This is a genomic window from Oharaeibacter diazotrophicus, assembly GCF_004362745.1.
Lineage (GTDB): Bacteria > Pseudomonadota > Alphaproteobacteria > Rhizobiales > Pleomorphomonadaceae > Oharaeibacter > Oharaeibacter diazotrophicus.
Window position 1 is genome coordinate 172828 of record NZ_SNXY01000010.1, and the last position, 55682, is coordinate 228509.

The window sequence follows — 55682 nt, forward strand, 5'->3', positions numbered from 1 at the left end:
AAGGTCCAGCGCGGCGTCGAGCGGATCCTGCGCGAGCGCCGCGGCATCCTGCCCGGCCGATCCGACGACTTCTCGGTGCGCGACATGCGCCAGATCGTCCAGACCATGACGGCGACCACCACGGTGCTGACCGGCCTGCTCGGCGCGGTGGCCGCGGTCAGCCTGCTGGTCGGCGGCATCGGCATCATGAACATCATGCTGGTGTCGGTCACCGAGCGCACCCGCGAGATCGGCATCCGCCTCGCCATCGGCGCCGAGGAGCGCCAAGTGCTCGCCCAGTTCCTGGTCGAGGCGCTGGTGCTGTCGCTGTTCGGCGGCCTGATCGGGATCCTGGTCGGCCTCGCGCTCGGCTACGCCGCGGTGACGGCGCTCGGCGCGCCCTTCACCGTCGATCCGACCACGGTGGCGCTCGCCTTCCTGTTCTCGGCCATGGTGGGCATCGTCTTCGGCTATTTCCCGGCCCGCCGCGCCGCGCGCCTTGATCCGATCGAGGCGCTCCGGCGCGAGTAGCGGGACGGCGCGGGTCAGGCGGCGAGGGCGCCGAGGCGCGGGGCGTCGGCGACGACCCGCACGAACGGCAGGAAGTTCGCGGCGCGGTAGAAGCCGGCGGTGCGGCGGGTCTCCGAGGAAAGGTCGGCGTTGCCCCAGGCCGGGGCGGTGAGCGCGGTGAAGGCGTGGGCGAGGGCGCGGGCGGCGGTCATGGGTCTCATCTCCTGTCGGCGGAGGGCGACGGCGCCACGCCGCCGCCGCTCCGGTGGGAGGACCCTTGCCCCGCCGCGGCCCGCACCGATGTGCGTTTCGTCACACGGTGGGAAGTCCGGCACCCCCGGTCGGGGGGTGCCGGAGCAGCGGCCGCGTTCAGTTCATCTTGGCGTACTTGCCGTCGTGCCAGACGTTGATGTCGTACTTGGCGCCGACGATGTCGCCCTTCTGGTCGAAGGTGACCGGCCCGATGATGGTGTCGACCGGCTTGCCGTCCTTCAGCGCCGCGGCGACCGCGGTGCCGTCGGCGGCGGTGCCGGCGCGCTCGATGCCGGCCGCGAAGGCCTGGATGGTGGCGTAGGCGAACAGGGTGAAGCCCTCGGGCTGGAAGCCCTTGGCCTTGATCGCCTCGACGGCCGCGGCCGCCTCGGGGCGCTGCTGCGGATCGGCCGGGAAGGTGAACATGGTGCCCTCGCCGGCGGGACCGGCGACCGCCCAGAACTCGGGGCTGGCGATCGAATCGCCCATCATCAGGTTCAGCTTGAAGCCCTGGTCGGCGGCCTGGCGCAGGATCAGGCCGGCCTCCGGATGGTAGCCGCCGAAGTAGACGAGGTCGGGGGCGAGGTCCTTCAGCTTGATGACGAGGGCGTTGTAGTCCTTCTCGCCGGGGTTGATGCCCTCGAAGCCGATGGTCTTGCCGCCGGCCTTCTCGAAGCTGTCCTTGACCGCCGTGGCGAGGCCTTGGCCGTAGGGCGACTTGTCGTGCAGGACGAAGATCTTCTTGTCCTTGTAGCGCTCGGCCAGCCACGGCCCGAGGAACTCGCCCTGGGCGTCGTCGCGGGTGTAGAGCCGCATGATCGTGGTCCAGCCCTTGGCCGCCGCCTCGTCGGTGAGCGCCGGGTTGGAGGAGGCCGGCGACATCATCACCACGCCGTTCTCCGCGTAGACCGCCGAGGCCGGGATCGAGGCGCCCGAGCAGGCGTGGCCGTCGACGAACAGCACGCCCTCGCCGACGAGGCGGTTCGCCACCGACACCGCCTGCTTGGGATCGCACTGGTCGTCCTCGACCAGGAGCTTCAGCGTGTCGCCATTGACGCCGCCGGCGGCGTTGATGGCGTCGACGGCGGCCTGGGCGCCGTTGCGGAACTGGTCGCCGATCGCCGCGAGCTGGCCGGTCATCGGGCCGACCACCGCCACTTGGATTTCCCCGGCCCACGCCGGCAACGCCGAAAGGGCGCTGCCGACCGCGAGCGCCCACACCGTCTTCTTCATCGTCATCTCCAGTCCTCCCGGTCCGTCGACCGTGCCGTTCGCCGGCATCTCGCGCGCCCCGGCCGAACGCTATACGCGCCCGCGCCGGCCCGGCAAGCCGCGTCGGTGCCGGATCCGTCGGTGGCGTCCGTCGCCATCCGTGGCCGCCCGCGGTTTGACCGGCCGGCCCGCGGCGCCGTAAGGTCCGGTCCATGCTCGACAAGCTCGAACTCCTGCTCAACCTCGCGCGCGAGCGTCACTTCGGCCGCGCCGCCGAGGCGGCCGGCGTCACCCAGCCGACGCTGTCCTCGGCGGTGAAGAGCCTCGAGGAGCAGTTCGGCGTGATGATCGTGGTGCGCGGCAGCCGCTTCCAGGGCTTCACGCCCGAGGGCGAGCGCATCCTCGAGTGGTCGCGCCGCCTCGTCACCGACGCGCGCACGATGCGCCAGGAGGTCGCGGCGCTGCGCCAGGGCCTGACCGGCACGCTGCGCCTCGCCGTGATCCCGACCGCGCTGCCCTTCGTCGCCGAGATCACCGGCCCGATCTGCGGCCGCCACGAGCGGGTCGGGTTCACCGTGCTGTCGATGACGTCCGACCAGATCCTGAAGAGCATCGAGGATTTCGAGGTCGAGGCCGGCATCACCTACCTCGACGCCGGCGTCGCCGCCCGCTTCGCCGCGGTGCCGCTCTACGAGGAGCGCTATTCGCTGCTGGTCGCACCCGGCGGCCCGCTCGCCGACCGCGCCAGCGTGTCGTGGGCCGAGGCCGGGGCGATGCCGCTCTGCCTGCTGACGCCCGACATGCAGCACCGCCGCCTCGTCGAGCGCCACCTCGGTCAGGCCGGCGCCGCGGTGGCGCCGCGGATCGAGAGCAACTCGATGATCGTGCTGCACACCCACGTGCGCACCGGCCGGTTCGCCTCGATCATGCCGGCCCGCTTCGCCGAGAGCATGGACCGCTCCGGCCTGATGCAGGCGATCCCGATCACCGAGCCGACCGTCTCGCACGCCATCGGCCTCGTCACCACCCGCCGCGAGCCGCAGGCGCCGCTGGTCGCCGCGCTGATCGCCGAGGCGCGTCGGCACGCCGATCCGGCGCCCGATCCGGCCGCCGCGGCGCGTCCGGGCGCGGCTTGAACGAAAGCGACATTTCGCCTCGACAGTTAAATTTCGAGCACCAATTCCGCCGGATCGATAGAGAAACCCTATCGACGGACGAATCCGCTTTATTGATCCCGCCCCCGCGGGGGCGCATCTTCGGCCGTCCGAGGATCCGGGAGGACCAGATTGTCGCGCCATGAATCGTTCAGCGTCGAGCGGACGCGTGAACTCGTCTCCGATTTCGCCGGCCTGGAGGGGCCGCTGCTGCCGATCCTGCACGCCCTCCAGGAGGCCTTCGGCTTCGTGCCCGAGGCCGCCGTCCCCGTGATCGCCCAGGAGCTCAACCTCACGCGCGCCGAGGTCCACGGCGTCGTGACCTTCTACCACGACTTCCGCCACGCCCCGGCCGGCCGCCACGTGGTCAAGCTGTGCCGGGCCGAGGCCTGCCAGTCGATGGGCTGCGACGATCTGATCGCCCACGCCGAGCGCCGCCTCGGCGTCGCCATGGGCGAGACCTCGGCCGACGGCGCCGTCACCCTCGAGCCGATCTACTGCCTCGGCCTGTGCGCCACCGCGCCGTCCGCGATGGTCGACGGCCGCCTCGTCGGCCGGCTCGACGCCGCCGCGATCGACGCCATCGCCACGGAGGTCGAGCGATGACCGTCACCGTCTACGTTCCCCGCGACAGCGCCGCCGTCGCCTGCGGCGCCGACGCGGTCGCGGCCGCGATCCGTGCCGCCGCCGAGGCCCGCGGCATCGACGTCGCGATCGTCCGCAACGGCTCGCACGGCATGCTCTGGCTGGAGCCGATGGTCGAGGTCGCCTTCCACGGCGTCCGTCACGCCTACGGCCCGGTCGGCCCGGCCGACGTGCCGTCGCTGATCGACGCCGGCCTCCTGACCGCCGTGACCGGCGCCCATCATCCGCTCGCCCTCGGCCCGACGTCGAGCCTCGACTGGCTGCGCCGCCAGACCCGGCTCACCTTCGCCCGCTGCGGCGTTACCGACCCGGTCTCGCTCGACGACTACCGCGCCCACGGCGGCTACAAGGGTCTCGAGCGCGCCATCGGCATGGCCCCGCTCGACATCGTCGCCGAGGTCACCGCCTCCGGTCTGCGCGGCCGCGGCGGCGCCGGCTTTCCGACCGGCATCAAGTGGAAGACCGTCCACGACGCCGCCGGGGCGCAGAAGTACATCGTCTGCAACGCCGACGAGGGCGACAGCGGCACCTTCGCCGACCGCATGATCATGGAGGGCGATCCCTTCGTGCTCGTCGAAGGCATGACGATCGCCGGCCTCGCCGTCGGGGCGACCCGCGGCTACGTCTATTGCCGCTCGGAATATCCGCTCGCCATCGCGGCGATGAACGAGGCGATCGCGGTCGCCCGCCGCGCCGGCCTGCTCGGCACCGACGTCGCCGGCTCGGGCCGCGCCTTCGATCTCTTCGTCCGCTCCGGCGCCGGCGCCTACGTCTGCGGCGAGGAGACCTCGCTGCTCGAGAGCCTGGAAGGCAAGCGCGGCCTCGTCCGCGCCAAGCCGCCGCTGCCGGCGCACAAGGGTCTGTTCGGCAAGCCGACCGTCATCAACAACGTGCTGTCGCTCGCCACCGTGCCCTTCGTGCTCGCCGAGGGCGCCAAGGCCTACGCCGACTACGGCATGGGCCGCTCGCGCGGCACCATGCCGATCCAGCTCGCCGGCAACGTCAGGCACGGCGGCCTGTTCGAGACCGCCTTCGGCGTCTCGCTCGGCGTGCTCGTCGACGACATCGGCGGCGGCACCTTCTCCGGCCGTCCGGTCAAGGCGGTGCAGGTCGGCGGCCCGCTCGGCGCCTATTTCCCGCGCGCCCTGTTCGACACCCCGTTCGACTACGAGGCCTTCGCCGCCCGCGACGGCCTGATCGGCCACGGCGGCATCGTCGTCTTCGACGACACCGCCGACATGGCCCGCCAGGCCCGCTTCGCCTTCGAGTTCTGCGCGATCGAGAGCTGCGGCAAGTGCACGCCCTGCCGCATCGGCTCGACCCGCGGCAAGGAGACGATCGACAAGGTCATCGCCGGCATCGAGGTCGAGAAGAACCTCGCGATCGTGCGCGACCTCTCCAACACCATGAAGCTCGGTTCGCTCTGTGCGCTCGGCGGGTTCACCCCATATCCGGTGACGAGCGCGCTGAACCACTTCCCCGAGGACTTCCACCGCTCCCCGCGCCTCGTCGCGGCCGAGTGAGGAGGCACCGATGCTGATCAAGGAAATCGACTTCGGCACCCCGGCCTCCAAGGCCGAGAAGACCGTGACCCTGGTGATCGACGGCGTCTCCGTGACGGTGCCCGAGGGCACCTCGGTGATGCGCGCCGCCATGGAGATGGGGACGCAGATCCCCAAGCTCTGCGCCACCGACACGCTCGACGCCTTCGGCTCCTGCCGGCTCTGCCTCGTCGAGATCGAGGGCCGCGCCGGCACGCCGGCCTCCTGCACCACGCCGGTCGCGCCGGGCATGGTCGTGCACACCCAGACGGATCGCCTGAAGACGATCCGCAAGGGCGTGATGGAGCTCTACATCTCCGACCACCCGCTCGACTGCCTGACCTGCGCCGCCAACGGCGACTGCGAGCTGCAGGACATGGCCGGCGCGGTCGGCCTGCGCGAGGTCCGCTACGGCTACGACGGCGCCAACCACGTCAAGGCGCGCACCGCCGACGGCGCCGCCAACTTCGAGTGGATGCCGAAGGACGAGTCCAATCCGTACTTCACCTACGACCCCTCGAAGTGCATCGTCTGCAACCGCTGCGTCCGCGCCTGCGAGGAGGTCCAGGGCACCTTCGCGCTGACGATCGCCGGCCGCGGCTTCGACAGCCGCGTCTCGCCGGGCATGAGCGAGGCCTTCCTCGAGTCCGAGTGCGTCAGCTGCGGCGCCTGCGTCCAGGCCTGCCCGACCGCGACCCTCACCGAGAAGAAGGTGATCGAGATCGGCCAGCCCGAGCACTCGGAGATCACCACCTGCGCCTATTGCGGCGTCGGCTGCACCTTCAAGGCCGAGATGCGCGGCGAGGAACTGGTGCGCATGGTGCCGTGGAAGGACGGCAAGGCCAACCACGGCCATTCCTGCGTCAAGGGCCGTTTCGCCTGGGGCTACGCCTCCCACCGCGACCGCATCCTGAAGCCGATGGTGCGCGACAAGATCTCCGATCCCTGGCGCGAGACCACCTGGGAGGAGGCGCTCGGCCGCGTCGCCTCCGAGTTCGCGCGGATCCAGTCGACCTACGGCCGCCGCTCGGTCGGCGGCATCACCTCGTCGCGCTGCACCAACGAGGAGACCTTCCTCGTCCAGAAGCTGATCCGCGCCGGCTTCGGCACCAACAACGTCGACACCTGCGCCCGCGTCTGCCATTCGCCGACCGGCTACGGCCTCAAGACCACCTTCGGCACCTCGGCCGGCACCCAGGACTTCGACAGCGTCGACGACAGCGACGTCATCCTCGTCATCGGCGCCAACCCGACCGACGGCCATCCGGTGTTCGGCAGCCGCATGAAGCGGCGGCTGCGCGAGGGCGCCAAGCTGATCGTGGTCGACCCGCGCCGGATCGACCTCGTGCGCACCCCGCACGTCGCCGCCGCGCACCACCTCGCGCTCCAGCCCGGCACCAACGTCGCCGTGCTCACCGCGATGGCCCACGTGATCGTCACCGAGGGGCTCGCGAACGAGGCCTTCGTGCGCGAGCGCTGCGACGTCGCCGAATACGCCGAGTGGGCCGCCTTCGTCGCCGACCCGCGCCATTCGCCCGAGGCGACCTCGATCCACACCGGCGTTCCGGCGGCTGACCTGCGCGCGGCCGCCCGGCTCTACGCCACCGGCGGCAACGCGGCGATCTACTACGGCCTCGGCGTCACCGAGCACAGCCAGGGCTCGACCACGGTGATGGCGATCGCCAACCTCGCCATGGCCACCGGCAACATCGGCCGCCGCGGCGTCGGCGTGAATCCGCTGCGCGGTCAGAACAACGTGCAGGGCGCCTGCGACATGGGCTCGTTCCCGCACGAGCTCAGCGGCTACCGCCACGTCTCCGACGACGCCACCCGCGAGATGTTCGAGACGATGTGGGGCCGCCCGCTCGACAGCGAGCCGGGCCTGCGCATCAACAACATGCTCGACGCCGCCGTCGACGGCAGCTTCAAGGCGATCTACATCCAGGGCGAGGACATCCTGCAGTCCGACCCCAACACCCACCACGTCGCCGCCGGCCTCGCCGCGATGGAGTGCGTGGTCGTCCAGGACCTGTTCCTGAACGAGACCGCCAACTACGCCCACGTCTTCCTGCCCGGCTCGACCTTCCTCGAGAAGGACGGCACCTTCACCAACGCCGAGCGCCGCATCCAGCGCGTGCGCAAGGTGATGACGCCGAAGAACGGCTTCGCCGACTGGGAGATCACCCAGGCGATCGCCAACGCCCTCGGCCTCGGTTGGAGCTACCGCCATCCCTCCGAGATCATGGACGAGATCGCGGCGCTGACGCCGAGCTTCGCCAACGTCACCTACGACCTCCTCGAGCGGATGGGCTCGGTGCAGTGGCCCTGCAACGACGACCACCCCGAGGGTTCGCCGATCATGCACGTCGACCGCTTCGTCCGCGGCCGCGGCCACTTCGTGCTGACGGAGTACGTGCCGACCGACGAGCGCACCGGCGCCCGCTTCCCGCTGATCCTGACCACCGGCCGCATCCTCAGCCAGTACAACGTCGGCGCCCAGACCCGACGCACCGACAACGTGCTCTGGCACGAGGAGGACCGGCTGGAGATCCATCCGCACGACGCCGAGCAGCGCGGCGTCAAGGACGGCGACTGGGTCCGGATCCAGAGCCGGGCCGGCGAGACGGCGCTGCGCGCGCTCGTCACCGACCGGGTCGCCCCCGGCGTGGTCTACACCACCTTCCACCATCCGCTGACCCAGGCCAACGTCATCACCACCGACTACTCCGACTGGGCCACCAACTGCCCGGAGTACAAGGTGACGGCGGTCCAGGTCGCGCCTTCGAACGGCCCGACGACCTACCAGGAGAGCTACGACGAGTTCTCCCGGCGCTCGCGCCGGATCGCGGCCGAAGCCGCGGAGTGAGGCCGATGACCGCGGCCGACCACGACGGACGCCCGCCGGCGTCCGGCCCGGCCGCGGTGGCCTCGCTCCCGCGCGCCGAGCGCCGCACCGGCCTGAAGGTCGCCGCGGTCGGCTCGGTGCGCCCGCAGGAGCGCTTCGTGCCGGCCGAGGTGGCGGTCGCGCTCGTCCACGACGGCGCGACCACGGCCGTGATGATGGCGACGCCGGACGACCTCGAGGATTTCGCGGTCGGCTTCTCCCTCACCGAACGCATCGTCGCGACCGCCGACGCCGTCCGCGAGGTCGAGGTCGTGCCGCAGGCCGACGGCGTCGAAGTCCGGATCTGGCTGGCGCCCGGCCTCGCCGGCGACCTCGCCGCCCGCCGCCGCGCCATCGCAGGCCCGACCGGTTGCGGTCTCTGCGGCGTCGACAGCCTCGCGGCCGCGGTCGCGCCGGTCGCCGTGGTCGATACCGACCTCGCGCTCGAGCCCGCCGACGTCGCCGCCGCGCTGAAGGCGGTCGCGGCGGCGCAGACCCTCGGCCGCGAGACCCGCGCGACCCACGCGGCGGCGCTGTGGTCGCGCCGCGACGGCCTGATCGCGCTGCGCGAGGACGTCGGCCGCCACAACGCGCTCGACAAGCTCGTCGGCGCCGCCGCCCGGGCCGGTCGGCTGGCACCGGCCGCGGCGGTGGTCGTCACCAGCCGTGTCTCCGTGGAGATGGTGCAGAAGACCGCCGCTCTCGGCGCGCCGGTGCTGATCGCCGTCTCCGCGCCCACCACGCTGGCGATCCGCACCGCGGGAGCCGCCGGCATCACCCTCGTCGCCGTCGCCCGTGACGACGGCTTCGAGATCTTCACGCGCCCCGACCGCATCCGAGTCGCCGGCGCCGGATACCCGCAGAGGACCGTCGATGTCGTCGCCTGACCGTCTCGTGATGATGGCCAACCAGATCGCGCTCGCCTTCGCGGCCCAGGGCGAGGACCGCGCCGTGCCGCAGATCGCCGACCACATCGTCGCCTTCTGGGATCCGCGCATGCGCGCGCAGATCGACGCCCACGTCGCCGCCGGCGGCGAGGGCCTCCATCCGCTCGCGGCCAAGGCGCTCGCCAAGATCCTCGCCGCCGCGGCCTGACCCGCGGCCGTGATGCCGTCGCGGCGCGCGGGCGGGATCGCTCAGCGCCCGCGGCGCCGGCCGGCGTCCCGGTATCCCTCCGCCGCGAGGATCGCGTCGATCCGACCGCCGAGTTCGGCGAGGCCGGCCTCGATCGGCGTCCGCCCCGCCTGGATCCGCCAGCCGACGTCGGCGATCGCGTCGGACAGCGCCGGCCAGGCGGCGATGCGCGGCCGGAACGCCGGATCCGCCCGCCGCCACGCCGACAGCACCGCGGCGATCAACGGCGCGGCGGCCTCGTCGGCGTCGCCGTCGTAGGCGTTGGTGTTGGCCGAAATGCCGCCGGCGTCGGCGAAGTCCTGGGCGAGGTCGCTCGACGTCGCCCACTGCAGGAACAGCCGCGTCGCCGCCCGCTCCTTCGGGCTCGCACCCGCCACCACGCCGAGCGCGAATCCGCCGATCGGCGGCCGACGCCCCGCCGGGCCTTCGGGCTCGGGGGCGACCGCGAGGCAGTCGCCGAGGCCGGATTCGGCGGGGTCGGCGAGGAGGTCGTGGAAGGCCGACCATTCCGTCACCATCGCGACCTCGCGCCGGGCGAGCGCCTGCAGCGTCTCGGCGTGGTCGTAGCCGGCGACGGCGGGCGGCATCACCGCGCCGAGCGCCTGCCGGAAGGCGAGGGCGGCGCGGGCCTCCGGCGTGCCGAGGGCGCTGCGGAAGTCGTCGTCCATCAGCCGCCCCCCGAAGGCGGCGAGCATCCGGAGGAAGCTGTCGGTCGTCTGCGCCTCGCCGCGCAGCGAGGCCATGGCGAAGGCGTAGCGGCCGGCCGCCGGATCGGTGAGGCGCGGGCCGTGGACGTCCTTCAGCTCGTCCCATGTCCGTGGCGGGCCTGGGAGACCGGCCGCGCGCAGGCGGCAGGCGTCGTAGAACAGCACGCCGGCGTAGGCATCGAACGGCACCGCCCAGAGCGTGCCGTCGAAGCGGGCGAGGGCGTCGACCATGCCCGGCGCGAAGCGGCCGTAGTCGAAGCCCGGCACGCCCGACGCGCCGGCGGTCGCGAGGTCGTCGAGCGGCTCGAGCCAGCCCGCTTCGACGAATTCGCCGAGCCAGACCAGATCGACCACCGCCATCGTCAGCGATCCGCCGCGGCGGAAGGCCTCGACTTCGCGGTCGTGGACGTCCTCGTAGGCGACGATCTCGAGTTCCACGCGGATGCCGGTGGCGCGCTCGAACTCCGGAACCCGTTCGATCACCGCCCGCCACGCCGGGCGGTCGAGCACGAGGCCGCGCACGCTGGTGCCGGCGAGCCCGGCCGCCGCCTCGGCGAGGTGATCGGCACGGACGGTCGTGGCCGAGGCGAACAGCACCGTCACCGTCGCCGCCACCGCGATCATGTGGAACCGGCCCGTCGTCGCCCCCATGCGATTCCCTCTCCCCGCGTCGCGACGTCCCGCGAGCGTCTGCGCCAGCTTGGCACCGGGTCGTTGACGCTTCCCCAAGGTCGTCACCGACTCGCGGCCCGTGAAAACGCGTATCCGGTGTAGGATGGAACCGCCCGTGGTCGTCCTCGCTCGGACGGCGCCGGTGCGGCCGGCCCGGGTGGGCGAGGGAGGACGGCATGGCTGAACGGGTGCTGGTGATGGTCGGCACGCGCAAGGGCGCGTTCCTGCTCGAGAGCGACGCCGCCCGGCGCGACTGGACGCTCGCCGGGCCGTTCTGCGAGGCGTGGCCGATCAACCACGTCGTCGCCGAACCCGGCACCGGCGTCATCTACGCCGCCGGCGGCAACGAGTGGTTCGGCCCCGCGGTCTGGCGCTCCGGCGACCGCGGCCGAACCTGGACCCATTCGAGCCGCGGTCTCGCCTACGGCGAGGGCGAGGACCCGGTGAAGGCGGCCTGGAGCCTCGCCTTCGGCGCCGACGGCCGGCTCTGGGTCGGCGTCGAGCCGGCCGGCCTGTTCGTCAGCGACGACGGCGGCCGTTCGTTCCGCGAGGCGGCGGGCCTGCGCCACCATCCCTCGCGCGCCGACTGGATGCCCGGCGCCGGCGGCCTGATCCTGCACGCGATCGTCCCGCACCCGCGCGACCCGGCGCAGGTCTGGGTGGCGATCTCGGCGGCGGGCGTGTTCCACAGCTTCGACGGTGGCGAGACCTTCGAGCCGCGCAACCGCGGCACCCGCTGCGACTTCAATCCCGAGGATGCCCGCTATCCCGACTGGGGCCAGTGCGTCCACGGCCTCGTGATGGCGCCGGGCCGCCCGGACCGGCTCTACCAGCAGAACCACTGCGGCATGTACGTTTCCGAGGACGGCGGCCGGCAGTGGACCAGCATCGAGGCGGGACTGCCCTCCGACTTCGGCTTCCCGGTCGCCGCACACCCGCGCGACCCCGACCAAGTGTTCCTGCTGCCGCTCAACGGCGCGGTCGAGGGCCGTTTCGTGCCGGAGGGCCGCGCCGCGGTCTGGCGCAGCACCGACGCCGGGGCGTCCTGGCGCGACCTGCGCGCCGGCCTGCCGCAGGCGAACGCCTTCTTCGGCGTGCTCCGACAGGCCCTCGCCACCGACCGGCTCGAGCCGGCCGGCGTCTATTTCGGCACCAGCGGCGGCACGCTCTACGGCAGCGCCGACGAGGGCGGCAGCTTCGCCGAGATCGCCCGCAACCTGCCGGTGGTCCACTCGGTCGAGACCGCGGTGCTGCCGGCATGACCGCGGCCGCGCCCGGCCCGGCACCGCTCAGGGTGCGGCTGCCGGCGGCGCTGGTCGCGCTGTTCCCGGACGCCGATCGCCTCGTCGAGATCGACGCGGCCGACGTCCGTGGCGTCGTCGCGGCGCTGGACCGGCGCTGGCCGGGAATGGGGATGCGCATCGCCGACGAGCGGCCGGCGCTACGCCGCCACATCGCGGTGGTCGCGAACGGCGAACGGCTCGACCTCGACGCCCGGCTGGAACCGGGCACCGACGTCTGGGTGCTGATGGCGATCAGCGGCGGCTGAGCGGGCTCAGCCCGCCAGCGCCACCAGTCCGGCCGCGACGGTGGCGAAGCCGAAGCCGCGGACGACGAGGCCGGCGGCGCGGAGCCGCAGCGCGGCAAGGGCGCCGGCGCCGTGCAGCGCGGCCGAAGCGAGGAGCGCACCGGTCATGTAGGTCAGGCCGGCCGCGGCCGAGGGGATCTCGAGGCCGTGGGCATTGCCGTGCACGAGGCCGGCGGCGGCGACGAGGCCGACGACGGCGGGAAGGGCCAAGCCGCGGTCGGCGGCGATCACCGCGCCGATCAGCACCAGCGACAGCGCGATCAGGCTCTCGACGGCGGGAATGCCGAAGCCGGCGGCGCCGATCGCCGCGCCGGCCGCCATGGCGGCGACGAAGGCCATCGGCGCGGCGATCAGCGCCCGGCCACCGAGCCGCGCCGCCACCACGCCGACGCCGAGCATCGCCGCGAGATGGTCGACGCCGAGGAACGGATGGGTCAGGCCCTCCGCGAGGGAGTGCACGTGCGCGCCGCCGGAATGGGCGAGCGCGGCGGTCGGCGCCAGCGCGAGGGCGGCGGAGAGGGCGAGGCGGAGGGTCGGCTTCATCGCGTGTCGTGTCCTTCTCTGGCCGTCGGCCCGGGGCCGGTCGGGCGTCCGCGGCGAGGATAGCAGGAAACGGACCACCCTCGTCCTCCGCAACCGCGCGGATGCGATCGGAGCGGCGGCCGAGTCCCGCCGCCGCGGCGGGCATCTGCCTGAAATTCGAGCAAGACGGCGTTCAGCCGAACCGCACCACGCCCTTCTTCAGCAGGAAGCAGCCGTAGGGGCCGGGGTCGGAAGTGCGCACCACCGCGAAGGCGCGGGCGCCGGCCTCGTAGAAGGCGAAGCGCTCCAGCGCCGCCACCGCCACCGGCCGCCCCTCGGCACGGGCGGCGACCGTCTCGACCGCGTCGAAGATCGGCACTCGTGCCCCGGGATCGCCGACCACCTGCATCCGCGTCACCGGGGCGTCGACGAAGTCGTCGAGCGGCATCAGCGACAGGATCGCCTCCAGCGCGCGCGGAATGCCGCAGCCCGGCAGGTCGACCAGTGCGCCCCAGGTCGTGGTGGCGGCGAGTCGGGCGGCGGGATGGTTGACGTCGCAGACGAGGATCTCGTCGCCGTGGCCCATCGCCATCAGCACGTGCAGCAGTTCGGCGGAGAGCGCCGGGTCGATCCCCTTCAGCACGGCGGTTCCCCCTTCCGCTGTGATACCGGTCTCGCAAAATCCCGACGCGTCGGGAGTTTTCGGGTTCGTCGTCAGCCCGCGAGCGCGCGCTCGATCTCGGCGCGCGTCGGCATCGACGGGGCGGTGCCCGGCTTCTGCACCGACAGCCCGGCGAGGGCGCAGCCGAAGCGCACCGCCTCGGCCGGCGTACGGCCCTCGGCGATCGCCACGCAGAAGCCGGCGTTGAAGGCGTCGCCCGCCCCGGTGGTGTCGACCACCTTTTCGACCTTCAGGGCGGGGACGTGCACGGTGCCGTCGGCGCCGTGGAGCAGCGCACCCTTCTCGCCGAGCGTGATCAGCGCGTTGCGGGCGCCGCGGCGGACGATCTCGGTGGCGGCGCGTTCGGCGTCGGCGACGGTTTCGACCGCGATGCCGGTCAGCGTCGCCGCCTCGGTCTCGTTCGGGGTGACGTAGTCGCAGAGCGCGTAGATGGCGTCGTCGACCGGCAGTGCCGGCGCCGGGTTCAGCACCGTGACGGCGCCGTGCCGGCGGGCGGTGGCGAGGCCGGCCATGGCGGTCTCGAGCGGCTGCTCGAACTGCGTCACGAACACCTTGGCGGCGGCGATCGTCGCCTCGGCGGCGGCGACGTCGGCCGGCGACAGCTTCGCGGCGGCGCCGCTCTCGACGATGATGGCGTTGTTGCCGGTCTCGGTGGAGACGAAGATGAAGGCGGCGCCCGTCGGCGCCTCGGCGTCGGTGATCACCGCGCCGGTGTCGACCCCGTCGGCCGCCCAGGCCCGGCGGGCGATGTCGCCGAAGGCGTCGGCGCCGACGCGGGTGACGATCGCGGCGCGCCCGCCGGCGCGGGCGGCGGCGATCACCTGGTTGGAGCCTTTGCCGCCGGGGCCCATGGCGAAGCCGCGGCCGAGGATGGTCTCGCCCATCACCGGCAGCCGCGGCGCGCGGAAGGCGAGGTCGGCGACGAAGATGCCGAGCACGGCGACGTCGAGGGTCTTCATGGTGGTCCGTCTTCCGGGAAGGATGGTGTCGGTCGTGCCGGGCGCGTTCAGGCGTCCGGCGGGATCACGCCCTTCTTCAGCACGAAGCAGCCGTAGAAGCGCCGCTCGCCGGTGATCAGCACCGCGTAGGCCTGCTTTGCGCGGGCGTAGAAGGCGTGGCGCTCGATCGAACCCATGGGCGACGGCTTGCCTTCGGCGGCGTCGATCGCGGCCTGCACCTCGACCTGCACGGCCGGCAGGCTCGCCGCCTCGCCCACGACCTCCATCCGCTCGGCGGGGAAGTCGACGAAGCTGTCGAGCGGCATCACCGAGAGCACCGCGGCGACGGCGTCGGGGGCCGAGACGCCGTCCATCCGGATCGGCCGGCCCCAGACGGTCTGCCGCGCGACGCTGTCGCCGGGGAAGTTGGTGTCGCAGACGACGAGGTCGTCGCCGTGGCCCATCGAGCGCAGCACGTTGAGCACGTCGCCGTTGAGCAGCGGATTCAAACCCTTGAGCATGGTCGCCCTTTCCCTGGAGCCGGCTTCCGTCCTCGTGTCCGGATCGCCGCGGTCTTCGCCTAGACTTCACGTGGGCAGAGACCGACGTGAAGATAACGGTTCCAAATCTCGTGCCCGTTCCGGGCCTCGCCGGCCGCGGATTTCCGCGGTCGCGCCGCTCCGATGCAGGGTTCCCGCACGATCGGGCGCTGCGGAGGCTATGGAAAACAGGGGAAAATCGCAAATCCATTCGATGGTGCGACGCACGCGCCGCATGGTGCGCGGCAGCATCGGAAGGGGGCACTCCCGTGCGAAAGGGTCTTTACGGATAAAGTTCTTTGGGTAAAGTGGCCGCGGGATCGAGGAGCCCGTCCGTGAACCACGTTTGCGCATCGCCGTCGCCGGCACGCGCCGCCGCCCCGGCGGCGGACGGGCCGGCGCGCGCCGGGATCCCCGGAAGCGCGCGATGCCCCGGAGGCGCGCAATGATGGACGTCTCCGATCCCAAGGCCGTCGGCCCGCGCATCCGCATGATGCTGCCGACCCTCACCGACCTGGAGGCCCGCATCGTCGAGATGCTGTTCGCCCGCCGCGACCTCGACGCCGCCACGCCGCTGAAGGAGGTCGCCGAGGCCGCCGGGGTGTCCGAGGCGATGGTGGTGAAGCTGTCGAAGAAGCTCGGCTTCTCCGGCTACCGCGACTTCCGCGCCGGTCTCGTCGAGTACAACCGGCTGCCGAGCGCCGAGCTCTTCCGCGAGCTCGAGCCCGAGGACGGCACCGCCGAGATCATCGCCAAGGTGTTCCGCACCGCCGCCCAGTCGCTCGAGGAGACCCAAGCGGTGCTCGACCACGCCGGCTTCGAGCGCGCCGCCGAGATCGTCCACGGCGCCCGCCAGCGCGACCTCTACGGCGTCGGCGGCTCGGCCCAGATCGCCCGCGACGTCGCCCACAAGCTGCTGCGCATCGGCATCCGCGCCAACGCCTTCGACGACCTCCACCTCATGCTGATGTCGGCGGCGCTGCTCGGCCCGGACGACGCGGTGATCGCCTTCTCGCACTCCGGCCGCAGCACCGCGGTGATCGAGGCGGCGGCGCTCGCCCGGCGCAACGGCGCCCGCGTCGTCGCGGTCACCGCCTATCCGCAGTCGCCGCTCGCCGAAGTCGCCGACGTCTCGCTGATCGCCACGGCGCGCGGTTCGACGCTGACCGGCGAGAGCGCGGCGGCCCGGGTCGCCAAGCTCACGCTGCTCGACGCCATCTTCGTCGCCGTCGCCCGGCGCGACTACGCGGCGGCCGAGCGCAACCTCGAGAAGACCATGAGCGCCGTCCAGGCGCGCCGGAGGTCCGCGTGACCGCCGGCGGAACCAGCGCGGCGCGCCCTCCGGTCGGGGGCGGAAACGGGAGAGACCATGGCATCGGTTGACGTCGTCGGTATCCGCAAGGCCTACGGGGCCCACGCCGTCATCCACGGCGTCGACCTCGCCATCGCGGACGGCGAGTTCGTGATCCTCGTGGGGCCGTCCGGCTGCGGCAAGTCCACGCTGCTGCGCATGATCGCCGGCCTGGAGTCGATCACCGCCGGCGACATCCGCATCGACGGCAAGGTCGTCAACGACCTGCCGCCGAAGGACCGCGACATCGCGATGGTGTTCCAGACCTACGCGCTCTACCCGCACAAGACCGTCGCCGAGAACATGGGCTTCGCCCTGAAGCTGCGCGGCGCGCCGAAGGCGGAGATCGAGCTGCGGGTCAAGGCCGCGGCGGCGACGCTCGACCTGACGCACCTGCTCGCGCGCTATCCGCGCCAGCTCTCCGGCGGCCAGCGCCAGCGCGTCGCCATGGGCCGCGCCATCGTGCGCGATCCCAAGGTGTTCCTGTTCGACGAGCCGCTCTCCAACCTCGACGCCAAGCTGCGCGTGCAGATGCGCGCCGAGATCAAGGAACTGCAGCAGCGGCTGAAGACCACCACGGTCTACGTCACCCACGACCAGGTCGAGGCCATGACCATGGCCGACCGCATCGTCGTGCTGCACGACGGCATCGTCGAGCAGATCGGCTCGCCGCTCGAACTCTACGACCGCCCGGCCAACACCTTCGTCGCCGGCTTCATCGGCTCGCCGGCGATGAACCTCGTGCCGGGCACCATCCGCGCCGGCGGCTTCGCCACCGACGGCGGCGCGACGCTGCCGCTGGCCTCGGCCCCGGCGGGCTCCGAGGGGCGCCGCGCGGTCTACGGCATCCGCCCCGAGCACTTCCTGCTCGGCGGCGCGCTGAAGGCCGAGGTCGCCGTCGTCGAGCCGACCGGATCGGAGACGCAGGTGTTCGTGCGCTACGGCACCGACAAGGTGGTCGCGGCCTTCCGCGACCGCGTCGCGGCGCGGCCGGGCGAGGAGATCGCGGTGACGCCGGATCCGGCAGCGGTCCACCTCTTCGACGAGGCGACCGGCAAGCGGCTCGGCTGAACGGACGTGAACCAGCGGCCGCGCGTCGAGGGGCGCGGGCGGGTCGCCGGACGGGAATCGGGAGCGGACGCCGCGGGAACGGCGGCCGCGGCGGGGGCGGGAGGAGCCACCGTCGGCCCGGAGGAATGGGAAGAAACGGGAGGACCGGACCATGAAGCGTGAGATCTACGACCGGATGCTCGCCCTGCAGGCGAGCCGCCGCAGCCTTCTGAAGGGCATGGGCGCCGCGGGTGCGCTCGCCGGCCTCGGCGGCGCGATCGCGCCCCGCCGGGCGTTCGCCCAGGGCGACCTGCGCGCCGAGATCCTGAAGATCCCCGGCGTCGGCGCGGGTTCGCCCACGGACGCCGACTGGCAGAAGGTCGGCGAGATGTGCCTGGGCGGCACGAAGCAGACGGTGCAGGCCGGCGAGTTCGCCGGCGTCGAGCTGTCCTTCATGGGCCTCAACAACCAGAACCTCCACAACCTCCTGTTCCGCGGCTTCCTGAAGCCGTGGGAGGAGTACACCGGCGCCAAGATCACCTGGATCGACCTCGCCCAGGCCGACTACAACCCGCGCCTGCAGCAGGCGATCGCGACCGGCACGGTCGACTTCGACCTCCTCGAGATGGGCGCGCCCTTCGAGGGCGACGTCTGCGGCAAGGGCCTCGCCTCCGAGATGCCGGACTGGGTCAAGACCCTGATCGACATGGACGACTACGTCGGCTACCTCAAGGCGCCGGTCGGCACCTGGAACGGCAAGACCTACCGCATCACCGTCGACGGCGACTGCCACAACTTCAACTACCGCACCGACGTGTTCGCCGACGCCGCCCTCGCCGAGGCGTGGAAGGCGGAAGGGCACCAGGGCGACTGGGGCGTGCCGACGACCTGGCAGAAGGTCAACGAGGTCACCAAGTTCCTCAAGGGCAAGCAGCTGAACGGTCAGGACCTCTACGGCTACCTGGATCCGCTGAAGGGCTGGGGCGGCTTCGCCTTCTACTTCCTCGGCAGTCGCGCCACCGCCTACGTCAAGCACCCCGACGACAAGGCCTGGCTGTTCGACGCCGACACCATGAAGCCGCGCGTCAACAACCCGGGCTGGGTCCGCGCGATCCAGGACGTGGTCGATCTGATCCCCTACGGCCCGGCCGACCAGCTCAACGCCGACCCCGGCACGACCGCCTTCCAGCAGTTCCTGGCCGGCGTCGGCTCGATGGTGTCGTGGTGGGGCGACGTCGGGTCCAACGCCCGCACCTCGGACTCGTCCGTGGTCGGCGAGGTCATCGGCTTCGACATCCTGCCGGGCTCCGACGACGTCTACAACGCCAAGACCGGCAAGTGGGACAAGCTCGCGAGCGGCCCGAACCACGCGCCGAACATGGCCTACCTCGGCTGGGGCGTCTACGTGATGGCGCGCGTCGACGCCGACTCCAAGAAGCAGAAGGCGGCCTGGAGCGCCGCGGCGCATCTCGGCGGCAAGGACCTGTCGCTGTGGACCGCGGCCTATCCGTCGGGCTTCCAGCCCTACCGGAACAGCCACTTCGACATCGCCGAGTGGGTCGGCGCCGGCTACGAGGAGGCCTTCATCAAGGACTACCTCGCTTCCGAGGCCGACAGCTACAACCACCCGAACGCCGCCATCGAGCCGCGCATCCCCGGCATCTTCCAGTACTACTCGGTCGCCGAGGACGAACTGGCCAAGATCTTCGCCGGCAAGGTGGGCGTGCAGGAAGGGGCCGACGCCATCGCCGCCGCCTGGGAGAAGATCACCGACCAGATCGGCCGCGAGAACCAGGTCAAGCTCTACCAGGCCTCGCTCGGCATGTGACCCCGAGTCCGCCGGCTTTCCGGCGGGCCTCGTCCGATCGATCGAAACCGTCCGGCGGCGCGGCCCGATCCCGCGCCGCCGGCCCTCATCACCCGGCGGCCGCACCCCACGACCGCCAGCCGACGAGAACCGATGTCCGAGCCCACGACCCTCGCCGCGCCTCCCCGTCCGGTCGCCGCCTCGGCCGCCCCGCCCGCCGGGCGCCGCGCCGCCGGACGCCTGCTGGTCGCCGGCGCCGGTGCGCTGCTCGCCCTCGGCGTCCTCGTCCAGACCCTCTACGCCGCGGGCCTCTCCACCGTCGGCTTCGAGACGTGGCAGCCGATCGTCTGGCTCTACCTCGTGTTCGCCGCCGCGCTCTGCGCCGGGCAGGTGATGATCCGCGGGGAGGAGGGCGAGAAGGCCCTGTTCGTGCTGCCGGCGGTGCTGTTCACGGTCGCGGTGGTGATCTTCCCGACCGTCTTCGGCCTCTACATCGCCTTCACCGACTGGAACCTGTCGTCGACCACCGGGCGCCGCTTCAACGGCGTCGACAACCTCGTCACCCTCTGGCACGACGCCTTCTTCTGGAACGCGCTTGGCAACATGGTGTTCTACGTCGCCGCGGTGCTGGTGCAATACGCGATCGCCTTCGGCCTCGCGCTCCTGCTCAACGCCGAGATCCGCGCCCGCAAGTTCTTCCGCGTCGCCTTCCTGCTGCCGTTCATGCTGTCGCCGGTGGCGGTCAGCTGGATGATCGGCAAGTCGCTGATGGAGGTGCGCTTCGGCCCGCTGGCGGCGCTGATGAAGCTGCTCGGCTGGGACAGTCCTGCCTTCTTCGCCACGCCCTGGATCGCCCGGCTGTCGATCGCCGCCATGGACGCCTGGGTCTGGATCCCCTTCGTGATGATCCTGTTGCTCGCCGGCCTGCAGGCGCTGCCGCACGAGATCAAGGAAGCGTCGAAGGTCGACGGCGCCACCGCGTGGCAGGGCTTCTGGGAGATCACCTTCCCGTTGATGCTGCCGGTGTCGATCACCGCGATCGTGCTCCGGATCATCTTCCAGCTGAAGCTCGCCGACATCGTCATCAACGTCACCTCCGGCGGTCCCGGCGGGGCCACCGACACGGTGTCGAGTTTCATCTTCCGCGAATACCGCGACCGCTCCAACGTCGGCTACGGCACTATGATCGCCGAGGTCTACCTGGTCGTCATCATCGTCTTCGTCACGCTGCTGCTGAAGCTGGTCTCCCGCTTCATGCAGAAGAACGTCTGAGCGGGAGCCGCCGATGTCCGCGACCACCACCGCCGCCTCCACCCTCGACGACGACACCGCCCGCCGCGCCGCCCGGGCGAAGCTCCTCGCCCGGATCGGCCGCGTCGGTATCTACGCCGCGCTGATCGTCTGGTCCTTCGTGGCGCTGTTCCCGATCTTCTGGACGCTGTCGACCACCTTCAAGACCGCGGTCAACGTCACCCAGGGCCACATCCTGCCCTTCGTGCAATATTGGCCGGACTGGAAGGGCCTGCGCTCGCTCGGCCTGTCGCCCGACACCCTGTTCCAGGTCTCGACGGTGCGCGACGAGTTCCTGATGCGCTTCGAGAACTCGGTGATCGCCTCGCTCGGCGCCGCCGCGCTGGCGATCCTGATCGGTGCGCCCGCCGCCTACGGCCTCGCCCGCTTCGACTACCGCTTCGGCTGGATGCGCAACAAGGACATCTCGTTCTTCTTCCTGTCGCAGCTGATCCTGCCGCCGGTGGTGCTCGCGATGCCCTTCCTGGTGCTCTACAAGAACCTCTCGATGCTGGACACCCGCATCGGCCTGATCGTCGTCTACACGCTGATGGTGCTGCCGATCGTCATCTGGATCATGCGCGACCAGTTCGAGACCATCCCGGTCGAGCTCGAGCAGGCCGCCATGGTCGACGGCTGCTCGGTCTGGGGCGCGTTCCTGCGCATCGTGCTGCCGATCGCGCTGCCGGGCATGGTCGCGGCCTTCATCCTGTCGATGATCCTGTGCTGGAACGAGTATTTCTTCGCCGCCCTGCTCACCTCCACCAACGCCAAGACGCTGCCGGTGATGGTGGCGAGCCAGACTGGCTCGCAGGGCATCTCTTGGTGGTCGATGGCCGCGATCTCGTCGGCGGCGATCCTGCCGCTGGTGCTGATCGGCATCTTCCTCGAGCGCTACATCGTCAAGGGCCTGACCGCCGGCGCGGTGAAGTGAGAGCCAGGATAGCGCGATGACCGACCTCGCCGCCGACCGCCGGGAGCGCATCGCCGCGCTCGCCGTGGAGCTGATGGAGATCCCCGGCCTCGCCGGTTACGAGGGCCGCGTGCGCGCGCGCCTCGCCCGCGCGGTGGCGGCGCTGGCGCCGGGCGCCGACGTCCGCGTCGACGTGCTCGGCAACCTCTCGGTCGACCTGCCGTCCACCGTCGGCGACGCACCGCGCGTGCTCGTCTTCGCCCACATGGACCAGCTCGGCTTCGTCGTCCGCCGCATCGAGCCGGACGGCCTCGTCCGGGTCGAGCGGGTCGGCGGCGTGCCGGAGCGCGCGCTCGCCGCCCAGGAGATGCTGTTCCAGATCCGCGGCGGCGGCAGCCTGCCCGGCGTGATCGCCAACAAGAGCCACCACGCCACCGGCGCCGACGAGAAATACCGCGTCCTGCCCTACCAGGAGATCGCGGTCGACCTCGGCTTCTCCTCGGCCGACGAGGTCCGCGCCGCCGGCGTCGACGTCGGCACGCCCGTGGTCTACGCGCCGCGCGCGCTCCGTCTCGGGCCGCACCGCCTCGCCGGCACCGCGGTCGACGACCGCGCCGCCTGCGCCGTGCTGGTCGAGGTGCTCGCCGACCTCGTCGCGCCGGACGTCCGTCGGCCGCCGGTGACGGTCGCCTTCTCGGTGCAGGAGGAGTTCAACCTGCGCGGCGTCATGCCGGTCGTCGAGCGGGTGAGGCCGGCGGTCGCGATCCAGCTCGACCTCGTGCTCGCCACCGACACCCCCGACATGGGCGCGCGCGGCGACGTCCGGCTCGGCGCCGGGCCGGCGATGAGCCTCTACTCCTTCCACGGCCGCGGCACGCTCAACGGCCTGATCCCGCATCCCCGTCTCGTCGCCCACGTCGAGGACGCCGCCGCCGGGCGCGGCCTCGCCCTTCAGCGCAGCGCCCACACCGGCGCGCTCACCGAGACCTCCTACGTCCAGATCGCCGGCGAGGGCGTCGCGGCCATCGACCTCGGCTTTCCCTGCCGCTACACCCATTCGGCCCGCGAGATGTGCGACCTGCGCGACCTCGTCGGCCTCGCCGACCTCGTGACCGCCGCGATCACGGGCATCGGCCCGGACTTCGCGCTCTCACGGGACGGCTACGAATGACCCGCGCCTATCTCGGCATCGACATCGGCACCTTCGAATCGAAGGGCGTCCTGGTCTCCGACGGCGGCACCGTGCTCGCGAGCGCGGCCCGGCCGCACCGGATGATCGTGCCCCAGCCGGGCTTCGCCGAGCATCGCGCCGAGGAGGACTGGTGGGGCGACTTCGCCGCCATCGCCCGCGAACTCGTCGCCACCACGGGGATCGATCCGCGCGCGATCCGCGCCGTCGCCGCCAGTGCCATCGGCCCCTGCATGCTGCCGATCGACGCCGCCGGCCGGCCGCTCATGAACGGCGTGCTCTACAACGTCGATTCCCGCTCGCACCGCGAGATCGCCGACCTCGCGGCCGCCCTCGGCGAGGACGCCGTGGTCGAGCGCAGCGGCAATCTGCTCACCGCCCAGTCGGTCGGCCCGAAGATCCTGTGGCTGAAACGCAGTCGCCCGGACGTCCACGCCGCCGCCGACCGCATCGTCACCTCGACCAGCTACATCGTGCGCAAGCTCACCGGCCGCACGGTGATGGACCACTACACCGCCGGCAGCTGGGGCCCGCTCTACGACGCGGACCGCCAAGCCTGGGACCCGGAATTCGCAGAGGGCATCGTCGACGTCGCCCGCCTGCCCGAGCTGACGTGGTCGGCCGAGATCGCCGGCCGCGTCACCGCCGAGGCGGCCGCGGCCACCGGCCTCGCGCCGGGCACGCCGGTCACCACCGGCACCATCGACGCCGCCGCCGAGGCGCTCAGCGTCGGCGTCGCCGCGCCGGGCGACCTGATGCTGATGTACGGCTCGTCGGTCTTCGTGATCGAGATCACCGCGGCGCGGGTGCGCGACCGCCGGCTGTTCTACGCGCCGTGGCTGTTTCCCGGCCGCCACGCGGCGATGGCCAGCCTCGCCACCGCCGGCACGATCACCCATTGGCTGCGCGACCAGATCGGCCGCGACCTCGACCGCGACGGCGCCATGGCCGCGCTCGCCGCCGAGGCGGCGGGGTCACCGCCGGGCGCGCGCGGGCTCGCCTTCCTGCCCTATCTCGCGGGAGCCCAGACCCCGCTCTACGATCCCGCCCTGCGCGGCGGCTTCCTCGGCCTCGACCTCACCCACGAGCGCGGCGACCTCGTCCGCGCCGTCCTCGAGGGCATCGCCTACGCCACCCGCCACATCGTCGACACCTACGCCGAGGCCGGCGTGCCGCCGACGACCCTGCGCGCCGTCGGCGGCGGCACCCGCAACGCCGTGTGGGCGCAGGCGGTCTCCGACGTCACCGGCCGCGAGCAGTTGCTCGCCAGCCGCACCACCGGCGCGGCCTTCGGCGACGCCTTCCTCGCCGCTCTCGCGGTCGGCGACGTCGCCGAGACCGACATCGCGCACTGGAACCCGACCGCCGCGACCATCGCGCCGCGGCCGGAGACCACCGCGGTCTACGAGCGCGGCTACGCCACCTTCCGCGCCCTCGGCGCCCGCATCCGCGACCTGCCGCTCGGCCCCGCCGCGGGCTGAAGCGCGAAGAATCCGCGCGTGTCGCCAGAGAGATGGGCAGCGGGCCGGTTCCCCGCCGCGCCCGCTTGCCCTAGAGTCCGGCGGCTCGGAACGGAGGGGCGGACATGGCCGGCTGGGATTTCTGGATCGACCGCGGCGGCACCTTCACCGACGTGATCGGCCGCGATCCCGCGGGCCGGATCCACGTCCGCAAGATGCTGTCGGAGAACCCCGGCGCCTATCGCGACGCCGCGGTCGCCGGCATCCGCGCGGCGATGGGCCTCGCCGAGGGCGAACCGTTCCCGCCGGGTTCGGTCGGCGAGGTGCGCATGGGCACCACGGTCGCCACCAACGCGCTCTTGGAGCGCAAGGGCGACCGCACCGTCTTCGTCACCACCCGCGGTCTCGCCGACGTGCTGGAGATCGGCACCCAGGACCGCAAGAAGATCTTCGCCAAGGCGATCGTGAAGCCGGAGCAGCTCTACGAGCGCGTCGTCGAGATCGACGAGCGGGTGCTCGCCGACGGCACCGTCGAGCGTCCGCTCGATCTCGCCGCCGCCGAAACCGCGCTGCGCGCCGCCCACGACGCCGGCATCCGTGCCGCCGCGATCGTGTTGATGCACGGCTACCGCTTCCCGGACCACGAGGTCGCCGTCGCCGATCTCGCCCGCCGGATCGGCTTCGGCCAGGTCTCGGTCGGGCACGAGGTGTCCCGGCTGATCAAGATCGTCGGCCGCGGCGACACCACCGTGGTCGACGCCTATCTCTCGCCGATCCTCGCCCGCTACGTCGCCCAGGTCGCCGCCGAACTCGACGTCGAGCGCTCCGGGGCGCGGCTCCTGTTCATGATGTCCTCGGGCGGCCTCACCGGCGCCGACCGCTTTCACGGCCGCGACGCCATCCTGTCCGGCCCGGCGGGCGGGGTCGTCGGCCTCGCCGCGACCGCCCGATCCGCCGGTTTTCCCAAGGTGATCGGTTTCGACATGGGGGGCACGTCGACCGATGTCGCCCACTACGACGGCGCCTTCGAGCGCACCTTCGAGACCGAGGTCGCCGGCGTGCGCCTGCGCGCCCCGATGATGCTGATCCACACCGTCGCCGCCGGCGGCGGCTCGATCCTCGCCTACGACGGTGCCCGCTTCCGCGTCGGCCCGGAATCCGCCGGCGCCGTGCCGGGGCCGGCCTGCTACCGCCGCGGCGGTCCGCTCGCGGTCACCGACGCCAACCTGATGGTCGGCAAGCTCGACCCCGACCACTTCCCGCGCCTGTTCGGCCCTAACCGCGACGAGCCGCTCGACCGCGCCGTGGTCGCGGAGAAGTTCGCCAAACTCGCCGACGCGGTCGGCGACGGCCGCGGTCCCGAGGAGGTCGCCGACGGCTTCCTGCGCATCGCCGTCGCCAAGATGGCCGAGGCGATCAAGAAGATCTCGGTGCAGCGGGGATACGACGTAACCGCCTATGCCCTCAACTGTTTCGGCGGTGCCGGCGGCCAGCACGCCTGCATGGTCGCCGACGCCCTCGGCATGCGCGAGGTGCTGATCCACCCGCTCTCCGGCCTGCTCTCGGCCTACGGCATGGGCCTCGCCGCGCTCACCGCCTCGCGGATCGAGACCCTCGCCGTGCCGCTCGACGGCGCCGGCTGGGCGGCGCTGCTCGCCGCTGCGGACAGGCTCGGTGCCGACGCTCGCGCCGATCTCCGCGCCGAGGGCGTGCCGGCCGATCGGATCGCCGTCGCGGTCACCGCCCATGTCCGCTACCACGGCACCGACACCGCGCTCGCCGTCGCGGCCCCCGGGGAGACCGAGGATCCGGTTGCGGCCGTCCGCGCCGACTTCCTCGCCCTCCACGCCGCCCGCTTCGGCTTCGTCGATCCCGACAAGTCCTTGGTGTTGGACGCGGTTTCGGTCGAGGCGGTCGGCGGCGGCGAGGTGCCGGCCGAGGCCGCGGCCGCCGAGGAGGAGGCCGGCGCGCCCGAACCGGCCAAGATCGCCCGCGTCTACACCGCCGGCCGCTGGCACGACGCGCCGCTGGTGCGGCGGGAGGCGATGCGCCCCGGGCACCGGATCGCCGGGCCGGCGATCGTGGTCGAGCCGAACCAGACCGTGGTGGTCGAGCCCGGCTGGACCGCCCGCCTGACCGGCCGCGACCATCTGGTCCTCTCCCGCACCGCCCCGCGCGAGGACGCCCGCGCCGTCGGCACCGACGCCGACCCGGTGATGCTCGAGATCTTCAACAACCTGTTCATGTCGATCGCCGAGCAGATGGGGGTGGCGCTCCAGAACACCGCCTACTCGGTCAACATCAAGGAAAGACTGGACTTTTCCTGCGCCGTCTTCGACGCCTCCGGCGCCCTCGTCGCCAACGCGCCGCACATGCCGGTGCATCTCGGTTCGATGGACAAGTCGGTCGAGGCGGTGATCGCGGGCAACCCGATGATCCGCCCCGGCGACGTTTTCGCCCTCAACGCCCCCTACAACGGCGGTACCCACCTGCCCGACATCACCGTCTGCACCCCGGTCTTCGACGACGCCGGGGAGCGTCTGCTGTTCTGGGTGGCGAGCCGGGGGCACCATGCCGACATCGGCGGCATCGCCCCGGGATCGATGTCCCCGAAGGCGCGGACGATCGAGGAGGAGGGCGTCTACATCGACGATTTCAAGCTGGTCGAGGGCGGAATCCTCAGGGAAGCCGCGCTCGTCGACCTTCTCACCGGGGCCCGTCACCCGGTCCGCAACGTCGTCCAGAACGTCAACGATCTGAAAGCCCAGATCGCCGCCAACGCCCGCGGTGCCGCCGAGATCCGGCGCATGATCGACCATTTCGGCCTCGACGTCGTCGAGGCCTACATGGGCCACGTCCAGGACAACGCCGCCGAGAGCGTCCGCCGCGTGCTCGCGACCCTTTCCGACGGGTCCTTCACCTATGCCATGGACGACGGGTCCGAGGTGGCGGTGGCGATCACGATCGACCGTGCGCGGCGTGAAGCGACCGTCGACTTTTCGGGAACCAGCCGTCAACGGAACGACAACTTCAACGCGCCCTTCCCGGTGACGCGGGCGGCGGTGCTCTACGTCTTCCGCGTCATGGTCGACGACGACATCCCGATGAACGCCGGTTGCCTCCGACCGATCCGGATCGTCGTGCCGGAGCGCTCGATGTTGTCGCCGGAATGGCCGGCGGCGGTGGTGGCGGGCAACGTCGAGGTCAGCCAGGCGGTGACCGACACCCTGTTCGGGGCGCTCGGAGCGATGGCGGCCGCCCAGGGCACCATGAACAACCTGACCTTCGGCAACGACCGCCACCAGTATTACGAGACGATCTGCTCGGGCGCCCCGGCCGGCCCCGGTTTCGCCGGCGCGGCGGCGGTGCACACCCACATGACCAACTCCCGCCTCACCGACCCCGAGGTGCTGGAGACCCGCTTCCCGGTGGTGCTCGACGAGTTCTCGATCCGCCGCGGCTCCGGCGGCCGCGGCCGCTGGTCGGCCGGCGACGGCACCCGCCGCACCATCCGCTTCCTCGAGGCGATGGAGGTGGCGATCCTCTCCGGCCACCGGGTGGTGCCGCCCTTCGGCCTTGCCGGCGGCGAACCCGGGGAGATCGGCCGCAACACCGTGACCCGCGCCGACGGCCGCAGCGAGGATCTCGGCGGCTGCGGCTCGACCCTGGTCGGACCCGGGGACAGCGTCACCGTGGTGACGCCCACCGGCGGCGGCTACGGCACGCCGGAAGTCATTCCCGCTTCGTAAAGTCCCGGCTCGTCGGGACTCGTGCGAGGTTGCGGCCTTTCGGCCGGCGCCCGTTTGCGCGCTCAGTTGAGAACCCGCGGGGCGTCCGGCAGGTCGAGCGGGAAGGCGGGGATGGCGACGTCGAGGGTGTCGCCGTCCTCGGTGATCATGCGGTAGCTGCCGACCATGAAGCCGGTCGGGGTGTCGAGCGGGCAGCCGCTGGTGTACTCGAACCGGCCGCCCGGCGGGATCGACGGCTGCTGGCCGACGACGCCGCGGCCGGCGACCTCGCGGGTGACGCCGCGCCCGTCGGTGATCAGCCAGCGCCGGGTGAGGAGCTGCACGGCGGTGCCGCCGCGGTTCTCGATGACGACCCGGTAGGACCACGTCCAGCGCCGCTCGTCCGGCGCGGACTCGTCCGGCCGGTAGACCGGATCGACGCTGATGGCGATGGTTCCGGTGACGGCGGTGAACATGCCGGCCCCCTCGATCTCCCGTCCCCGCACGGGACCGTCGTGGTGCCGCGCGCTCATCCGGATATAGATCGCCTCTTCCGGCGCGCCCCGCAATCCTCTGTCGCGATTCGCGAGGCCGCACCGCCCAAGATCGGAGCCCTCCCGCCGCCATGTTCGACGCCCGCCTCCGGCCGCTGATCGACCCGCCGCTCGCCGCGCTCGCCCGCCGCCTCGCCGGTCTCGGTGTCTCGGCCGACGCCCTGACGATCGTGGGCTTTGCCGTCGGCATGGCCGCGGCGGCGGCGATCGCGGTAGAAGCCTACGGCCTCGCCCTGGCGCTGGTGGCGGCGAACCGGATCCTCGACGGCCTCGACGGCCCGCTCGCCCGGGTCCGCGGCCCGACCGATCGCGGCGGCTTCCTCGACGTCACCCTCGACTTCGCCTTCTACGGCGCGATCCCGCTCGCCTTCGCGGTGGCCGACCCCGACGCCAACGCTCCGGCGGCGGCGGCGGTGCTCGCCGCCTTCTACGTCAACGGCGCCGCCTTCCTCGCCTTCGCGGCGCTCGCCGAGAAGCGCGGGCTGTCGACGTCGGCGCAGGGGCGGAAGTCGATCTACTATCTCGCCGGCCTCGCCGAAGGCGCGGAGACCGTGGCGGTGTTCCTGCTTTGGTGCGCCTTTCCGGCCGCCTTCCCGGCGCTGGCGAGCGCGATGGCGGTGCTGACCGCGGTGTCGGCGGCGGCGCGGATCGTCGCGGCTGCGCGCACGCTCGGGAACGGCGCGCCGCCGGACGGCGGATGACGCCGAGCCGACGCCGTTCCGACCTCCGGTCGGAGCGGCGTGGGGGAGGAGCGCCCGACCGGGCGCCGGCCGAATGGCCGTAACCTCGCGAGCTTCCGACGTGTCGGGAGCTCGCGAGACCGGATAGTGGCCGATCAGGCGCGGTCGAGCGCGCCGAGGAGGTCGGCGATCAGATCGTCGGGGTGCTCGAGGCCGACCGAGAGGCGCAGGAGGCCCTGGCCGATGCCGAGTTCCTGCCGGGCCTCTTCCGAGAGACGCTGGTGCGTGGTGGTCGCCGGATGGGTAATGAGGCTCTTGGCGTCGCCGAGGTTGTTGGAGATCTTGACGATCCCGAGCGCGTTCTCGACCGCGAAGGCGGCTTCCTTGCCGCCGGCGACCTCGAAGGCGACCATGGTCGAGCCCTTGACCATCTGCCGGGTGCAGAGATCGGCCTGGGGATGGTCGGGATCGCCGGGGTAGATCACCTTGGCGACCTTCGGGTGGCGCTTCAGCGCGGCGGCGACCTTGCCGGCGCTGTCGGTCTGGCGCTCGACGCGCAGCCCCAGGGTCTCGAGGCCCTTCAGCAGGACCCAGGCGTTGAACGGGCTCATCGACGGGCCGGTCTGGCGGATGAAGACCTGGAGGTGCTTGTCGAGGAACTCCTGCGAGCACAGCACCACGCCGCCGAGACAGCGGCCCTGGCCGTCGATGTGCTTGGTGGCCGAGTAGCACACCACGTCGGCGCCGAGCGTCAGCGGCTTCTGCCACATCGGGGTGGCGAACACGTTGTCGACCACGAGGCGGGCGCCGGCGGCGTGGGCGATTTCGGCGACGGCGGCGATGTCGACCACCTCGAGGGTCGGGTTGGTCGGGCTCTCGAGGAAGAAGGCCTTGGTGTTCGGCCGGACCGCGGCTTCCCAGGCGGCGAGGTCGCGCCCGTCGACCAGGGTGCATTCGACGCCGAAGCGCGGACAGAGGTCCTCGACGATGTAGCGGCACGAGCCGAACAGGGCGCGGGCGGCGACGACGTGGTCGCCGGCCGAAACCTGCGACAGGATCGCGGCGGTGACCGCGGCCATGCCGGTGGCGGTGGCGCGCGCCACCTCGGCGCCCTCGAGGATCGCCATGCGCTCCTCGAACATGGTCACGGTCGGGTTGGAGAAGCGCGAATACTGGTAGCCCGGGCTCTTGTTGAGGAAGCGCGCCTCGGCCTCCTCGGCGCTGGCGTAGACATAGCCCTGGGTCAGGAACAGCGCCTCCGACGTCTCGCCGAAGGCCGATCGCATCGTGCCGCCGTGCACCAGGGCAGTGTCGGGATGCCAGCGGCGTGCGTCGTTCGTCATGGGTCCGGTCCTCGCGGCAGGTCCGCCGGAAACGAAAAACCCGGCGGGCGGATGTGCCGAGCCGGGTGCGAAGGAGATCGCGTCGTCCGTCCCGGCCTTTTAGCGACGTTGTTTAGCGTGGCGGCAAGCCGGCCGGCTCAAAGAACCACGTGGGCGAGGGGATAGGGGAAAAGCGCGGGGCGGTCAAGGTGGTGGCAGGGCCGCGGCGGGGTGGGCGTGTGGGCGCGCGGAGGATCGGGCTCACGGTGGTCGGATCGAGGCCGCGAAGGCGCGGCTTCTACCCTCCCCCTCGTGGGGAGGGTCGACGGCCGTGAGGCCGGCGGGGTGGGGTAGCGCCGAGGTTCGGGGGCCGGGCGATCGCGCCGGAGGCGTCGCGCTCGTGCGGGCGTGCATCCCGCAGACGTCGCGCCACCCCACCCCGGCGCTACCGCGCCGACCCTCCCCACGAGGGGGAGGGTAGATCGTCGGCCTTCGTCGGCGGGGGCGGCCCCCTCTCCTTGTCCCTCGCCCTCCAGGGGGGAGGGGATGCAGCGGGCCTTGCGTTGGAGTGGGGTTTCTTCCTTCCACTAACAGTCAATCTGTTATTCCATAGCAAGTCGTTAGATTTGCATTGTATCAATTCTGTGAAACTGCATTCAAAGACCAAAATAGTGATGAAAATAGTATTCTATTTTTAACTGATTGATCCTCTGTTTCATGTTTTAAGATTTGAGATATGTATGATTCCTCGTGTTGAATGTTGTGCATATAAATCTCGATTTCGAGACAGGGATTTGATTGGGAATTGCGAAGGATTTTGTTCAGGTGACCGACAATTGTCGCAAAACAAAAGTCGGTACCTAGGAAACATAGGCGTAATATCACCACAAATGCACGAATGAAAATTCTTGGAAATCGGTGATTAGCTCGAATAAAACCCAGTTACAAGATAAAATTTCACGAAATGGTTGCAATTAAAGCCGCGATAGCTATCGCAGTGCCAATTATCCACTGCCACTGATTAAGCCAAAAGGTAACGACTACCCTTGCCGCCTTGGCTGTCCAATGCCGCTCATGATCTCCGCCGAAGACAAACACGTTTGAATCGCGCGGGTTAAAATACGGCTTCCACTCGCCCTGATACCACTTTGCAATGGCATCAATCGCCCGCTTGAGCATCGCAAACCCCACCTGTACCTGCTGGCTCGCAATTGTCTCGCATTGTAGCGAGACGGTGTCCACCGATGGCGGATTTCTGGCCTTCTGGTGCCTCGCAGTGTCACGCAACGCCACTCATGAAACGGCAGAGAACCCGTAGTGTTGCTGCCTCGTCCATGCCACTCCCTCAACCGGCCCCGTCCGGGGGGAGGGGCCGCGGTCGAGGGGAAAGCGCGCGGGCGTCGGGTGAGATTTGTCCGGTCCGCCGTCTCGACATTCCACCTCCCTGGCGTCCACACGAAGGCACCGCCGGGAACGGCTTCGCCGCGACGCTCCCGAGGGCGGCGCCGCGACCCGCTGCGGCTCGCCGCCTCGGCAAGAGGTCGTATCCTTCCGCCCCTGGACAATCGGCATTCGCGATAGTTCAATCGTTTCAGTCGATGGCTGCGCCGGGAGGGTGCCATGGTGGACGTCGGGGGGACGGCGGTGCCGTATCGGCCGCCGGTGGTGAGGGCGGTGACGGGGGCGGACATCCGGGCGGCGCTGGTCGCGGGGCTCGACGACTTCCGCGCGGCGCCGGCCTACGGGCTGTTCTTCGGGGCGGTCTACGCCCTCGGCGGCGTCCTGCTGGTGGCGGCGGTGACGGTGCTGCACATGCCCTGGCTCGGCTATCCCCTGGCGGCGGGCTTCGCGCTGGTCGGGCCGTTCGTGGCGGTCGGGCTCTACGAGGTCAGCCGGCGGATCGAGGCGGCGGCGCCGCTCTCGTGGGCCGGCGTGCTCGGCGCGGTCTGGGCGCAGCGCGGGCGGGAGTTCTCCTGGCTCGCCTTCGTGACGCTGTTCGTGTTCCTGATCTGGATGTACCAGGTCCGCCTGCTGCTGGCGCTCTTCCTCGGCTTCAAGTCCTTCGCCAGCTTCGCCGGCTTCCTGACGGTGATCTTCACCACGCCCGAGGGCCTGATGTTCCTCGCGGTCGGCCACGTCGTCGGCGCCGCGCTGTCGATCGCGGTGTTCTCGCTGACGGTGGTGTCCTTCCCGCTGCTGCTCGACCGCGACGTCGACTTCGTCACCGCCATGATCACCAGCGTCAAGGCGGTGGTGACCAGCCCGGGGCCGATGCTCGGCTGGGCCGCCGTGGTGGTGGTCTCGCTGATCCTGGCGGCGATCCCGATGTTCCTAGGCCTCGTGATCGTGCTGCCGGTGCTCGGCCACACCACCTGGCACCTCTACCGCCGTCTGGTCGCGCCCGAGCAAGGATGACGGCGGCGCCGTCTTCACACCGCCACGCCGGCGTGGTCGGATCGCCGGGTGGTGCGGTGACGGGAGATGCCGGGCATGGACTGGTGGCGGCCGGTCGACCTCTATTGCGAGCGGCTCGGGCCGGACTTCTGGGCCGAACCGGTCAACGCGCTGACCAACCTCGCCTTCGTCGCGGCCGGCCTCTACGGACTGGCGCGGGCGGTGCGGGCCGGGGCGGACGGGCTGGTCAGGCTGCTCTGCCTGTGGGTGGTGGCGATCGGGGTCGGCTCCTTCCTGTTCCACACCGTGGCGACGCCCTGGGCGGGCCTCGCCGACACGCTGCCGATCTGGAGTTTCGTCGCCGTCTACGTGCCCTTCGCGCTCCGCCGCTTCCTCGGCCTGACGCCGGGAAGGGTCGTCCTGGTGCTGGCGATCGGCGTCGCGGTCGTGGCGGCCGTGGTGGCGGCGCTGCCGCCGTGGGCGTCGGCGGCGAGCAACGGCACGGTGCAATACCTCCCGGCGGTGCTCGCGCTCGGCGCCTTCACCGTGGAACTCGCCCGCCGCGGCCATCCGGCGGGGCGCCCGGTGGCGGCCGCGGCGGCGGTGTTCGTGCCGTCGCTGGCGGCGCGCACGGCCGACATGGCGGTCTGCGCCGCGCTGCCGCTCGGCACCCACTTCCTCTGGCACCTCCTCAACGCCGCCATGCTGGCGCTGCTGCTCGTCGCGGCGGTCGACCACGGCACGCGGGCGCCCGTGGGAAAGTGATCACCCCTCCGCCGGCAACAGGGCGGTGAGCGTCTCGATGCCGTCGGCCTCGGCGGGCTTCTTGTCCCAGCGCAGCCGGGCGATCCGGGGGAAGCGCATCGCGAGGCCGGAGCGGTGGCGCGCCGAGCGGGCGAGGCCCTCGAAGGCGACCTGGAGCACGAGGCCGGCGGTCTCCTCGTGCACCACCTCGCGGACCGGGCCGAAGCGGGCGACGGTGTTCTGGCGCACGAAGCGGTCGATCTCCTTCAGCTCCTCGTCGGTGAAGCCGAAATAGGCCTTGCCGACCGGCACCAGCTCGCGGCCTTCCGGCCCGGCGCGCCAGACGCCGAATGTGTAGTCGGAATAGAAGGACGAGCGCTTGCCGTGGCCGCGCTGGGCGTACATCAGCACGGCGTCGACCTCGAAGGGATCGCGCTTCCACTTGAACCACTCGCCGCGGACCCGGCCGGGCAGGTAGGGCGCGGCGGCGCGCTTGATCATCACGCCCTCGACCGCGTCGGCGTCGGCCCCGGCGCCGTGGCCGGCGGGATCGGCGCGGGCGGCGGCAAGGTCGTCCCAGGTCGCGAACGGGACCAGCGGGGAGAGGTCGATCATCGGGTCGGCGAGCCGGGCGACCAGCGCCTCCAGACGGGCGCGGCGCTCGGTGAAGGGCAGCGGTCGGAGATCCTCGCCGCCCTCGGCGAGGAGGTCGTAGGCGCGGATGCCGGCGGGCATCTCGGAAAGCAGCTTCGGCGTCACGCTCTTGCGGTTGAGGCGCTGCTGCAGGGTGGCGAAGGGCTGGACGCGGCCGTCCTGGAGGATCAGCAGCTCGCCGTCGATCGCGCCGTCGAAGCCGAGCCGCTCGACCACGTCCGGGAAGGCGGCCGAGACGTCGTCGCCCGAGCGCGAGAACAGCCGGGCGATCCGCCGGCCGTCGCGGCCGCGGCCGGCGGCGGCCTGGACGCGGATGCCGTCCCACTTCCACTCGGCGCGGAAGAGGGCGGGGTCGAGGCCCTCCGTGTCGCGTGGCTCCAGCGGGTGGGCGAGCATCGGCGTTCGGAACGGCGCGGCGTCGACGGCGTCGGGCCGGTCGGCGCGGCCCTCGAGCCAGGCGAACAGGGCCTCGTAGGGCGGTGCGAGGCCGTGCCAGACCTCCTCGACCTCGTCGGCCTCGCGGCCGCCGAGCCGGGCGAGCGCGGTCTTGGCGAGCCGGGCCGACACGCCGATCCGGAGGCCGCCGGTGACGAGCTTCAGGAGGGCGAAGCGGCCGGCCTCGTCGAGGAGGTCGAGCCAGCGCGAAAGCAGCCGCGGGATCTCCGTGCGCGAGGCCGTCGCCAGCGCGCCGACCACCTCGGCGAGCGCCGGCGGCGGTTCGTTCGGCCGCGCCGCCGGCCCCGGCCACATCAGCGCGACGGTCTCGGAGAGGTCGCCGACATAGTCGTAGGAGAGGGCGAACAGCACCGGGTCGGTGCGCTCGGCGATCAGGGCGCGCACGAGGCCGGGCTTGGCGTTCGGCAGGTCGAGGCCGCCGGTGAGGGCGGCGAGGCCGAAGCCGCGGTCGGGATCGGGCGTCTCGCGCAGATAGCGCTCGACCAGCGCCAGCTTGGCGTTGCGCCGCGGCTCGTAGGCGAGGGCGTCGAGGAGGGCGGCGAAGCGGTTCACGGCGCCGGCTCCCCGCCGGCCGCGGACGCGTCCGGACCGGGCGCGGGGGACGCGGCGGGATCGGCGGCGGGCGCGGCGTCCTCCTCCTCGCCGTAGCCGATCAGGTGCAGCGGGCGGGCGCGGATGCCGTTCTCGCCGCACCAGTGCACCAGCGCCTCCTCCTGGCCGTGGGTGACCCAGACCTCCTCGGCCTCGGTGTCGAGGATGGTCTCGCAGAGGTCGTCCCAGTCGGCGTGGTCGGAGATCACCAGCGGCAGTTCGGCGCCGGCCTGACGGGCGCGGGCACGGATGCGCATCCAGCCGGAGGCGAAGGCGGTGACCGGGTCGGGAAAGCGCCGCGCCCAGGCGTCGCGGGTCGCCGACGGCGGGCAGATCACCAGCTTGCCGGCGAGGTCGGCCTTGTTCCGTCCGGTCGCCGGTTCGAGCGGGCCGAGCGGCACGCCGGCGGCCTCGTAGAAGCGGCAGAGCTTGTCGAGCGCGCCGTGGATCAGGATCGGCGCGTCGTGGCCGGCTTCGCGGGCGAGCGCGATCACCCGTTGCGCCTTGCCGAGCGAATAGGCGCCGACGAGATGGGCGCGCTCGGGGAAGAGCGCGAGGCTGGCGAGCAGTTTTCCGACCTCGCCGGCCGCGGGCGGGTGGCGGAACACCGGCAGCGCGAAGGTCGCCTCGGTGACGAAGGCGTCGCAGCGTACCGGCTCGAAGGCGGCACAGGTCGGGTCGCGTTCGCGCTTGTAGTCGCCGGAGATCACCACGCGGAAACCGCGCCATTCGATCAGCACCTGCGCCGAGCCGAGCACGTGGCCGGCCGGAAACAGCGTGACGTCGACCTCGCCGACGCGCACGGTCTCGCCGTAGGCGAGGGCGCGGCGGGACCCGCAGAAGCCCTCGCCGCAGCGGATCGCCATGATCGCCAGCGTCTCCTCGGTGGCGGCGACGACGCCGTGGCCGGGACGGGCGTGGTCGGAATGGCCGTGGGTGACGATCGCCCGGGCGACCGGGCGCATCGGATCGACGTGGAAGCCGCCGGGCTTGCAGTAGAGCCCGGCGGCGTCGAGGGAGAGGACGTCTTCGGCGCTGCGCATCGCCTGGAGATGTAGGGCATCGCCCCGGCCTCGCGAAGTGGGTGCGCTTCCGCTATCAAGGGGGAACGAGGGGCCGCCGGCCCCTGACGGCCTCCCTTCCCCGGCGGCCGCGACCGGGACCCGATACGCCGCGATGACCACTCCGCCCCCCGCCGACACCCAGCCCGCCGGCATCCTCCCCGCCCACCGGATCGAGGACCTGATCGCAAAGGGCGCGATCCAGGCCGGGCGCGACATCGTCGAGGGCCAGGTCCAGCCGGCGAGCCTCGACCTCCGGCTCGGCACGGTGGCGCACCGGCTGCGCGCGAGCTTCCTGCCCGGGCCGCATTCCACCGTCGCCGACAAGCTCGAGCGGCTGAAGCTGCACACCATCGACCTCACCGAGGGCGCGGTGCTCGAGACCGGCTGCGTCTATCTGGTGCCGGTGCTGGAGCGGCTGGCGCTGCCGGCCGACGTCTCGGCCTCGGCCAACCCGAAGAGCTCGACCGGCCGGCTCGACGTCTTCACCCGGGTGATCACCGACCACGGCGCCGGCTTCGACAGCGTCGCCCACGGCTATCGCGGCCCGCTCTGGGTCGAGGTCAGCCCGCGCACCTTCCCGGTGCTGGTGCGCACGGGGTCGCGGCTGTCGCAGATCCGCTTCCGCATGGGCGACGCCCGCCTCACCGACGACGAACTCGCCGCCCTGCACGCCCGCGCCCGGCTGGTCGACGCCGACCCCGCGACCTTCGAGAACGGCCTGACGCTGTCGATCGACCTGCGCCGCGAGGGCCCCGGCGCGCTGATCGGCTACCGCGCCAAGCGCCACACCGGCGTCGTCGACGTCGACGCCCGCGGCGCCGTCGACGCGCTCGACTTCTGGGAGCCGATCCACGCCCGCGGCGAGGCCTCGCTGATCCTCGACCCCGACGAGTTCTACATCCTCGCCTCGCGCGAGGCGGTGCACGTGCCGCCGGAGACGGCGGCCGAGATGGTGGCGATCGACCCGCTGGTCGGCGAATTCCGCGTCCACTACGCCGGCTTCTTCGACCCCGGCTTCGGCCACGCCGCAGCCGGCGGCCGCGGCGCCCGCGCCGTGCTCGAGGTCCGGAGCCGCGAGGTGCCCTTCATCCTCGACCACGGCCAGACCATCGGCCGCCTCGTCTACGAGCGCATGACCGAGATCCCGACGATGCTCTACGGCCAAGGCATCGGCTCCAACTACCAGGCCCAGGGCCTGAAGCTGTCGAAGCACTTCCGCTGAGGGGGGGATCGGCGCCGTCGGGCTCAGCGGTAGGCGCGCAGGTACCAGGTCTCGAAGGCGAGCTTCAGCCAGTGGAACAGCCGCGACCGCGGCAGCACGAGGTTGCGGGTCTCGCTGCGGTAGACCAGCATGCCGGTGGTCAGCGCGTCGACGATGCAGATCAGCTCGGCCTTGAAGCGCGTGGTCGGTGCGGCGCCCTTCAGGACGGCGGCGACGTTGGCCGCGACGGCCTCGGCGTGGAGGTCGGCCTGATGGCCCTGCTTGGGCAGCCAGTCCGGACCCGGATGGCTGCCGACGTCGCCGACCACCCAGACGTTCGGCCGGTCCGGCACCCGGCACGCGGCGTCGGCGACCACCATGCCGCCCGGCGACAGCGGCAGATCGGTGGCGCCGAGCCAGACCGGCCCGGTCAGGCCGGGCATGAACAGGATCATGTCGGCGTCGATCGCGCCGTCCTCGGTGACGACCCGGTTCTCCTCGAAGCGGACCAGCTTGTGGCCGAGACGGGTCTCGATCTCCCGCCGCGCCATCTCGGCGAGCAGGCCGTCGACCGCCCGCGCGCCGAGCCGGGCGCCAGGGCGCTCGGCGGGGCTGAAGAACACCAGCCGGAAGCGGTCGCGCCGGCCTTGGCGCCGCAGCAGTTCGTCGAGGATGAACAGATACTCGAACATCGGCCCGCCGCGCATGGCGCCCTGCTCGGCCGGGTTGGTGGCGAAGCCGATCGCGACGGTGCCGCCGTCGAGGCCGCGGAGCCGGGTGTCGACCGCCTCGGCGGCCGAGAGACCGTCGCAGGGCACGATGGCGTGCTCGATGCCCGGCAGCTTGCGCAGGAAGCGGGCGCCGGAGGCGATCACCAGATGGTCGTTGCGGTATTCGCCGGCGTCGGTGAGCACGGTGCGGCCGCCGTCGGCGAGGCCGGTGACCGAGGCCGCGACGTGGCGGACCCTGTGGCGCGCGAAGAAGGCGCCGAGGTCGACGGTGAGATCGGCGCGCCGCCGCCCGCCCGAGGGGATCCAGATGCTGCTCGGCAGATAGTGCAGTTCCGGGCGCGGCGAGATCACGGTGATCGGGTCGGAGACGCCGCGCCGACGCAACGCGCGGACGGTGGTCAGGCCCCCGAAACCCGAGCCGATGATGGTGATCTCCGCCATGTCGTCGTCCCTCCGTCGCCCGCACGGACCCGGTCGGCCGCGCTACCGGGGAGACCGCTTCATATCATTGAATTAGAGAATACTAATATTAAGGGCGATCACGAATGCGTGCGCGGGGGAGGCCGAGAGGGCGGTGCGGGGCGGGAAGGGACGATCCGGCGGGGAACGGAAGCGGGCCCGGCGGGGGTGGCCGAACAGTGTGGCGGAGGCAGAGGCCGCGGGGGCCGTCCGGGCCTCGGGCGTGGGGCACGCGGGGATCCGGCGGCGGACGGACGGCCGGTCGGTACAGCCTGCGCGGCAGTCCCGGAGCCGGCTCAGTATCCGCAGCGCAGGCCGACGCGGACACGCCAGCGCGCCGGGCCGTTCTCGGCGTAGGACCAGGTGAAGCGGCCGGGCAGCATCGCCTCGAGCAGGTGCCAGACGTCGATCGGATCCTCCTCGGCGACCAGTTCCAGCGCGCCGCCGGACCGCATCTCGCCGACCGCGCCGGCGATCATCGCCTTCCAGAACGACGGCGGGATGTTGCCGATGTCCACGGACCGGACCCGTGGTCCGTCCTCGGCGAGGGGCGCGGGCATCGCGGCGGGTCTCCTTCGGGGCAGTGCGCGTGACGGGACCATGACGCCTCCGCCGCCGCGCATCCTTGCGGAATCGCAAATTCGGCGCGCTGTCGCCCCGGACTTTCGGAGGAGAGGGGGTGGGGCGATGGGGCGGCGGGGCGCACTCGCGGTGCGTCGGGACCAGGAACGCGAGGGCACGGCGTCGGCGGGGAGGACGCCCCGACCGGCGGGGTGGTCTCGTCGTCAAACGGCCCGGCGCAGGGCGTCGGCGCCACCCCACCCCGCCGGCCTCTCGGCCGTCGACCCTTCCCACGAGTGGAAGGATGAACGGCGGCTTCGAGCGATCGCCCGCGCCGCGCCGATCCGTCTTGACATCCGCTGCCCGGCCCTGCGATCAAGGATGCCGACGCGGGTGTAGCTCAATGGTAGAGCGAGAGCTTCCCAAGCTCCAGACGAGGGTTCGATTCCCTTCACCCGCTCCAGTCTCCCGGGTTCGGCCTCGCCGTGACGTGGCATCGTCTCGCTGCATTCTTGTCGTCGGTTGCCCGCCGGCCGACGCGCGAGCGCGCCGGGCAGGCCCGCGTCGGCGCACACGGGCCTGACGTGGACTGTCGTATCCTGAGCCACCAGGGAACGGCCGACCTCCGGTTCGGGATGACCCATGACGAGGTTCGTATCGCACTGGGGGCCTCGCGGACGAAGTTCAAGCGCTCGCCGTCGTCGGAGAAGCCGGCCGACGACCTCTACAAAGAGGCCGGGTTGTTCTGCTACTACGACAGGGACGGAAAGCTGGAGGCGATCGAGTTCTTCCGGCCGGCCACACCGGAGATCGCGGGCATCGCCTTGTTCGACGTCGACCTGTCGACCGCCCGGACCGTCGTATCTCGCCTGGACCCGAATCTGGAGGTCGATTCCGCCGGCTTCACGTCCCGTCTGCTGGGTGTCGGGGTGTACGCGCCGCTGGCGAAGGACGACGAGACCGCGCCGATCGAGGGTGTGATCGCCTTTCGGCCGGGATATTATGACGACTAGCGGCCCGGGCCTGCTGTGGCCGGATGGTTTCCCGAGTCCAATTGTGGTCGGGGACGGGGATTCCTTATCGTTGAGGCCGTCGAAGAGGCCGTGTTCGGGTTTTTCGTGGTGCTCGACGGAGACAAGGTCATCGACAACGACGGTGGGCGTTTCGAACTGACGTACATCTCGGATCGGCGGGTGCTGCTGAACGACGTCGAAAAGATTTGTCTGCACGACATATTCAACGCCAAATGACGAGACACGGCGTCCGTCGGGTGTGCCGCCCGCCTTGGACGGCCGCTATCCCCTCCTCCGCTTCCGCCTCTTCCCTTTTCCCTTCCTCCCCTTGCGCGCCTCGAAGGCCGTGTGCGGGGTCTTGGCCCAGAAGTGCGGGCGGCGGACGAGGTCGACGAGGGCGGTCCAGGAAGCGGCGGAGGTGAGGAGCCAGTAGAGCGGCAGGGCGAAGGCCCAGGGCACGAGATGGCGCCGCTCGGTGCGGCGGAGGACGGCGAGGGCGAGCGCGACGTTGCCGGCGTAGCCGGCGACGACGCCGGTGGCCGCGGCGACCACGACGACGTCGCCGAGGAAGCCGCGGTCGGCGTCGAAGCTGCGCAGGCCGGAGAGGTGCAGGCCGACCAGGATCAGTCCGGCCGGGTGCAGAAGGCCGGCGAGCACGGTGGCGGCGAAATGGACCTGGAGCGCGGCGAAGCCGCCGGGGCCGATCTCGCGATAGAGCGTCGCCGGCCGCCGCATCGCCACCAGCCAGGTCGCGACCCAGCCCTTGATCCAGCGCACCCGCTGCGGCAGCCAGACCGAGAGCCGCGCCGGCGCCTCCTCGCGGGTGAAGCTGTCGACGACGTCGGCCGTGAAGCCGAAGCGGGCGAGGCGCAGGCCGAGGTCGGCGTCCTCGGTGACGTTCCAGGGATCCCAGCCGCCGCAGGCGTCGAGCGCCACCCGCTTGAAATGGTTCGAGGTTCCCCCGAGCGGCAGCGGCAGTCGGTTGTGGCCGAGCCAGGGCAGCAGGCCGTCGAACAGGCAGGCGTACTCGATCGCGAACAGCCGCTGCAGCGCCACCTCGGTGCGGTCGATCACGAGGCGCGCCTGGACGCAGGCGAGATGGTCCGGTCCGCGCGCGAAAGCGGCGGCGGCGGCGCGCAACTGGCCGGGGTCCGGCCGGTCCTCGGCGTCGTAGACGGTGACGAGGTCGCCGCGCGAGAAGGCGAGGGCGTAGGCGAGCGCCCGCGGCTTGGTGCGCGGCCGCCCGTCCGGCACGGCGACGACGCGGAAGCCGCGCCGGCCGGCGACGGCGCGCTCGGCCGCGGCGAGCGTGCCGGCGTCGCCGGCCTCGATCACCAGCACGACCTCGCGCCGCGCGGGCGGATAGTCGAGCGCGGCGAGGGCGGCGACCAGGGTCTCGACCATCGCCTCCTCGCGATGCAGGGCGGCGAGGACGGTGTAGGCCGGCAACTCGTCGTCGGCGAGCGGGGCGACGCTGCGCGGCGGCGGCGCCTCGACGGTGGCGAGCAGGCGGACCCAGCCGCAGCCGAGGAAGGCGAAGGCCGAGATCGCGAACACCGCGAGGCCGGCGCCGGGCAGGAGGTCGAAGGCGCCGAGCAGCAGCAGGGCGGCGCCGCCGAGCAGGGCGGTGGCCTGCGGCCGGGAGGGGATCCGCGCTGCCGACAGGGCGGGGTCGAGCCGCTCCAGCCGGCCGGTGGTCTCGGCGATCACGGTCGCGGCGATCGCGGCGCGCAGCGCCCGCTCGAGCCGGCGCCGGGTCGTGACCACGACCGGACGGGCGGTGGCGGCGCCGTCGAGGCGCAGCCGGGCCGGATCGTCGCCCGGACCGAACGCCACCGCGGTGCGGCGCGCACCGCCGATCCGGACGCGGGCCGCCCCGAGGCCCGCCGCCATCCGCGGCCGCAGGCCGGCGGGCGCCTCGATCTCCGCGACCTCGTCGACGCGCACGAAGGGCAGGCCGGCCCGCTCGGCCGCGAGCGCGGCGAGCACGTCCTCGCCGTCGGGGCGGCCGCGGGCGAGGACCGCGACCGGATCGGCCTCGCGGGCGGCGCGGACGACCGCGTCCGGCCCGAACGGCCCGGGATCCCAGGCCTTCGCGGCGCCGGCGAGGGCGGGGTCGACGAGCACCCGGCCGGCGAGCCGCGGCTCGCGCGCGATCAGCGCGGCGATCTCCGCGGCGGCGGCTATCTCCGGCGCGAGCGCGATCAGGGTGCGACGCCCGCGGTCCGAGGTGCCGGCGACGGCGAGCGGCAGCGGCACCGCGACGGTGTCGAGCAGGTGCACCAGCGCCGGCGTCGCGACGACGGGAGCGAATCCTTGCGCCGCGTCGCGCCGGTCGGCAACGTCGTGGGGGACCGTCGTTCCGGATACGGCGGAAGCGTCCACGGGCAGGCCAACTCGCGGATGCGGATCGGGGATGCGCTCGCAACCATGTTACAGCTCAAAGTTATCTTGTCCATGGCGGCGATGGTGCTCGGCTCGGTTGTTCTCGCGAGGGCCGCGACGGCGACCGAGCCGTCGTCGTTGCAGGCACCGCCGCGCTTCGTGCCGCCGCGGGCCGGCACGGCTCCGGTGGAGAGCCCGGGCGCGATCCGCTTCGTCACCACCGACGACTTCCCGCCCTTCGGCTTCGTCGACGGCGCCGGGACGCTGACCGGCTTCGACGTCGAACTGGCGCGCGCGCTTTGCCGCCGGCTCGCGGTGCCCTGCACGATCCAGGTCCGGCCGTTCCCGCTGCTCGTCGACGCGCTGGTGACCAACACCGCCGACGCCGCGCTCGGCGGTGTGCGCGACACCCCGCGGCTCCGCCGCTTCGCCGCGCACACCGCGAGCTACCTGCGCCTGCCCGCCCGCTTCGTGACGCGGCGCGCCGACGTGGTCGACGCCCGGCCGGAGACGCTGGCGGGGCGCGCCGTCGCGGTGGCGCGCGAGACCCGCACCGCCGACTTCCTGGTGGACTTCTTTCCCGAGACGAAGCGAATCGAAGTGGAGGACGACGCCGCCGCGCTGGCGGCGGTGAAGGAGGGCCGTGCCGACGCCGCCTTCGTCGGCGCGCTCGGCGCCTCGTTCTGGCTGGCCGGGCCGGCGAGCGCCGACTGCTGCGCCTTCGCCGGCGGCGCCTGGACCGAGCCGGCCTATTTCGGCGCCGGCCCGTCGATCGCCGTCCGTGCCGACGACGGCCGCCTGCGCGCCGCCCTCGACGACGCCCTGCGCGGCCTCGACGCCGACGGCACGCTGGCCGACCTGACGCTGCGCTTCTTCCCGGTCGGGCTCTACTGAGCCCCGGCCACGGTCTCGGCGGGCGCGGTCGCGAGGATGGCGGCGACGAATGCGTCGACCGCGTCGTCGAGGCGGCCGCCGTTGTCGACGGCGACGACGTCGTCGCCCCGGACCGGGACCGCCGCCGCGGCGAGCCGCCGCTCGATGGCGTCGGAATCCTCGCGGCCGCGGGCGGCGAGGCGGGCGCGCAGCACCGCGGTCGGGCAGGTGACGGCGACGACGGTCAGCGCCGGGAACACCGCGCGCGCCCGGTCGAGCGCGCCGCGCGACAGGTTGGCGACCACGATCCGGCCAGCGGCGACGTCGGCGACCGCCCGCGCGGGGATGCCGTAGAAGAGCCCGTGGGCGCCCCAGTGCAGCGCGAAGGCGCCGGCCGCGATCGCGGCGGGGAAGCAGGCGGCGTCGAGCGTGTCGTGGTCCTCGTTGCCGCCGTCGGCGCGGCTGACGACGCGGCGGACGAAGACGACGCGGTCGTCGCCCGCGAGGCGTGACCGCGCCGCGGCGATCAGCGTGTCCTTGCCGGCCCCGGACGGGCCGACGACGGCGACGAAGCGGCCGGTCACGACACCCGTCTCCCCTGGCGCCAGACCGCGCGCACCAGCGGCACCTCGTGGTCGGTGCGGACGCGGACGAGGTCGCCGCGCCGGCCGGGCTCGATCACGCCGCGGTCGTGGAGGCCGGCGGCGGCGGCGGGGTTGCGGGTGACGGTGGCGATCGCCGCCGGCAGCGACAGCACGCCGTCCTCGGCCGCCATGAAGGCGGCGTGGATCAGCGAGAACGGCACGTAGTCCGACGACAGGATGTCGAGGAGGCCGGCCTCGATCAGCGAACGCGCCGAGACGTTGCCGCTGTGCGAACCACCGCGCACGTAGTTGGGCGCGCCCATCAGGATCTTCAGGCCGGCGGCGTGGGCGGCCTCCGCGGCCTCGCGCGTGGTCGGGAACTCGGCGAGCGACACGCCGTGGTCGACGCTCTCGGCGACATGGGCGGCGGTGGCGTCGTCGTGCGAGGCGATCACGATGCCGGCGGCGCGGCAGCGCTCGGCGATGGCGCGCCGGTGCGGTTCGGCGTGGATCTCCGACAGCCGCCGCCGCTCGGCGATCATCGCCTGATAGGCCGTCTCGGTCATCCCGGTCTTGCCCATGTAGTAGACGCGGTGATGGTCGAGCGAGACGAACTGGCGTTGGCCGGGGGTGTGGTCCATCAGCGAGGCGAGGCGGACGCGGTCGTCGCCCTCGAACAGGGCGAAGGCCTCGAGCGCGTCCGGCGCCGACACCTCGCAGCGCAGGTGGATGAAGTGGTCGGCGCGCAGCCGGTCGGCGGCGACGCCGGCCTCGATGGCGTCGGCGAGCCGGCGCATGTCGGCGCTCTCGAGCTCGTCGTCGGGGCCGCGGCCGCAGCGCAGCGCGTCGAACACCGTGGTGATGCCGGAGGCGGCGACCTGGGCGTCGTGGGCCTGCACCGAGGCGAGCGGGTTCCAGCGCACCTTCGGCCGCGGCGCGTAGTGGTTCTCGAGGTGGTCGGTGTGCAGCTCGACGATGCCGGGCACGACGTGGTCGCCGTCGAGGTCCTCGCCGAGGGCGGAGACGCCCTCGTCGACCGCGGCGACGACGCCGTCGCGCACCACGACGGTGCCGTGGACGACGCGGTCGGCGAGCACGATGCGCGCGTTGGTGAGGATCAGGTCGGCGGTCATGTCGGCTCCGGTCAGGCGTCGGCGAGACGCCGGGTCTCCAGCACGGCGAAGGGCGCGCCGGGCGCGGGCTCGGCGAACAGGGCGAGGGTGTCGATCGCGATCGGCTCGGCGACGGCGGCGGCGAAATGCGCCTTGGCGGCGGTTTCCAGCCGGTCGGCCTCTTCGCCGGCGACGCGCCCGGTCAGCGTCATGTGGAAGCGGAACTCGTCGAAGACGTAAGGATAGCCCCAGGCGGCGAGCAGTTCGTCCTGGCGCGCCGAGAGTCCGGCGCGGCGGCGCCGGGCGATCTCGTCGGCTGAGGCGGGGGCGCGGAAGGCGTCGAAGGCGCTGACGCAGGCGCCGGCGAGGCCGTCGAGGTCGAGCGTCTCGACGACGGGCGTCAGCGCGAGGAAGCCGTCGACGCGGGCGACGGCGAGGTCGAGCGCGATCGCGGGGCGGACGGCGGCGAAGTCGCGGAAGGCGGCGCGGAGGTCGGCCTCGCGCCGGCCCGGCGCCAGCGCGAAGGGCGGCTTCAGCGTGGCGTGCCAGCCGTAGCGGCGCGGCTCGGCGGTCACGGTGGCGAAGCGGTCGGGATCGACGCCCTCGACCGCGGGCAGCGGGCGGTCGGTGCCGGCGTGGGCGCAGCGGCCGAGCCAGTCGGCGCCCGCCTCGGCGAGCGCGCTGCCGGGCGGGGGGGCGAAGTAGACGGCGTAACGCATGGCGGACCCGGATTCCTGTCGAGGGCCCGGCACCGGCACCCCGCGTCCCGCACGCGCGTCCGGTGGGGCGGCCACCTGGAAACGGCCGCGGACCCTCCTCGTCCCGCAAGCCCATGACCGATCGGCGTGACCGCAAGATGACGGATCGCCGAACGTGTCGCCATGCTAGCGCGCGGCCGGCCGGCGATGAAGCCTCGGAAGGTGGGGCGATACGGAAGGAGGGGGTGGTGGCGGCGAATCGTGCGCGCCGTCCGGTCGGCCGTCACGGAGGCGCGCCGGTCCGCGGTGCCCGTCGCCGCGTGCTTTCGGCACGCTCTTCTCGACAGCGCGGCGGCTGCCGGCTTAGCCTTGCCGGATCGGTCCAACCGGCCGCGCGCCGCGGCGATTCGGAACGCTGTGCCGGCGCGGGGGCGGACCCGCATTTCGCGCAGGCCTCGCTTCCGGGAACCCCATCATGTCCGACTGGCTCGTCTCCCTCGCCGCCGCTCGCGAGGCCCTGTTCGAGGCCGATCATCCCTTCGCGGTGCTGATGAAGGCCGGCACCATGTCGGTCGAACTCTATTCGCCGGTCGGCACCGACGAGCAGACCCCGCACGCCCAGGACGAGCTCTACGTGATCGTTCAGGGCACCGGCATGTTCAACCGCGCCGGCGAGCGCCGTCCGTTCCAGCCGAACGACGTCATCTTCGTGCCCGCCGGCATGGAACACCGCTTCGAGGGCTTCTCCGACGACTTCCAGACCTGGGTGATCTTCTGGGGGCCGAAGGGCGGGGAGGCGGCCGCGGGGTGAGCGGCCGCCGGATCGCGTCGCCCGACCCGCTCAGGAGCAGCCGAGCACGTTGAAGGTGAGGTTGTAGAGCAGGAACCAGCCGTTGCCGGTCATGTCGACGCGGATCGACTTCACCTCCACCGGCGGGAAGCGCACGAACAGCGGCGACGCCACCGTGCCTGCGCCGCCCGGCGAGAAGTCGCGGCCGACCGCGACACCGCGGAGATCGAGCAGCGTCACCGTCGTGCCGTCGGGCTTCTTGGCCGTGATGGCGACGCGCGAGCCGACGGTCGTCATGTCCGAGCCGGCCTGTCCGAGCGAGAAGCCGTAGAGGGTCGCCGGCTTTGTCAGGTTGCGCTGGACATAGGCCTTGCCGTTCTTCGCGTTGCTCCAGCGGCCGCCGAAGAAGGGGTCGCCGACGAGGGTGTGGGTGCTGTCGTAGAAGGTGGTGCCGGCGAGCGCCGGGCAGGGCGGCGCGGCCGACGCCGCGGTGGCCGCGACCACGAGGGCCGTCGACAGGACGGCGGCGATCATCGTCTTCATGGCAGGTCTCCCCCGCGGGAACCGGCCGGCGCCGGTGACGCCGGACCGTCCCACCGAAGAGGTGGGGCGTGCGCCGGTCCGGTGCGATCCGGATCTTCACCATTGCGAAACGATACGGGGTGAGCCCCTCAGCGCCGCCAGCGCCCGGCCTGCTCGTCGTCGGCGCTCTTCGCCGCGACCCAGCCGGCGTCGCCGCCTTCCGCGAGGTGTTCCTTCTTCCAGAACGGGGCGCGGGTCTTGAGGAAGTCCATCAGGAATTCGGCGGCGGCGAAGGCCGAGCCGCGGTGCGGCGAGGCGGTGGCGACGAGCACGATGCGGCCGCCGGGCGCGATGCGGCCGAAGCGGTGGATCACGGTGACAGCGGTGAGGTCGGGCCAGCGCAGGGCCGCCTCGGCGGCGACGCGGCCGATCTCGGCCTCGGCCATGCCGGGATAATGCTCGAGCTCGAGCGCGGCGAGCCGGCCACCCTCGTCGCGGCAGAGGCCGAGGAAGCTCGCGACCGCGCCGACGTCGCGCCGGCCGGCGTGGAGGCGCTCGATCTCGGCGCCGACGTCGAAGTCGTCGGCCTGGACGCGGACGTCGGGCACGGCGGGCATCGCCTCAGCCCCCGGTCATCGGCGGGAACAGCGCGATCTCGCGCGGGCTGCCGAGCGGCTCGTCGTGGGCGACGTGCATCTGGTCGAGCGCGACGCGGATCGCGGCGGGCTGCTCGAGGGCGTAGGCGAAGTTGTCGCCGCGGCCGGCGAGCCAGGCGACGAGGTCGCCGACGGTGCCGAGGTGCTCGGGCAGCTCCACCGTCTCGTCGGCGAAGCCGATCCGCTCGCGGACCCAGGCGAAGTAGACGAGGCGGACGGGGGCGGTCACCGGTTCTCCTCCACGAGATGGACCAGGGCGGCGCGGAAATAGTCGTAGCCGGTGTAGAGCGTCACCAGCGCCGCGGTCCACAGCAGCGTCAGCCCGACCTCGGTGGTGCCGGGCACCAGCTTGTCGCCGGCGGGACCGGCGAGCAGGAAGCCGATCGCCACCAGCTGCGCCGTGGTCTTCCACTTGGCGAGCCGGGTCACCGGCACGCTGACCTTCAGCTCGGCCAGGAATTCGCGCAGGCCCGAGACGAACACCTCGCGCATCAGGATGATCACCGCCGCCCACATCGACCAGCCGGCGATGGTGCCGGCGCCGGCGAGCACCAGCAGGCACACGGCCACCAGCAGCTTGTCGGCGATCGGGTCGAGCATCCGGCCGAGCGAGGACTGCTGCGCCCACAGCCGGGCGAGGTAGCCGTCGAAATAGTCGGTGATCGAGGCGAAGGCGAACAGGCCGAAGGCGAGCCAGCGCCCGCCGTCGCCCTCGAGATAGAACGAGGCCGCGACCAGCGGAACGGCGACGATCCGCAGGTAGGTCAGGATGTTCGGAAGCGAGAGGGCGGTCTGCATGGACACATGGTGATGGGCGGCCATGTCCGATCCATGACACGCGGCGGGATCGCTCCGCAAGGGCGGTGGACGAGAGGACGGCGCGAGGGCCGCCCGGCGGTTCAGGGGACGGAGGTCGGGCGGGAGGGATGCGCCGTCACAAGGGCGACATTCGGCCGGGCGCCCGGCGGCGGTGGAACGGCCCCGGCCGCCGCGGTGCAGGTCCGCCCGACGTCGCCACCGCGCTCGCTCCAGGTCTTCGGCGCCATGCCGGTCACGCGCAGGAATTCGCGGTTGAAGTTGGACTTGGTGCCGAAGCCGCTCGCCAGCATCGCCTCGGTGACGCCGTCGCCGGCGTCGAGGCGGGCGCAGGCGTGGCGGACGCGCCAGCCGTTGACGAGGCGCGAGACGTTCTCGCCGGTCGCCCGGTTGACCGCGGCAGAGACCTGCTTGGCCGGCAGCGTCAGCCGGCGCGCGAGTCGGGCGAGGGTGAGGTCGGGGTCGAGATAGAGCCGGGTCTCGGCCATCAGTGCGTCGATCCGCGCCATCAGAGCGGCGTCGGCGGCGGCGATCTCCGGGGCGGTGGCGGCGGGGACGGCGGTCTCGTCCTCCTCCTCGGCCGCGGCGGCCGGCGGCGCGGCGAGCACGCCGGAGAGGGTGAGGAGGCCGATGCCGAGGAGGTTGCCGACGGTGAGCACCACCACGATCCACGGCCGCAGCCAGTCCGCCCCCGCGCCCATCGCCGCGGCCATGGCGACGTCGCCGACGGCGGAGAACAGGAGCGCGCCGGCGATCGCCCGCCAGACGAGTCCGGGCCGCTCGCCGGTGGCGAGCGACAGCCGCGGCGTCGCGTCGGCGCCGGCCCGGAGCCGCCACAGCAGAGCGCCAGCGTAGACCACGAAGACGGTGGGGATCAGGACGTCGAGGAGGAGAGGGGCGGTCAGGGTCGTGAACAGGGTGAAGGCCGGCACGGCGGCGTGCCAGAGGTCGCGGCCGGGATCGAACGGGCGCACGGCGGTGACCTGGAAGACGATCCAGGCGAGCGGCGGGATCATCGCCGCCGTCACCGGCTGGATCGGCAGGAACACCCGGTAGGACAGGATCACCGCCTGGATCGCGATGGCGCCGAGGAGGACGGCGAAGGCGGCGGGGCGGTCGCGCAGCACCAGGATGCGGAGGGCGAGATAGCCGAACACGACGGCGACGAACATCGGGACGGGCAGGACCGGCATGGGGCTCCCTCGGGGTGGACGGCGCCAGAATGGTCCGACATCCGCTTCCGGGCGACCTCTTTCCGGTTCGAGGACGCGGCCGCGGCGGAAAACCTGCGATCGGAGCGGCACGGGCATCCCGCCCGACGGAACGAGACGCCGATGTTCGACCTCCTCCTCGCCGCCATCCGGGCGGTGCCGCCGCTCCTCTCCGCCGCCCTCGCGGCGGCCACCCCGCTCCACGCCGCCGACGCCGTGCCCGGCTACGACCGCTTCGACGTCGCGGCCGCGCACCGCTCCGGCCTCGTGGCCGCCTCGGTGTGGTATCCCGCCGGCCCCGGCGGCAACCCGGGCCTCGTCGGTGACAACGCCGTGTTCCGCGGCACCCGCGTCTCGGTCGGCGCGACGGTCGCCGGCGGGCGACACCCGCTGGTGGTGCTGTCGCACGGCTCCGGCGGCAACATGGACGGCCTCGGCTGGCTGTCGTCGGAACTGGCCGCGAAGGGCGTGATGGTGCTGGCGGTCAATCACCCCGGCAGCACGTCGGGCGACAGTTCGGCGCGCCGGTCGGTCGATCTCGCCTCCCGCGAGGCCGACCTCTCCGCCGCCCTCGACACGTTGCTCGCCGATCCCGCCTTCGGGCCGCACGTCGACCCCGCCGCGATCACCGCCGCGGGCTTCTCGCTCGGCGGCGCGACGGCGCTCAACCTCGCCGGCCTCGTCGCCGACCGCGACGCCTTCGCCGCCTATTGCGCCCGGATCGAGGGACCGCACGACTGCGGCTGGTTCGAGTCCGGCGGCGTCGATCCGGCCGCGCTGCCGCCGGCCTTCTCGGCGACGCGGGCCGACCCGCGGATCTCGGCGGTGGTCGCGGTCGACCCGGCCTTCGGCGACACCTACACGGCCGCGAGCATCGCCGCGTCCGGCCGGCCGATGCTGTTCCTGAACCTCGGCGAGGCCGACCGCTGGCGCGCGGTCGACGTCGGTCCGACCGGCAACCACCTCGTCGGCCGGGTGCCGGGGGCGTCCTACGCGGTGATCGCGCCGGCCTGGCACTTCTCCTTCCTCGGGATCTGCAAGCCCGAGGGCCGGCAGCGCCTGATCGAGGAGCGGGACGACCCGGTCTGCGACGATCCCGCCGGCTCCGACCGCGCCGACGTCCACCGCCGCGCGGTCGCGGCGATCCTCGCCTTCGTCGATCGCCACGGCAAGCCGGCGGCGTCGCAGTGACGCGGCGCGGGGGCGGCGGGCCTCACCCGCTCTCGTGGAAATAGTCGTAGATCGCCTTGGCGGTGGCGGCGGAGACGCCCGGCACCGCCTCGAGGTCGGAGAGGGCGGCGCGCTGGATCGCCTTCAGCGTGCCGAAATGGTTGAGCAGGGCGCGCTTGCGGGTCGGGCCGACGCCCGGGATCTCCTGCAGGCCGCCCTGGGTGATCTGCTTGCTGCGGCGGGCGCGGTGCGAGCCGATCGCGAAGCGGTGCGCCTCGTCGCGCAGGCGCTGGACGAAGTAGAGCACCGGGTCGCGGGTCGGCAGCATGAAGTCGGCCCGGCCGGGGACGAAGAAGCGCTCGCGGCCGGCGTCGCGGTCCGGGCCCTTGGCGACGCCGACCAGCGGCACGTCGACGAGGCCGATCTCGTCGAGGATCGCCTTGGCGGCCGAGAGCTGGCCGGCGCCGCCGTCGATCAGCACCAGGTCCGGCCAGGGGCCGAAGCCGTCCTCGTCGCGCGGGGCGGTCTCCTTGCTGCCGTGCTCCTTCATCAGCCGCGAGAAGCGCCGGGTCATCACCTCGCGCATCATGCCGAAGTCGTCGCCGGGCGTGATGTCGGCCCCGCGGATGTTGAACTTGCGGTAGTGGGTCTTCATGAAGCCGCCGGGCCCGGCGACGATCATCGCGCCGACCGGGTTGGTGCCCATGATGTGCGAGTTGTCGTAGACCTCGATCCGCCGCGGCGTGTCGGCGAGGCCGAACACCCGGCCGACGCCCTCCATCAGCTTCAGCTGCGAGGAGGAATCGGCGAGCCGGCGGGCGAGCGCCTCGCGGGCGTTCTGGACGGCGTGGTCGACGAGGTCCTTCTTCTCGCCGCGCCGGGGCTCGGCGACCTCGACGCGGTGGCCGGCCTTCTCGGAGAGGGCGCGGGCCATCAGCTCCATGTCCTCGAGCTCGTGGCTGACCAGCACCAGCCGCGGCACCGGCTTGTCGTCGTAGAACTGCGCCACGAAGGACGACAGCACCTCGCCGCCCTCGCTGCCGCCGGCCTTCGGGAAGAACGCGTGGTTGCCCCAGTTCTGGCCGGTGCGGAAGAAGAACACCTGGACGCAGGTCTGCCCGCCCTCCTGGTGGACGGCGAAGACGTCGGCCTCTTCGACGCCCTGCGGGTTGATGCCCTGGTGCGACTGCACGTGGCTGAGCGCGGCGAGACGGTCGCGGTAGACTGCGGCGCTCTCGAAGTCGAGGTCCTCGGCGGCGCGGTTCATGGCGGTGGCGAGCTCGTCCTTGACCGCCTGGCTGCGGCCGGACAGGAAGGCGTCGGCCTCGCGCACCAGTTCGGCGTAGTCGGCCGTGGCGATCTCGCCGGTGCAGGGGGCGGCGCAGCGCTTGATCTGGTGCAGCAGGCAAGGCCGCGTCCGCGTCTCGTAGACCGAGTCCGAGCAGGTGCGGATCAGGAACGCCTTCTGCAGCGCGTTGATGGTGCGCCCGACCGCACCCGCCGAGGCGAACGGACCGAAGTAGCGGCCCTTGCGGGTGCGGGCGCCGCGGTGCTTGACCAGCTGCGGCGCGGCGTGGTCCTCGGCGATCAGGATGTAGGGGAAGCTCTTGTCGTCGCGCAGCAGCACGTTGAAGCGCGGCCTGAGCTGCTTGATCAGGTTGGCCTCGAGCAGCAGCGCCTCGGTCTCGGTGGCGGTGCGCACGAATTCCATCGCCGCCGTCGCCTGCACCATGCGGATGATGCGGGTCGGCAGCTGGCCGAGGCGGACGTAGTTGGCGACGCGCTTCTTCAGGCTCTTGGCCTTGCCGACGTAGAGCACGTCGCCCTTGGCGTCGAGCATCCGGTAGACGCCCGGCGCGTTGGGCAGCACCTTCACCATGGCCGCGACCACCGCCGCGCCCTTGCGCGTCTCGCCGGAGTCGAGGTCGACCTCGGACCCCTCGGCCTCGTCGGTCGGCTCCAGCTCGAGGTCGGGCGTCGGGCCGGCCTCGTCGTCCTCGTCGGCGAGGGGGAGGAGCGCGGGATCGATCGGTGCGTCGGTGTCGCCGGAGGGGCCTGGGGTGTCTGTCATGTCGGTCCGAGGTGTTCGGGCGAGCCGTGGCACGTCCGTGCGTCAGCGGCTGTCCGGATCCCTCATATAGGCCGGTCCGCCGATTCCGGCGACCGTCGCGCGACCGGCCGGTCACGGCGGCTCGCCCGGCGGGCGAGGGGCGTGGCGCGCGACGATGCAGACGCGCCGATCTTGCCCGTTTCGCAGGCGGCGCGCGGCGGTGTTGGGAAAGAATTTACCAGCCCGGCCCAGGAATGGTCGAGAGGGGGGAGACGCCGAACGGCCGCCGCCGACGCCTGCGCAGCGTCGGTCGGAGGCGACGGCCGAGCGTGTCCCCGACGTGACCGATTTCCCGTGGCCACGCGGATTGGGGGCATCATGCTCGGCAGCCTGTTCGGTGCGAAGACCAAGCCCATCGACGACGACATCGGCGAACTCTGGGCGGTGCTCAGCCGCTATTGCGGCGTCGGCCTGTGGGACGCGAAGATCCACGCCGGCGACCCGATGCACGCCGAGAGCCGGTGGCGCTGGTCGGGCGAGTTCCGCCGCCTCTGCGGCTTCGCGCCCGACGACGTCGCGGGCTTCCCCGACAAGGTCGGCTCGTGGGCCGACCGGCTCCACCCGGAGGACGCCCCGAAGACCTTCGAGGCCTTCGGCGCCTGCCTCGCCGACCGCACCGGCAAGGTCGGCTACGACGTCACCTATCGCCTGAAGACCAAGGACGGCAGCTGGCGCTGGTTCCGCGCCATCGGCGGCGTCAAGCGCGGCGCCGGCGGCGTCGCCGAACGGGCCTGCGGCGCGCTCGTCGACGTCCACGACCAGACGCTGGCGATGGAGCGCGCGCGCCTCCTCGACGAGAACGCCGGCGTCGGCCTGTGGGACGCCACCCCGGTCGCCGGCGACGCCACGCACGCCGACGCCGCCTGGCGCTGGTCGGGCGAGTTCCGCCGCCTCTGCGGCTTCGCGCCCGACGACGTCCGCGGCTTCCCCGACAAGGTCGGCTCGTGGGCCGACCGGCTCCACCCGGAGGACGCCGGCAAGACCTTCGAGGCCTTCGGCGCCTGCCTCGCCGACCGCTCGGGCCGTACCGGCTACGACGCGGTCTACCGCCTGAAGGTCAAGAGCGGCGCCTACCGCTGGTTCCGCGCCGTCGGCGGCGTCTCCCGCGACGCCTCGGGCGTGCCGCTGCGGGTCTGCGGCTCGCTGATCGACGTGCACGAGCAGAAGACCGCCGAGCTGCAGTTCCTGGCGCAGTCGCGCCTGCAGGACGAGGTCGCCTCGATGGCCGACCACCTCTCGACCAGCGTGTCGGGCTCGGCCTCGGACGCGGCGGCCGGCGTGCGCGCCATCGCCGACAGTACCGAGCGGCTCGCCGCCTCGATCAACGAGATCTCCGACCGGGTCAACAATTCGGCGGCGGCCTCGGCCTCGGCCTCCGAGCAGGCGACGGTGACCGCCGACATCGTGCAGTCGCTGGTCGGCGCGGTCGGCCGGATCAGCGAGGTGCTGCAGCTGATCGACAGCATCGCCCAGCAGACCAACCTGCTCGCCCTCAACGCCACCATCGAGGCGGCCCGGGCCGGCGAACTCGGCAAGGGATTCGCCGTGGTCGCCAACGAGGTCAAGATGCTGGCGACCCAGTCGAGCCGGGCCACCAAGGAGATCGCCACCCAGATCCAGAACGTCGAGGCGGAGGCGACCAAGGCGGCCGAAGCGATCGGCAGCATCACCGGCGTGACGCGGCGCGCCCAGGACATCGCCGCCGAGATCGCCCGCGCCGTCGCCACCCAGGACGCCGCCACCCGCGAGATCGCCCATCGCACCACCGAGGTCGCCCGTCAGACCGGCGACGTCTCGCGCTCGATCCAGGCGATCACCGGCGAGATCCAGTCCAAGATCGCCGAGATCGACCGCAAGGTCGCCTGATCCCTGCCCGGTCCCGGCGTCGCGCTCGCGGGCGCGCGCCGGGGAGGGGATCTTCCCTCCTTCGCGAAGTCCCGACGAGTCGGGACTTCGCGAGGTTTCGGCCATTCGGCCGGCGCCCCGTCGGGCGCTTCTCGCGCGCAACGCTCCGACCACGGGTCGGAACTTTGCGCGCTCGGTGTCACTCCCCGACGCCGACCACGTCGGGGGTCTCCCAGGCGAGGTGCTGGCCGCCGTCGAGGGCGAGCATCTGGCCGGTGAAGCTCGGCGTCTCCAGCACGAAGCGGATCGCGGCGGTGACCTCGGCGAGGCCGGGCCCGCGGCGCAGCGGCACCGCCTCGGTCTGGCGGCGGAAGTCGGCCGGGCTCTGGCGGGTGTTGGCGAGGGTCGGCCCCGGACCGATGCCGGCGACGCGCACCTTCGGCGCGAGCCCCTGGGCGAGCGTCTGCGTGGCCGTCCATAGCGCCGACTTCGCCAGCGTGTAGGAGAAGAACATCGGCGTCAGCCGCCAGACCCGCTGGTCGATCATGTTGATCACCAAGCCCTCGCGGTCGGCCGGCAGGCGGCGTGCGAGGTCGCGGGCGAGGAACACCGGCGCGGTCAGGTTGACCGCCATGTGGCGGGCGTAGAGATCGGGGTCGAGGGTCAGCACCTCGTCGCGCTCGAACAGCGAGGCGTTGTTGACAAGCACGGTCGGCACGCCGAGGCCGGCCTCGACCTC

General features: G+C 72.3%; 52 protein-coding genes, 1 tRNA gene and 1 riboswitch (2 of these 54 only partly in view). Of the genes, 28 read left to right on the plus strand and 25 right to left on the minus strand.

Going from position 1 to position 55682, the window contains the following annotated elements:
* On the plus strand, positions 1-510 hold the 3' end of the coding sequence (locus tag EDD54_RS18455; protein ID WP_126539330.1) for an ABC transporter permease. 696 nt of this gene lie to the left of the window's left edge; only the last 510 of its 1206 coding nucleotides appear in the window; its start codon lies beyond the left edge, outside the window; the stop codon is at positions 508-510.
* Between the two features lie 14 nt (positions 511-524).
* On the opposite strand, the gene EDD54_RS23100 is transcribed toward EDD54_RS18455, so the two are convergent.
* Both EDD54_RS23100 and EDD54_RS18460 read right to left on the minus strand, forming a co-directional pair.
* Entirely contained in the window at positions 525-701 is a 177-nt protein-coding gene (locus EDD54_RS23100) for a hypothetical protein (protein ID WP_165644471.1), read from the minus strand.
* Positions 702-858: 157 nt separating this feature from the next.
* Positions 859-1980 carry a branched-chain amino acid ABC transporter substrate-binding protein gene (locus tag EDD54_RS18460; protein WP_425375005.1) on the minus strand — a complete coding sequence of 374 codons (1122 nt, stop codon included), beginning with the start codon at positions 1978-1980 and terminating at the stop codon, positions 859-861.
* 185 nt (positions 1981-2165) lie between these two features.
* On the opposite strand from EDD54_RS18460, the gene EDD54_RS18465 reads away from it, so the two are divergent.
* From EDD54_RS18465 to EDD54_RS18490, 6 genes are all read left to right on the plus strand, one after another.
* Positions 2166-3089 carry a LysR family transcriptional regulator gene (locus EDD54_RS18465; RefSeq protein WP_126539328.1) on the plus strand — a complete coding sequence of 308 codons (924 nt, stop codon included), beginning with the start codon at positions 2166-2168 and terminating at the stop codon, positions 3087-3089.
* A gap of 150 nt (positions 3090-3239) precedes the next feature.
* On the plus strand, positions 3240-3713 hold the full coding sequence (locus tag EDD54_RS18470; protein ID WP_126539326.1) for a formate dehydrogenase subunit gamma: 474 nt from the start codon (positions 3240-3242) through the stop codon (positions 3711-3713).
* On the plus strand, positions 3710-5275 hold the full coding sequence (locus EDD54_RS18475) for an NADH-ubiquinone oxidoreductase-F iron-sulfur binding region domain-containing protein (RefSeq protein WP_126539324.1): 1566 nt from the start codon (positions 3710-3712) through the stop codon (positions 5273-5275). Before EDD54_RS18470 ends, EDD54_RS18475 begins: the two co-directional genes overlap by 4 nt.
* A gap of 10 nt (positions 5276-5285) precedes the next feature.
* Positions 5286-8159, plus strand: coding sequence for a formate dehydrogenase subunit alpha (gene fdhF, locus EDD54_RS18480; RefSeq protein ID WP_126539322.1), 2874 nt, complete (start codon positions 5286-5288; stop codon positions 8157-8159).
* Positions 8160-8164: 5 nt separating this feature from the next.
* Positions 8165-9064 (plus strand): formate dehydrogenase accessory sulfurtransferase FdhD, encoded by a 900-nt coding sequence (gene fdhD, locus EDD54_RS18485; RefSeq protein ID WP_126539320.1) that lies wholly within the window; start codon positions 8165-8167, stop codon positions 9062-9064.
* Positions 9051-9272: a formate dehydrogenase subunit delta gene (locus EDD54_RS18490; RefSeq protein WP_126539318.1), complete on the plus strand. Its 222-nt coding sequence runs from the start codon at positions 9051-9053 to the stop codon at positions 9270-9272. Before fdhD ends, EDD54_RS18490 begins: the two co-directional genes overlap by 14 nt.
* A gap of 41 nt (positions 9273-9313) precedes the next feature.
* On the opposite strand, the gene EDD54_RS18495 is transcribed toward EDD54_RS18490, so the two are convergent.
* A complete protein-coding gene (locus EDD54_RS18495) occupies positions 9314-10669 on the minus strand; it encodes an ABC transporter substrate-binding protein (RefSeq protein ID WP_126539316.1) in 1356 nt (451 codons plus the stop codon).
* A gap of 197 nt (positions 10670-10866) precedes the next feature.
* On the opposite strand from EDD54_RS18495, the gene EDD54_RS18500 reads away from it, so the two are divergent.
* Positions 10867-11952 carry a WD40/YVTN/BNR-like repeat-containing protein gene (locus EDD54_RS18500; RefSeq protein ID WP_126539314.1) on the plus strand — a complete coding sequence of 362 codons (1086 nt, stop codon included), beginning with the start codon at positions 10867-10869 and terminating at the stop codon, positions 11950-11952.
* Positions 11949-12239 carry a ubiquitin family protein gene (locus EDD54_RS18505; RefSeq protein WP_126539312.1) on the plus strand — a complete coding sequence of 97 codons (291 nt, stop codon included), beginning with the start codon at positions 11949-11951 and terminating at the stop codon, positions 12237-12239. The genes EDD54_RS18500 and EDD54_RS18505 overlap by 4 nt, the downstream gene beginning before the upstream one ends.
* A 6-nt stretch (positions 12240-12245) precedes the next feature.
* Here EDD54_RS18505 and EDD54_RS18510 read toward each other — a convergent pair whose 3' ends face one another.
* The 4 genes from EDD54_RS18510 to EDD54_RS18525 form a co-directional block, all read right to left on the minus strand.
* A complete protein-coding gene (locus EDD54_RS18510; RefSeq protein WP_126539310.1) occupies positions 12246-12821 on the minus strand; it encodes a HupE/UreJ family protein in 576 nt (191 codons plus the stop codon).
* A gap of 172 nt (positions 12822-12993) precedes the next feature.
* Positions 12994-13443, minus strand: coding sequence for an RbsD/FucU family protein (locus EDD54_RS18515; protein ID WP_126539308.1), 450 nt, complete (start codon positions 13441-13443; stop codon positions 12994-12996).
* Between the two features lie 71 nt (positions 13444-13514).
* Positions 13515-14441 (minus strand): ribokinase, encoded by a 927-nt coding sequence (rbsK, locus tag EDD54_RS18520; protein ID WP_126539306.1) that lies wholly within the window; start codon positions 14439-14441, stop codon positions 13515-13517.
* A 47-nt stretch (positions 14442-14488) separates the two neighbouring features.
* The gene (locus tag EDD54_RS18525) at positions 14489-14941 is read right to left on the minus strand and encodes an RbsD/FucU family protein (protein WP_126539304.1); all 453 of its coding nucleotides are present in this window, start codon (positions 14939-14941) and stop codon (positions 14489-14491) included.
* Positions 14942-15404: 463 nt separating this feature from the next.
* On the opposite strand from EDD54_RS18525, the gene EDD54_RS18530 reads away from it, so the two are divergent.
* From EDD54_RS18530 to EDD54_RS18565, 8 genes are all read left to right on the plus strand, one after another.
* Positions 15405-16271, plus strand: a complete 867-nt coding sequence (locus EDD54_RS18530; RefSeq protein WP_165644555.1) for a MurR/RpiR family transcriptional regulator — start codon at positions 15405-15407, stop codon at positions 16269-16271.
* Positions 16272-16328: 57 nt separating this feature from the next.
* Positions 16329-17381 (plus strand): ABC transporter ATP-binding protein, encoded by a 1053-nt coding sequence (locus EDD54_RS18535; protein WP_126539302.1) that lies wholly within the window; start codon positions 16329-16331, stop codon positions 17379-17381.
* 151 nt (positions 17382-17532) lie between these two features.
* Positions 17533-19188: a type 2 periplasmic-binding domain-containing protein gene (locus tag EDD54_RS18540; protein ID WP_126539300.1), complete on the plus strand. Its 1656-nt coding sequence runs from the start codon at positions 17533-17535 to the stop codon at positions 19186-19188.
* A 132-nt stretch (positions 19189-19320) separates the two neighbouring features.
* A complete protein-coding gene (locus EDD54_RS18545) occupies positions 19321-20439 on the plus strand; it encodes a carbohydrate ABC transporter permease (RefSeq protein WP_126539298.1) in 1119 nt (372 codons plus the stop codon).
* A 13-nt stretch (positions 20440-20452) separates the two neighbouring features.
* On the plus strand, positions 20453-21391 hold the full coding sequence (locus EDD54_RS18550; protein ID WP_126539296.1) for a carbohydrate ABC transporter permease: 939 nt from the start codon (positions 20453-20455) through the stop codon (positions 21389-21391).
* 16 nt (positions 21392-21407) lie between these two features.
* Positions 21408-22541, plus strand: coding sequence for a M42 family metallopeptidase (locus EDD54_RS18555; protein WP_126539294.1), 1134 nt, complete (start codon positions 21408-21410; stop codon positions 22539-22541).
* A complete protein-coding gene (locus EDD54_RS18560) occupies positions 22538-24040 on the plus strand; it encodes an FGGY-family carbohydrate kinase (RefSeq protein WP_126539292.1) in 1503 nt (500 codons plus the stop codon). The genes EDD54_RS18555 and EDD54_RS18560 overlap by 4 nt, the downstream gene beginning before the upstream one ends.
* A gap of 104 nt (positions 24041-24144) precedes the next feature.
* A complete protein-coding gene (locus EDD54_RS18565) occupies positions 24145-27768 on the plus strand; it encodes a hydantoinase B/oxoprolinase family protein (RefSeq protein WP_126539290.1) in 3624 nt (1207 codons plus the stop codon).
* A 62-nt stretch (positions 27769-27830) separates the two neighbouring features.
* Here the strand turns inward: EDD54_RS18565 and apaG are convergent, their stop codons facing one another.
* On the minus strand, positions 27831-28223 hold the full coding sequence (gene apaG / locus EDD54_RS18570) for a Co2+/Mg2+ efflux protein ApaG (RefSeq protein ID WP_126539288.1): 393 nt from the start codon (positions 28221-28223) through the stop codon (positions 27831-27833).
* Between the two features lie 149 nt (positions 28224-28372).
* Between apaG and EDD54_RS18575 the strand changes: the two genes are divergently transcribed.
* Positions 28373-29002 (plus strand): CDP-alcohol phosphatidyltransferase family protein, encoded by a 630-nt coding sequence (locus EDD54_RS18575; RefSeq protein ID WP_126539286.1) that lies wholly within the window; start codon positions 28373-28375, stop codon positions 29000-29002.
* Between the two features lie 134 nt (positions 29003-29136).
* On the opposite strand, the gene EDD54_RS18580 is transcribed toward EDD54_RS18575, so the two are convergent.
* On the minus strand, positions 29137-30324 hold the full coding sequence (locus tag EDD54_RS18580) for an O-succinylhomoserine sulfhydrylase (RefSeq protein WP_126539284.1): 1188 nt from the start codon (positions 30322-30324) through the stop codon (positions 29137-29139).
* 79 nt (positions 30325-30403) lie between these two features.
* Positions 30404-30483, minus strand: a riboswitch (SAM riboswitch).
* A 777-nt stretch (positions 30484-31260) separates the two neighbouring features.
* The gene (locus EDD54_RS18585) at positions 31261-31545 is read right to left on the minus strand and encodes a hypothetical protein (protein WP_126539282.1); all 285 of its coding nucleotides are present in this window, start codon (positions 31543-31545) and stop codon (positions 31261-31263) included.
* A 378-nt stretch (positions 31546-31923) separates the two neighbouring features.
* Between EDD54_RS18585 and EDD54_RS18590 the strand changes: the two genes are divergently transcribed.
* Together EDD54_RS18590 and EDD54_RS18595 are read left to right on the plus strand one after the other, a co-directional pair.
* On the plus strand, positions 31924-32718 hold the full coding sequence (locus EDD54_RS18590; RefSeq protein WP_133674040.1) for a DUF2189 domain-containing protein: 795 nt from the start codon (positions 31924-31926) through the stop codon (positions 32716-32718).
* A 75-nt stretch (positions 32719-32793) separates the two neighbouring features.
* Entirely contained in the window at positions 32794-33462 is a 669-nt protein-coding gene (locus EDD54_RS18595; protein ID WP_126539278.1) for a ceramidase domain-containing protein, read from the plus strand.
* Here the strand turns inward: EDD54_RS18595 and EDD54_RS18600 are convergent, their stop codons facing one another.
* Complete coding sequence (locus EDD54_RS18600; protein WP_126539276.1) at positions 33463-35103, minus strand: cisplatin damage response ATP-dependent DNA ligase; 1641 nt, start codon at positions 35101-35103, stop codon at positions 33463-33465. It abuts the gene before it with no gap.
* Positions 35100-36185 (minus strand): ligase-associated DNA damage response exonuclease, encoded by a 1086-nt coding sequence (locus tag EDD54_RS18605; RefSeq protein WP_126539274.1) that lies wholly within the window; start codon positions 36183-36185, stop codon positions 35100-35102. The genes EDD54_RS18600 and EDD54_RS18605 overlap by 4 nt, the downstream gene beginning before the upstream one ends.
* Before the next feature lie 133 nt (positions 36186-36318).
* On the opposite strand from EDD54_RS18605, the gene EDD54_RS18610 reads away from it, so the two are divergent.
* Positions 36319-37428: a 2'-deoxycytidine 5'-triphosphate deaminase gene (locus tag EDD54_RS18610; RefSeq protein ID WP_126539272.1), complete on the plus strand. Its 1110-nt coding sequence runs from the start codon at positions 36319-36321 to the stop codon at positions 37426-37428.
* A gap of 23 nt (positions 37429-37451) precedes the next feature.
* Here the strand turns inward: EDD54_RS18610 and EDD54_RS18615 are convergent, their stop codons facing one another.
* Both EDD54_RS18615 and EDD54_RS18620 read right to left on the minus strand, forming a co-directional pair.
* The gene (locus tag EDD54_RS18615; protein WP_126539270.1) at positions 37452-38579 is read right to left on the minus strand and encodes an NAD(P)/FAD-dependent oxidoreductase; all 1128 of its coding nucleotides are present in this window, start codon (positions 38577-38579) and stop codon (positions 37452-37454) included.
* A 314-nt stretch (positions 38580-38893) separates the two neighbouring features.
* Positions 38894-39157, minus strand: a complete 264-nt coding sequence (locus EDD54_RS18620; protein ID WP_165644634.1) for a DUF2249 domain-containing protein — start codon at positions 39155-39157, stop codon at positions 38894-38896.
* A gap of 390 nt (positions 39158-39547) precedes the next feature.
* On the opposite strand from EDD54_RS18620, the gene EDD54_RS18625 reads away from it, so the two are divergent.
* The 3 genes from EDD54_RS18625 (at position 39548) to EDD54_RS23105 (ending at position 40408) form a co-directional block, all read left to right on the plus strand.
* Positions 39548-39621: transfer RNA gene (locus EDD54_RS18625), tRNA-Gly, on the plus strand.
* Positions 39622-39793: 172 nt separating this feature from the next.
* On the plus strand, positions 39794-40171 hold the full coding sequence (locus EDD54_RS18630) for an ABC transporter ATP-binding protein (RefSeq protein ID WP_126539265.1): 378 nt from the start codon (positions 39794-39796) through the stop codon (positions 40169-40171).
* A 90-nt stretch (positions 40172-40261) separates the two neighbouring features.
* Entirely contained in the window at positions 40262-40408 is a 147-nt protein-coding gene (locus EDD54_RS23105) for a hypothetical protein (RefSeq protein ID WP_165644635.1), read from the plus strand.
* A 45-nt stretch (positions 40409-40453) separates the two neighbouring features.
* Here the strand turns inward: EDD54_RS23105 and EDD54_RS18635 are convergent, their stop codons facing one another.
* Positions 40454-42556 carry a glycosyltransferase gene (locus EDD54_RS18635; RefSeq protein WP_133674042.1) on the minus strand — a complete coding sequence of 701 codons (2103 nt, stop codon included), beginning with the start codon at positions 42554-42556 and terminating at the stop codon, positions 40454-40456.
* A 138-nt stretch (positions 42557-42694) separates the two neighbouring features.
* Here EDD54_RS18635 and EDD54_RS23110 point away from each other — a divergent pair, with 138 nt between their 5' ends.
* Positions 42695-43450 (plus strand): transporter substrate-binding domain-containing protein, encoded by a 756-nt coding sequence (locus EDD54_RS23110; protein WP_165645222.1) that lies wholly within the window; start codon positions 42695-42697, stop codon positions 43448-43450.
* Here EDD54_RS23110 and phnN read toward each other — a convergent pair.
* The 3 genes from phnN to EDD54_RS18655 are packed head-to-tail and all read right to left on the minus strand — an operon-like array spanning position 43444 to position 45844.
* Positions 43444-44013: a phosphonate metabolism protein/1,5-bisphosphokinase (PRPP-forming) PhnN gene (phnN, locus tag EDD54_RS18645; RefSeq protein WP_245515821.1), complete on the minus strand. Its 570-nt coding sequence runs from the start codon at positions 44011-44013 to the stop codon at positions 43444-43446. The genes EDD54_RS23110 and phnN overlap by 7 nt on opposite strands.
* On the minus strand, positions 44010-45146 hold the full coding sequence (locus EDD54_RS18650; RefSeq protein WP_126539260.1) for an alpha-D-ribose 1-methylphosphonate 5-triphosphate diphosphatase: 1137 nt from the start codon (positions 45144-45146) through the stop codon (positions 44010-44012). Before EDD54_RS18650 ends, phnN begins: the two co-directional genes overlap by 4 nt.
* Positions 45147-45157: 11 nt before the next feature.
* A complete protein-coding gene (locus tag EDD54_RS18655; protein ID WP_126539258.1) occupies positions 45158-45844 on the minus strand; it encodes a DUF1045 domain-containing protein in 687 nt (228 codons plus the stop codon).
* Positions 45845-46298: 454 nt separating this feature from the next.
* On the opposite strand from EDD54_RS18655, the gene EDD54_RS18660 reads away from it, so the two are divergent.
* Positions 46299-46634: a cupin domain-containing protein gene (locus EDD54_RS18660; RefSeq protein ID WP_126539256.1), complete on the plus strand. Its 336-nt coding sequence runs from the start codon at positions 46299-46301 to the stop codon at positions 46632-46634.
* Positions 46635-46664: 30 nt separating this feature from the next.
* On the opposite strand, the gene EDD54_RS18665 is transcribed toward EDD54_RS18660, so the two are convergent.
* The 5 genes from EDD54_RS18665 to EDD54_RS18685 form a co-directional block, all read right to left on the minus strand.
* A complete protein-coding gene (locus EDD54_RS18665; RefSeq protein ID WP_126539254.1) occupies positions 46665-47156 on the minus strand; it encodes a hypothetical protein in 492 nt (163 codons plus the stop codon).
* A gap of 128 nt (positions 47157-47284) precedes the next feature.
* Positions 47285-47752, minus strand: coding sequence for a molybdenum cofactor biosynthesis protein MoaE (locus EDD54_RS18670; protein ID WP_126539252.1), 468 nt, complete (start codon positions 47750-47752; stop codon positions 47285-47287).
* Positions 47753-47756: 4 nt separating this feature from the next.
* Positions 47757-48020: a molybdopterin converting factor subunit 1 gene (gene moaD, locus EDD54_RS18675; RefSeq protein WP_126539250.1), complete on the minus strand. Its 264-nt coding sequence runs from the start codon at positions 48018-48020 to the stop codon at positions 47757-47759.
* The gene (gene pgsA, locus EDD54_RS18680) at positions 48017-48595 is read right to left on the minus strand and encodes a CDP-diacylglycerol--glycerol-3-phosphate 3-phosphatidyltransferase (RefSeq protein ID WP_425375007.1); all 579 of its coding nucleotides are present in this window, start codon (positions 48593-48595) and stop codon (positions 48017-48019) included. Before pgsA ends, moaD begins: the two co-directional genes overlap by 4 nt.
* Positions 48596-48690: 95 nt before the next feature.
* Positions 48691-49800: an AraC family transcriptional regulator gene (locus tag EDD54_RS18685; protein WP_126539248.1), complete on the minus strand. Its 1110-nt coding sequence runs from the start codon at positions 49798-49800 to the stop codon at positions 48691-48693.
* A 141-nt stretch (positions 49801-49941) separates the two neighbouring features.
* Between EDD54_RS18685 and EDD54_RS18690 the strand changes: the two genes are divergently transcribed.
* Positions 49942-51009, plus strand: a complete 1068-nt coding sequence (locus EDD54_RS18690; RefSeq protein WP_207620318.1) for an alpha/beta hydrolase family protein — start codon at positions 49942-49944, stop codon at positions 51007-51009.
* 22 nt (positions 51010-51031) lie between these two features.
* On the opposite strand, the gene uvrC is transcribed toward EDD54_RS18690, so the two are convergent.
* Positions 51032-53059, minus strand: coding sequence for an excinuclease ABC subunit UvrC (gene uvrC / locus EDD54_RS18695; RefSeq protein WP_126539246.1), 2028 nt, complete (start codon positions 53057-53059; stop codon positions 51032-51034).
* 357 nt (positions 53060-53416) lie between these two features.
* On the opposite strand from uvrC, the gene EDD54_RS18700 reads away from it, so the two are divergent.
* Positions 53417-54964 (plus strand): methyl-accepting chemotaxis protein, encoded by a 1548-nt coding sequence (locus EDD54_RS18700; RefSeq protein WP_126539244.1) that lies wholly within the window; start codon positions 53417-53419, stop codon positions 54962-54964.
* A gap of 178 nt (positions 54965-55142) precedes the next feature.
* Here the strand turns inward: EDD54_RS18700 and EDD54_RS18705 are convergent, their stop codons facing one another.
* Positions 55143-55682 carry the 3' portion of an SDR family oxidoreductase gene (locus EDD54_RS18705; protein WP_126539242.1) on the minus strand. 228 nt of this gene lie beyond the right edge of the window, so 540 of the gene's 768 nt are visible here — the last part of the coding sequence; its start codon lies off the right edge, out of view; its stop codon occupies positions 55143-55145.

Excerpts from the sequence above, each read along its gene's own strand:
- EDD54_RS23100 (WP_165644471.1), bottom strand. The coding sequence starts at position 701 with ATGACCGCCGCCCGCGCCCTCGCCCACGCCTTCACCGCGCTCACCGCC.
- EDD54_RS18460 (WP_425375005.1), bottom strand. The coding sequence starts at position 1,980 with ATGACGATGAAGAAGACGGTGTGGGCGCTCGCGGTCGGCAGCGCCCTT.
- EDD54_RS18465 (WP_126539328.1), top strand. The coding sequence starts at position 2,166 with ATGCTCGACAAGCTCGAACTCCTGCTCAACCTCGCGCGCGAGCGTCAC.
- EDD54_RS18475 (WP_126539324.1), top strand. The coding sequence starts at position 3,710 with ATGACCGTCACCGTCTACGTTCCCCGCGACAGCGCCGCCGTCGCCTGC.
- fdhF (WP_126539322.1), top strand. The coding sequence starts at position 5,286 with ATGCTGATCAAGGAAATCGACTTCGGCACCCCGGCCTCCAAGGCCGAG.
- fdhD (WP_126539320.1), top strand. The coding sequence starts at position 8,165 with ATGACCGCGGCCGACCACGACGGACGCCCGCCGGCGTCCGGCCCGGCC.
- EDD54_RS18490 (WP_126539318.1), top strand. The coding sequence starts at position 9,051 with ATGTCGTCGCCTGACCGTCTCGTGATGATGGCCAACCAGATCGCGCTC.
- EDD54_RS18495 (WP_126539316.1), bottom strand. The coding sequence starts at position 10,669 with ATGGGGGCGACGACGGGCCGGTTCCACATGATCGCGGTGGCGGCGACG.
- EDD54_RS18500 (WP_126539314.1), top strand. The coding sequence starts at position 10,867 with ATGGCTGAACGGGTGCTGGTGATGGTCGGCACGCGCAAGGGCGCGTTC.
- EDD54_RS18505 (WP_126539312.1), top strand. The coding sequence starts at position 11,949 with ATGACCGCGGCCGCGCCCGGCCCGGCACCGCTCAGGGTGCGGCTGCCG.
- EDD54_RS18510 (WP_126539310.1), bottom strand. The coding sequence starts at position 12,821 with ATGAAGCCGACCCTCCGCCTCGCCCTCTCCGCCGCCCTCGCGCTGGCG.
- rbsK (WP_126539306.1), bottom strand. The coding sequence starts at position 14,441 with ATGAAGACCCTCGACGTCGCCGTGCTCGGCATCTTCGTCGCCGACCTC.
- EDD54_RS18525 (WP_126539304.1), bottom strand. The coding sequence starts at position 14,941 with ATGCTCAAGGGTTTGAATCCGCTGCTCAACGGCGACGTGCTCAACGTG.
- EDD54_RS18530 (WP_165644555.1), top strand. The coding sequence starts at position 15,405 with ATGATGGACGTCTCCGATCCCAAGGCCGTCGGCCCGCGCATCCGCATG.
- EDD54_RS18535 (WP_126539302.1), top strand. The coding sequence starts at position 16,329 with ATGGCATCGGTTGACGTCGTCGGTATCCGCAAGGCCTACGGGGCCCAC.
- EDD54_RS18540 (WP_126539300.1), top strand. The coding sequence starts at position 17,533 with ATGAAGCGTGAGATCTACGACCGGATGCTCGCCCTGCAGGCGAGCCGC.
- EDD54_RS18545 (WP_126539298.1), top strand. The coding sequence starts at position 19,321 with ATGTCCGAGCCCACGACCCTCGCCGCGCCTCCCCGTCCGGTCGCCGCC.
- EDD54_RS18550 (WP_126539296.1), top strand. The coding sequence starts at position 20,453 with ATGTCCGCGACCACCACCGCCGCCTCCACCCTCGACGACGACACCGCC.
- EDD54_RS18555 (WP_126539294.1), top strand. The coding sequence starts at position 21,408 with ATGACCGACCTCGCCGCCGACCGCCGGGAGCGCATCGCCGCGCTCGCC.
- EDD54_RS18560 (WP_126539292.1), top strand. The coding sequence starts at position 22,538 with ATGACCCGCGCCTATCTCGGCATCGACATCGGCACCTTCGAATCGAAG.
- EDD54_RS18565 (WP_126539290.1), top strand. The coding sequence starts at position 24,145 with ATGGCCGGCTGGGATTTCTGGATCGACCGCGGCGGCACCTTCACCGAC.
- apaG (WP_126539288.1), bottom strand. The coding sequence starts at position 28,223 with ATGTTCACCGCCGTCACCGGAACCATCGCCATCAGCGTCGATCCGGTC.
- EDD54_RS18575 (WP_126539286.1), top strand. The coding sequence starts at position 28,373 with ATGTTCGACGCCCGCCTCCGGCCGCTGATCGACCCGCCGCTCGCCGCG.
- EDD54_RS18580 (WP_126539284.1), bottom strand. The coding sequence starts at position 30,324 with ATGACGAACGACGCACGCCGCTGGCATCCCGACACTGCCCTGGTGCAC.
- EDD54_RS18590 (WP_133674040.1), top strand. The coding sequence starts at position 31,924 with ATGGTGGACGTCGGGGGGACGGCGGTGCCGTATCGGCCGCCGGTGGTG.
- EDD54_RS18595 (WP_126539278.1), top strand. The coding sequence starts at position 32,794 with ATGGACTGGTGGCGGCCGGTCGACCTCTATTGCGAGCGGCTCGGGCCG.
- EDD54_RS18605 (WP_126539274.1), bottom strand. The coding sequence starts at position 36,185 with ATGCGCAGCGCCGAAGACGTCCTCTCCCTCGACGCCGCCGGGCTCTAC.
- EDD54_RS18610 (WP_126539272.1), top strand. The coding sequence starts at position 36,319 with ATGACCACTCCGCCCCCCGCCGACACCCAGCCCGCCGGCATCCTCCCC.
- EDD54_RS18615 (WP_126539270.1), bottom strand. The coding sequence starts at position 38,579 with ATGGCGGAGATCACCATCATCGGCTCGGGTTTCGGGGGCCTGACCACC.
- EDD54_RS18620 (WP_165644634.1), bottom strand. The coding sequence starts at position 39,157 with ATGCCCGCGCCCCTCGCCGAGGACGGACCACGGGTCCGGTCCGTGGAC.
- EDD54_RS18630 (WP_126539265.1), top strand. The coding sequence starts at position 39,794 with ATGACCCATGACGAGGTTCGTATCGCACTGGGGGCCTCGCGGACGAAG.
- EDD54_RS18650 (WP_126539260.1), bottom strand. The coding sequence starts at position 45,146 with ATGACCGCCGACCTGATCCTCACCAACGCGCGCATCGTGCTCGCCGAC.
- EDD54_RS18655 (WP_126539258.1), bottom strand. The coding sequence starts at position 45,844 with ATGCGTTACGCCGTCTACTTCGCCCCCCCGCCCGGCAGCGCGCTCGCC.
- EDD54_RS18660 (WP_126539256.1), top strand. The coding sequence starts at position 46,299 with ATGTCCGACTGGCTCGTCTCCCTCGCCGCCGCTCGCGAGGCCCTGTTC.
- EDD54_RS18665 (WP_126539254.1), bottom strand. The coding sequence starts at position 47,156 with ATGAAGACGATGATCGCCGCCGTCCTGTCGACGGCCCTCGTGGTCGCG.
- EDD54_RS18670 (WP_126539252.1), bottom strand. The coding sequence starts at position 47,752 with ATGCCCGCCGTGCCCGACGTCCGCGTCCAGGCCGACGACTTCGACGTC.
- EDD54_RS18685 (WP_126539248.1), bottom strand. The coding sequence starts at position 49,800 with ATGCCGGTCCTGCCCGTCCCGATGTTCGTCGCCGTCGTGTTCGGCTAT.
- EDD54_RS18690 (WP_207620318.1), top strand. The coding sequence starts at position 49,942 with ATGTTCGACCTCCTCCTCGCCGCCATCCGGGCGGTGCCGCCGCTCCTC.
- uvrC (WP_126539246.1), bottom strand. The coding sequence starts at position 53,059 with ATGACAGACACCCCAGGCCCCTCCGGCGACACCGACGCACCGATCGAT.
- EDD54_RS18700 (WP_126539244.1), top strand. The coding sequence starts at position 53,417 with ATGCTCGGCAGCCTGTTCGGTGCGAAGACCAAGCCCATCGACGACGAC.